Here is a 57,671-nt window from a genome sequence, read left to right as displayed (position 1 = left end):
TGCTTTTAAGGTGTTGGTGTAATCCCAGTATTTTTACTTGATACTACTCATAAGAATTTTAATCGTTTATTTGCTAAAGCAATAACTTGCCCTTCTCGAATAGGGGGACATTTACAGTTCCATTCCCCCAAAGGAATTAACCAACATTTCATAGTTAGTTTTGACTCATCTAGTGCAATTTTTGAGGACGCAACCTCTAGATTGAGGCCAGTATTAATGTCCGTAATTACTTTTGCGCTAGGTTTATTTTCAAGGTTTAATATCTAAAAATGTTGGCGCTGAAAGTCAGCGACAGCTTGCCAGTGTTATTGTTGGTGATTTGATAACAATAACACTGCAAACGTTATTTATATTACTTGTTTTATATGAGTGGTTCTCTGAGAAGAAAGTAGCAGAATTATACTGTTAAATAGCTTAAAAATTTGTGAAGTTTCCAAATTAACGGTGTTTAAGGTAGCCTTTTTAGGCTCTATGTTAAGCAACTTTGGGGCATACTTGGATTTGAAACGAATGACTGCTTTTGGATGGGTCAGACGACATTAAACGAGGAATACTTCTACGTCATAATTCATAGACACCAGCATTCTCTTCTAAATATATGATAGCAATCTCTATGTTTCCGAAGACTTTTATTATTTTATTTTCGACTTCATTTTTATAATCTTTATCAATATCAGATTTAAGAACTTGAAGCCAAGTTTTGACTAGTACAACTGGAGGAGCTTGCATGATGATCGTCCGTGAATTCATTTATTATTAAAAATAGCTCAAAAGCTAGTGTTTTCAAGAAAACTTAGTTGGTTTAGTTCGTTAGAAAACTTGCTCATAATGTAATCTAACGTACGTGTTTTTTATTATTTTGGAGACAAATTTCGTTATTCAAGTAGTTTTCACACAGGCTGGGCCGAAGTCACGTTTCTGCTTGAAGGAGCCTGTCTATCTAACTGAACGTTTTAGATCTAGTCCGAACTTTTCATCCCTTAAATTTTTATTATCATCAAACATGAATATACTTCGGCGCTCATCTCTAAGTGCATAAATTGCTGTTTTAAAACATTTCTCACACAAATCGAGATGGTAAACATTGCCATCTTCATTTGAGCCATAGCCAAAGCTAGCTTTTAACTCACCGGATTCTTCATATTTGTGCTCATTTACTTCAATCATAACGCTCTGTTCACAAACATCACAAATTTTATCTACAATTGTTTCAACAAATTTTTCTGCGTAAACTTTCACTGATTTCTCCTACCAAAAAAAGCTAACAACTGTATGTAATGGTCAATTAAAGTTAGCTACACGTTATTTTAAAGCACATAAGTAGACTAGTTGAATGATTCCCACTCCGAGTTTCGAGAAACTGGATTTATTTATGAAAAGCCATGACCTAACATGATACTAATGTGGTTAAATGGCAATGCGGTAGCATTGAGATATTATATAATTTTTATGAATATAATCACTCGCAATGCTCAACACCAAAGTTATCAACTAATGTAATTGCTGAGTTTTTATTTAAGACATACTCGGCATTAGTCGTAAGTCGCAGATAAGCCTCGTACCGTCTACTATTAATCAGAATATGCTGTCGCGTAGCGCCTTCAAACTTCTGTAACACATCAGATAACTCTGTATAATAACTTTCAGCATCCCCAGTATATTTTCCTTCACTATCGACTTCAAATAGCTCTAAAGCAATTATATTGTCGCCAATACTAAATAAACACTTACCATTATTGATGTGGCTTTCAGTTAGATAAAACTCAGCACAGGATTTCATTTCTGCTCTCTCAGAAACTGGAAAACCTACAACATATAAAAATTCTTGGTCAAAATCACAATTACGGATGCTTGTTCCTACGAATTCATCAGTTAAAACTTGCATGAATTTATAAAGAGTATCTTGGAATTTTTTTTGAGTCTTAGTTACTGGTTCAACTAATTTACCAAACATTTTGTCACGACTGTCTTCGCTAAGACCAAATGAGTTAAAATAAGAGAACACTTTAGCTTCCCATTCATTAAAATCATGCCAAAGGATTGGAGCATGTTGGAATTTGGAAAGCTCATCTTTTAATACTGTTAGTTCATTTTGAGTGTTGTTAATAAACATATCAGCACAAACAAGTTTCGTAAGCAGCATTCTAAAAGACACATTATTTATTTTAAAGTCATTATACAGAACACTAACCTTATCTTTTGAGACGGGTTCGTAAGGCCGCCAGTTTTCCATAGGAAAATGAGGAAAAACTTGATCTAACCGTGCTTTATTGTGAAACCCAAATATTTTCCAAATCAGATCTAATAATGAATATTGACACAAAGGAGCTGTTAAATATTTAGAAAGTCGCTCAGTCAAAATATCAATATTATTTAAAATATGGTTTTTGGAGTCCTCATCTGAATTTGGATGTAATTTACAATATGGATAAACCGAAGCTTTTAAGCTGTAACTATCGAGTTTATTACACAGATCATTAAAATCATGGCATTGATAGATCGACTGAGCTATTAGTTTTTTAGCTTGAGTTAGGGGAATATCAAGGATTTTTGAGGTGCGTTTTGCTTGAAGATAGATATTTTTAGTTAAATTATTATACATACTCACGTTACTCTTATTAGTAGAAAGAATGTAAAACAAACACCTGCCGAGGCTCGTTCTACTAACGTAAATACAAATTTTCTGAATGAATCCACTTTGCCCTAAAATGCAATTAATGCATTTGGCAGATGCAGGCTGTCCAGTCAACCAGTGTCTATCCTAATAAACAATTTTTTAAAATGGAAGTATTAGCTTTTACTATCAGCAGAAACACCAAAAACCTTCACTAATAACTCTCTTGCAGAGCCGTTATAAAGAGTAACCATAGGGCTATTTTGGATAGATACTAATAAGTCACCAAATTCATTTATAAATGTAGATTGAACTTCTTCATTTGATTTTGGCGATACATTCGTCAAAAACATTCTTCCGGTTGACTCATCACACTTAATTTTCGTTTTAATATCGCCAAAAGAGTTTTCAAGATAGATGTATTTTGCAAGCAAAAATTGGGCTTCGGTGAGAGGAATATCTAAAGTTTTAGCAAGCCTTTTAGCCTGTCGCTTAATATTATCCAAAGATTGATGGTGTTCATTTTCGAATGACATACTGATACCGCTAGCAGTATGACAGCTCACCACGCTGTTCTACTTTACACAAATAAGGAGAATATTATGACGAGTGAATCCACTTTGTTCAGATGATCACAAGCAGCTCGCCGCTGCTAATGGTGCTATTATATAGTCTCTAATACTGATTTCTATTAATTAATATCAAAATGCAACTAAATTGAGTATTTGTGATTAGATGTTGAGAATTTAAATTAGCAGATATGGTTTACCACAGCCTCCTATAAACAATTATTCATTCAAAGGATGAGTTATCAATGAACGTGGCTGCTCGTAAAGAATGGCTATTTTTTAAGATAGAAAGTCTGCTCCAAGTTCATTACTGCCATCAGAAAAGGAACAATTTTAAGGCTTTTTCTTGCGCGTCCAAGGGCATTATGATCTTCCCCTAAATCTGTAGACATTTTTTATTTAGAAAACGAAGTAAGGTGAAAAGTATAACTGCCAGTTTTAGTTACTGCTCTGAATCGGAAACCGATGGCTGAAATTAAGTAATCGTAAAAAGATAAAATTTGAATCCAAAGCCCTGCTCTTATCTGAAATAACGGGGCTTTTTTGTTGCTTCGTGGTGATGAGGAAACTTAAAAACAACGTTGGACCAGCGCTATAAGTTTAAGCTCCAATTTTTTCATCGCTTCAGTTTTGTTGGCAAATTGGGTCGGCAACTTTGTTTCGCGAACAGTGATTTGGGTTGGTTTATGCCTTATTTCCACTCCGACATGAGCGCCAATTTGAGGATCACACTCCGATGCACATGTAAGTATTTCTAAATCATCTTCGTTCATCTCTTGTTCGCTTTAATTCACTGATGTTATACGTTGATGAATTGCCAATCGAAAATTATCCTACTGTTAATTATTATACTGCTTAGTGCGATATTTTTAACTTGACTGAGTCTAAATTATCAACTTAGTAAAAGACTATTGGATCCAACCTCATCACCTTGTACTCGCTGTCTAGGCGTTTTGTGGCCTTCAACTGCTAGTGCTAAGCCTAATACCATGCTTGGTTGCAAATGCTTTTAGCTTTTTCTCATACCGAAGCATCTCTTTTTCATGACGGCAGAAGAATCGAACGACCTCATCTTCATAGATGGCACGAATATCATTCTCGCCCGCATCTATCGAATAACTGCCATTGCCTATGTGATACGCTGCTCGTCCGCCGACAAAGTTCTCGATAGTAAAAGTCGATAATAATGACTCAACTTCATCAAGAGCGATTAGTTGAAATACAGTGTGGCAATAAGGCATATATCTAATTCTTGAATTGCTGAAGTTTAAGTATAGCAAATGACAAACTTGGAAGATCTATAAATTTCATTTAATGTTGATAGCAATTGAGCATAAATATCACACGCATACTGAAAAAATATGAAAAGAAAATTGATACGTCTGCGTAAAAAACACTTAACTGCATCTTTCAAAAATCAGCATAATATTACTCGCGCTAATAGCACAATTGTTACTTTTGAATCTATCGCTAAAGTAAAGACAATGGGCCAACGTTATTATCATCACAGGGTTAATCAACTTCAAAAGTTGAACACACGTCAACTTAAAAAATATAGAAAAAAACAAATATTTTCTGGCCTGACAGGTAGTAAATTCGGTGCTATTTGTGAAACAAAACTAAAACCAGCTTCCGCAATTTTTAAAAAAAATAGCTTTAAATGATCTGAAAGAAATAGTTGAAGTTGTGAGTTCTATTTTTTAACAATAACGCTAGTTGACTAATTTTGAGTTACAAACTCTCTGATCAATTGTTCGGTATCTAGTTTCTGATTATCTTTACATGCTGCAATTACTCTCTCTACTAGATGAGGATTTATCGATAAGCCATCAATTCGATTGTTAGCAATAGCCTCTCGGACATTTTTAATATCAACATTGTTCATACTTAGTTTAGTCCTAATTTTACAATCACTAATAATTTATAAGTTACTAATCTATAAATAAACCAAGCTGCAACGTTTCTTCCTTAGGTTGCTTCAACCCTATATATACTCCGAGTAACCTAACCGATTTACCATGACCACGCAGTACAGCCTCATTTACTAATTCCTTCAATAATGGCAGATTAATCTCGTTTGACATTATATCTTTGGTAGTCTGCTGAAAGTCATTAAACTTAACTTTAACTCCAAGTTTGTTCATGCCGCGAGATTCAATATATTCTGAAGAACGGCGTTTCAACTCTGGTAATAGTTTACCTTCGATAATGGTTTCAAGCTCGACAACATTATGTATATCATATTCAAATGTTCTCTCCACACCAATAGACTTCCTCATTCGCGTAACTTCAACCTCACGCTCATCAATTCCATGACTCCGATTCCAAAGTACTTGACCATATTTCCCAAAATGATTGACCAAGAAATTTTCTTTTGATTCGCGGATGTCACCGCATGTTTCAAAGCCTAATCCTTTCAGTTTTACAGAAGTAACCTTACCAACACCGGGAATTTTTCTAAGCGGCAAAGTCTTAAGAAATTCTAAAATCTGGTCAGGAGCTATTGTACACTGCCCATTTGGCTTATTGAGGTCAGATGCAACTTTGGCGACAAATTTTAGAGGAGCAATCCCAGCAGATGCAGTCAAGCCAGTTACTTTGTATATATGTTCTCTAATGCCCTGCGCTACATATGTAGAAGAACCTTGATATAACTTAGTCTGAGAGAGATCTAGGTATGCTTCATCTAAAGAAAGAGGTTCAATCTTATCAGTATACTTTTCAAAAATGCTTCGAATAATTTGACTTGTCTCTTTATACACTTCCATCCGAGCCGGAACAATTATGAGATCTGGGCATTTTTTCAGTGCTAACGCTGTAGGCATAGCAGAACTAACACCATATTGCCTTGCAATATAATTACATGTAGAAAGAACTCCTCGACGACTAGACTTACCACCAACAGCAACAGGTTTGTTGGCTAAAGCTGGGTTATCTCTGATTTCAATCGAAACAAAATATGCATCCATATCTATATGGACTATCTTTCTTTGCATCTAAAACTCATAGGAAAATTAATTACTTTAAAATTCTGTACGTTTATTTTTGCACGTAATATAAAATTGATTAGCACTTGATTAATAATAGAAAATTATAAAGTTGCGAACAAAATTCGTATTTCATGTTGACATTAAACTAACATATCAATGTGGATGATTTTTCGCAAATATCTAGCCTAAAGATAACTGTATGTATAATCAGTATTTTGCCAAAATAACAAAATATAGCAACATAAAAAAACGCCAGACTAGCTGACGTTTTTAGGAGTCACACTTAAGTAATAAGGGTATAAAAATTTTGTTCTTTTCGACTCTTTAAACTTGGTTGATTCGGTTTCTAAATCCAGTTCATTGTCAGGTTCTTTAACATTTTTTGTTAGCTCTAGGATACTTAATTAAATTTCACTATACATTTCAACAAGTAACAGTTTTGGCGCTTATGTTGCTTCATTAAAATATTCGTCTCTTAAGTTGTATTCGAGTAACACTCTTTGTAGGTATAAATCACAACGTTAGACATAATTGGAGCAATCTCAATGCAACAAATTCAAAAAATAGCCCAGTTGCTAATCTTAACTTTAGTCAGCTTACCTTCGCTGGCTACCATTGTAACGGGGGGCGTTACCTCAGGAAATGGCGACTTTGTAGAACTTAGTATCCCGTTTAACGATAGTAACCCCGATAACACAGTAGGAATTGATACATTTCAAAACGATAATCTTTATGGCTTTAATGAAGATCAGAATATCATCTTACCTTCGATATTAAGTGTCGATTTGTTAGCTACAACCGGACTGTCAGGCGAATTAACGTCTAATACTGTGGTTGCTAGTCATTACATTTTTTTCGATCCGGTTAACACTATTAACCAAGAAGGTTTTGTCGATTTTGATGCGGATATTTTGGCGGTTATTTTTTCAACAGACAACTTAAGTGCGAGTGACTTCTTATTAAATAATAATGTGACTTACTTAAATCCGTCTGACCGTGGTCTTGAGGGAGTTGATGAGGTTTCCGTAGACGGCACCTTAGCGAACCGCCTATTGGTCGATTGGCGAGCCGCTACCCCAGGGGATTATATACGAGTATTAACAGCGTTATCCCCAGGTGCAGGTGATCCGACTGCCCCAGATGGTATTCCTGAGCCTGCTTCAATACTTATATTTGGGCTAGGTGCCTTGATGTTGTATTTAAGAAGACGATAACTACTCATCTATAGTAAGGCTGAAATGAACTCGGCCTTACTTCCAAAGTCACATCGCCACAATTTTTCAATTTGACGGGTAAACGAGTTTGTTACCTAGGATGTAATATTACATTGGAAGAATATAGCAACATAAAAAAACGCCAGACTAGCTGACGTTTTTAGAGTGACATTTAATTTATAAGGGATTAGATAATTTGATCTTTTTTCCACTCATTTAATTTGGCTTGCCTTGCTTGTTCTTTTTCTAAACGCATTTTTTTGCGATCGCAAGGTTCAGGGCAATCACAGGCTTTATCTACGCCTAAGGCACCTAAACCACCGCAACTACCGGCAATGGACTTTTGCTGAAAAATATATCCCACCGACATGGCGGCCACTACGACTAAGAAAAATAAAAATGCGAGAATAAAGGTACTCAAAGCCTGACTCCAATCAAAACTGATAATTAGTGAACAGTGACAAGCTGTTCAAATTTGGCGCTAGTATACTCAATAAAGCGATCATTTTCTTTAGTAATCAGTAATACCGCAATATCGTATTTGTCAGCTAATGCTAACGCTTTGTCTTTACCCATCACATTTAACGCAGTCGCTAGGCCGTCAGCGGTCATAGAAGAATGGTGAACAACAGTGGCAGAGACGACATTGTGCGTTATGGGATAACCCGTGCTGGGGTCAATTAAATGAGAATAACGTACCCCATCTTCTTCATAATAATTGCGATAGTCACCTGAGGTGGCCACGGCATTATTACCAATACTGATAATTTTTTGTACCGAGCGCTCTGCGCTTGCGGGTTTTTCGATGGCAATTTTCCAAGGCTCATTATTCGCTTTGATACCAGACAAACGCATTTCGCCGCCTATCTCCACTAAAAAGTTATCAATTCTGTAACTTAAAAGCAGTTCAGCCAATTGATCCACGGCGTAACCTTTGGCGATAGTAGACAAATCTACATAAAGTGTTGGAACACTTTTTGTTGCCGATGATGGGTCGACACTGAGTTTATCTAAACCTATTTGTTGTTTAGTTGCTTGGATCAACGCATCAGTGGGCATTTTTTCGGGACGCTGCTGTGGCCCAAACCCCCACAAATTAACGAGCGGGCCAAGGGTGACATCTAAGATGTCGTTGCTCATTTCACCTAAACGTTTTGCTTCATTCAACACAAATAGGGTTTGTGGCGATAGTGGAAAAGGCTCAACACTATGCCATTGATTAAAACGGCTGAGCTCTGAGTCTGGAATGTAGGTAGACATGAGCTGATTTATATCCACTAATATTTGGTCAATTTGTTTATGTAGCTTTGCTTCATCAACACCTGCTTTTGATACAAACTTCACATTGTAAGTGGTGCCCATAGTAGGGCCATGTAGGTGGGATTCTGTGACCTTAGCTGGGGCGCATGATGTAAGGATGGCGGTGACTATTGCAATCGCTAACGCATATATTGAGAAAGTTCGCATCTTTGTTTTAAGCCTATAAGAAAAGGGGCATATAGCCCCTTTAAATGTATTATTGATTGAGTGCGTTGTTATCCGCCGAAATCATCCAACATGATGTTTTCGTCTTCTACGCCTAATTCTTTAAGCATATTGATGACGGCTGCATTCATCATAGGTGGACCACACATGTAGAACTCACAATCTTCTGGTGCTGGGTGGTCTTTCAGGTAATTCTCCAACAATACGTTGTGAATAAAGCCTGTATCGCCTTCCCAGTTATCTTCTGGTTGTGGATCAGATAGCGCCACATGCCAAGTAAAGTTGTCGTTCTCTTTTTGCAACATGTCAAAATCTTCAACGTAGAACATTTCTCGTAGCGAACGTGCGCCGTACCAGAATGTCATTTTACGGGATGATTTTAAGCGACGTAGTTGATCAAAGATATGTGAACGCATTGGCGCCATACCCGCACCACCGCCAACAAAGACCATTTCTGCTTCGGTCTCTTTAGCGAAGAATTCACCAAATGGACCAGAAATAGTGGCTTTATCGCCTTCTTTTAAGCTCCAAATGTAAGATGACATTTTACCCGCTGGCAAAGTTAAATTATTAGGTGGCGGCGAGGCAACTCGCACGTTCAACATAATAATGCCTTCTTCTTCTGGGTAGTTAGCCATGGAATAAGCACGGATGGTTTCGTCTTCAACTTTAGATTCAATATTAAAGAAACCAAAACGCTCCCAATCACCGCGATATTCTTCAGGAATATCAAAGTCTTGGTATTTAACATGATGAGGTGGCGCCTCAATTTGAATATAACCACCGGCGCGGAAAGGTACACTTTCGCCATTGGGTATTTTAAGCACCAATTCTTTGATAAAAGTGGCTTTGTTGTCGTTAGAAACAACTTCACACTCCCACTTTTTAATACCAAAAATTTCTTCTTCTAGCTCGATGTTCATATCTTGCTTGATAGACACCTGACAAGATAAGCGGCAACCTGCTTTGGCTTCTTTTTTGCTGATATGGTCAAGCTCGGTAGGTAAAAGCTCTCCACCACCGGCTTTAATATCCACACGACACTGACCACAAGTACCACCACCACCACAAGCAGAAGACACAAAGATACCAGCATTAGCTAAGGCACCTAATAGTTTGTCACCGGGCTGAGCTGTGATTGACTCTTGTGCACCATCATTAATTTTGATGGTGATTTCGCCTTCTGGTACTAGCTTAGATTTCGCAAACATGATGATAAACACTAACGCTAATACAATAGCGATAAACATGCCTACACCAAGAAAAACTTCATTAAAATTCATAATTATTCCTCAGAAGGCCGCTTATAGCGCCACGCCAGTAAATGATTGAAAACCCAGAGCCATTAGACCCGCGATCATAAATACCGAACCTAAACCGCGCATACCTTCTGGCATATCGGCGTATTTAAGTTTTTCACGTACTGCAGCAAGCAAGGTGATGGCAATTGCCCAACCTAAACCACTGCCCACACCGTACACTATGCTTTCGGTGAAGTTGTACTCACGTTGTACCGCGAAGGCTACACCACCGAAAATCGCACAGTTAACTGTGATAAGCGGCAAGAAAACTCCTAATGCGTTGTACAACGCTGGGAAAAACTTATCCAAAGTCATTTCTAGAATTTGTACCAATGCAGCGATAACCCCAATAAAGGTTAAAAAGCTTAGAAAGCTAAGGTCTGCGTTAGGAAATCCAGCCCAACCTAGCGCGCCCGGCGCTAAGATATTCACAAAAATAACTTGGTTAACAGGTACTGAAATACCTAAAACCACTATTACTGCAACGCCTAAGCCCATAGATGTTTTCACTTTTTTGGATACTGCCAAAAAAGTACACATACCTAAGAATAAAGACAAAGCCATGTTTTCAATGAAAACAGATTTAACAAAAATACTGATGTAATGTTCCATGAATTACTCCTTCGGCTCGACTTGTTCTGGACGAATAGTACGAATCGCCCAGATTAAGCCACCAATCAAAAAGAACGAACTGAAAGGTAAAATCAATAAACCATTACCTTGATACCAGCCACCGTTTTGAATCAAAGGTAAGATCTCAAAACCTAATAGTGTGCCAAAACCAAATAGCTCTTTTACAGTACCTACTATGATTAACACCAGTGAATAGCCCAAACCGTTACCAATACCGTCGAGGAACGACATAAAAGGTGGACTCTTCATGGCAAAGGCTTCTGCCCGGCCCATAACGATACAGTTAGTAATAATCAAGCCAACAAACACCGACAGCTGTTTAGATATCTCGTATGAGTAGGCTTTTAACACTTGGTCAACCACTATTACCAAAGAGGCAATAATAGTCATTTGAATAATAATCCGCACACTCGATGGTATTTGGTTGCGAATGAGCGAGATAAACAAGTTAGAAAATGCCGTTACTGCAGTTAGTGCTAAAGACATAACCAAGGCAGTTTCTAATTTAGTGGTGATTGCCAACGCCGAGCATACGCCCAGTATTTGCAATGCGATTGGGTTATTGTCGAGAATGGGTCCCAGCAATACCTTTTTCATTTCTTTTATTTCAGCCATTGTGCGAACCCCTTACGATTTCCAAGTCTGATTTTTAAGGTACGGCCCATAGCCATTCTCACCCAACCAATAAGTCAGTGTATTTTGTACACCATTACTGGTTAAGGTTGCGCCTGAAAGTGCGTCTACCGCATATTCGTTATTAGCGTTTTCACCTTTTTTAACTTGAATAGCCAATTCACCGTTTTTAAACAGTTTTTTGCCATCCCACTTCGCTTTCCAACTTGGGTTAAGCACTTCACCGCCTAGTCCAGGAGTTTCTTTTTGTTGGTAATAAACCAGTTCACGAACCGTATTACCATCAGCATCAATAGCTAAGAAACCAAACATCAAGTCCCATAAACCACTGCCATGTACAGGCAGAATGATACGGCTTACGTCACCGGCATCATTTTTAACAATGTATACACTAGCGATACTGGCTCGTAGCTGAAAACCAACATTGCTGCCAGTCACTTTGACTGAGTATTCAGGGTTTTTTGCGGCTTTATACATGTCGTACCCTGCAGGTACTTCAACGTATTGTCCGGTTTCAAGATTGATAAAACGTTCTTCGATATATTTGTTGAAGGTACCGGCGATATCACCAGCAGCCATCTCTGTTAAGCCTGCCGCTTCAACTATGTTAGATTGTTTGTCGAGTGCGGCGTTAGTTTGTTGTAAGTCACGCAAGCCTACGGCTGCGCTAGATACAATAATTGAACAAACTAAACAAACGGCTACTACAACACCTACGGTTTTTCCAAGAGTTTCTTTTTTAGCCGACACGAGCGATCCTCCGTTTTATATTGCTTTGGGCTACAAAATAGTCAAACAAAGGCGCCCACAAGTTAGCGAATAAGATGGCTAACATCATACCTTCTGGGAAGGCTGGGTTGATAACTCGCACCATCACACACATTGCGCCAATTAAAATCCCGTAAGCCCATTTACCTGTATTGGTGAACGATGCCGAGACTGGGTCGGTTGCCATAAAGAACATGCCAAAGGCAAAACCACCTGTGACAACATGCCAATACCAAGGCATGGCAAACATGGCGTTTGTGTCACTGCCAACAAGGTTTAATAAGGTACTAAAGGCTGCAGCACCTGCCAACACACCCAGCACTATGCGCCATGAAGCAATACGCATATAGATAATAAACAAACCACCTAAAGCAATCATTAGAGTGGATACTTCACCCACAGAGCCTTGTAAGTTACCGAAGAATGCATTCCACCAATCGGCGTTTAAGCTCCAATCTGTGATGCTTCCGGCAGCCGCTTGACTTAATGCCGTAGCACCTGAGTATCCATCAGCTGCGACCCATATTGCATCGCCCGAGATTTGTGCAGGATAAGCAAAGTATAAGAACGCACGACCCGATAACGCTGGGTTTAAGAAGTTACGGCCAGTGCCACCAAAGATTTCTTTGGCAATCACAATACCGAATGTAATACCTAAGGCCGCTTGCCATAAAGGAATTGTGGCTGGCAAGGTAAGGGCAAACAATACTGAAGTAACAAAGAAACCTTCGTTAATTTCATGTTTACGCACCGATGCAAACAATACTTCCCAAAAAGCGCCAACTACAAATACTGTGGCGTAAATAGGTAAAAAGAAACAGGCTCCGTAAATCATTAGACCAAGCCAAGTACTATCAGCCGTCAACTGGCCGCCTAACATTTCAAACAAGCCCGCTTGCCAAAATGCAGTAGCCGTATCTGCCCAACTTGCACCACCTAAGATGGCCTCGTGTGCTTGAACTCCAATGTTGTACATGCCGTAAAACATAGCGGGGAATGTTGCCATCCATACCATGATCATAATACGTTTTAAATCGATGCTGTCTTTTACGTGGGTGGTCGATTTAGTGACCGTACCCGGGGTGTAAAAAATGGTCGCTGCTGCTTCGTACAGGGCATACCATTTTTCATATTTTCCACCCGCTTCGAAATTGGGTTCGATTTTCTCTAAATATGCTTTTAAGCCCATGATTAACCCTCTTTCTCTATCGTGTCTAAACACTCACGCAAGATAGGTCCGTAGTTATATTTGCCTGGGCAAACATAAGTACATAACGCTAAATCTTCTTCGTCTAGTTCTAAGCAACCTAAACTTTGTGCGCCGTCTGTATCGCCAGAGATCATGTCTCTAAGCAATAAAGTGGGCAAAATGTCTAGTGGCATAATGCGTTCATAGTTACCAATAGGCACCATGGAGCGATCAGAGCCGTTAGTGGTAGTGGTCATGCCAAATAATTTTTTGGGATTAAAATGCCCAAGATAAGCACGGGTCACAGAGTGTTGGTTAACACCAGGTTTTATCCAACCGAAAAGTTCTTTTTCACGACCTTCCTGCAAAATAGACACTTGGTTATGAAAACGCCCTAAATAACCGTGTACACCATGAGCATGATTACCTTGAAGTACTGAACCAGATAACACACGCATATCGCCATCGTTGGCTTCATTAGCAGTTAGTTCGGTGACATCAGCGCCTAGCAAGGTTCTGACTAAACGTGGATTTTTGGCTTCGGGACCAGCAAGCGATACCACTTTACGGTTATCTAACTCACCTGTAGTGAACAAATGACCAATAGCGAGTACATCTTGATAACCCAGATGCCAGACTTTTTTGCCTTGGCCCACTGCATCTAAGTGATGAATGTGAGTGCCGACTAAGCCTGCTGGGTGAACGCCAGCAAATTCGTTTACTTCAACCGCAGCGCTTCCTGTGATTATGTTGGCGCCAGGTGCTTTGTTTACAAATACCTTGCCGTCAGTTAGGCGACCAATCACCTGTAAACCATTGACAAAATCTTCACTGCGCTCGGCAATGATTATTTGCGGATCGCCAGCCAGCGGATTGGTATCCATGACGCTAACAAATATTGAGTTAGGTTTTGAATCAAGTGCTGGTGACTTGCTATATGGGCGGGTTCTAAAAGCCGTCCACATACCTGAGTTGACCAAGTTTTCTTGTACTTTAGCCGCATCTAATGATGGCAATTCGGCGCTGCTATATTTAGCAAAAGCTTCACTTTCATCACCTTCAATTTGAATCACAACCGATTGCAAAACTCGTTTTGCACCACGATTGATTTCAACCACTTTACCGGCGGCAGGTGCCGTGAACTTAACACCAGAGTTCTTCTTATCTTCAAAAAGAACTTGGCCCTTCTTCACGGTGTCCCCTTGTTGGACATGCATGGTTGGACGCATACCAATATATTCTTCACCCAAAATGGCCACTCTGGTAACAGAGTTTCCTTCTTGAATACTTTGTTGTGGCGCTCCCTTAATAGGAAGATCTAACCCTTTCGTAATTTTAATCATACGCAATAGCACTACTCTAAATTAATACACAGCACCAGTAGGCTCTTTATTACAGCCTTTTAACCACTGTACATCAGTTAATAAAAACCTAATGGTGATGAGTATCGTAAATTAATTAATAAGCTATAAGCATCTGTTGCAGCTAGAGAAAAAATGTCCAAACTAGTATTAAACATGTGGAGTTTGGGTAAATTTATACACAATTCTTAAACAGCTAACGCTTAGCCTCGGAATTTTAGCATTAACCTGTGTATTTCTTCTACGCAATTTGTTGTTTAAACACATTTATTTTGGGGTTTTTAGTGGTTTTACAGTGAATTGGGGCTTTAAATGCTGAACTGGATTACGGAAAAATAAAAACCGCAGTAAAGCGGTTTTTATTTTAAAGAAATATTAACAATCCGTTAACTCAAATTCGGGATGTTTACCAGTCGGCTAGGGTGTCGACTTCGGCATCGTAATCAACGCCTGTTACATCAAAACCGAATAATTTCAAAAACTCATGGTGATAACCCGCATAGTCACTTAGCTCATGAAAGTTCTCTTGGGTGACTTGATCCCATAAGGCTTTGATCTTTGCTTGGGTGGCATCGTTGGTTTCTTTGTGATTCATATACAAACGCCCAAGTGCGTCCACTTCTGGCTTGGCTTGGGTTAATTTGTCGGTAAACAAATCGTAAATTTGTTCGATACACCCTTGGTGCGTGCCTTCTTGTTTCATCACTTTATAAATAAGTGAAATATACAAAGGCATCACCGGAATGGCCGAACTCGCTTGGGTGACTAAGGCTTTTAATGAAGACACATAAGCCTGAACGTTTTTGCTCGCTTGAGATTTAACGATAGAGGCTGCGGCTCTGTCGAGATCTTCTTTGGCTTTGCCGATAGTCGCTTGTCCGTAGATCGGCCAAGTTAATTCTTTGCCCACATAAGTATAAGCTGTGGTTTTGCAGTTATCAGCCAAAAGGTCTGCGGCGCCTAAGGCTTCTAACCACAATTCCCAATCTTCACCGCCCATTACCTTAATGGTTTGCGCAATCTCATCTTCATTGGCAGGATCAAGAGCAATATCATGAATAAGATCTTTGTCGGTATCGTAAGTCTTGGTTTTATAAGACTGACCCACAGGTTTTAACGTGGATTTATACACTTCGCCTGTTTCAGGATCGGTTCTTCTAGGTGAGGCAAGGCTATAGATCACTAAATCGACTTTGCCCATATCGGCTTTTAAGGTGTCGATAACTTGCTGCTTGAGCTCTTTTGAAAAGGCATCACCGTTTAAGGTTTTTGCGTATAAGCCCGCTTCTGACGCTTTGGCATGAAACCCTGCGGTGTTATACCAGCCAGCTGTACCGGTTTTGCGCTCCGTAGGCGGTTTTTCAAAACACACACCTAAAGTATTGGCACCACCTGCAAAGGCTGCGGTTATTCTTGAAGCCAGTCCATAGCCGGTAGAACTGCCAATAACCAAGACGTTTTTAGGGGCATTGTTTAGTTGGCCCTGAGCCGTTACATAGTCAATTTGTTGTTGAACACTGGCCACGCATCCAACTGGATGGGCATTGGTACAAATAAAGCCACGAATCTTAGGCTTAACAATCATAGATAGATCCTAATTAAAAATTTCAGCGCATTGTAATGCTAGTCAGGGCGTAAACACATCTGAGCAGCTGATAAAAATAAATATTTAATGGAGTAGGGTGCAACAGCAGCCAATTATTGGTTGCTGTTGGCACGATTTTTATAATATTCAAACTCTGATATATGATGGTATTTCATCACCTTAGTTTGAAAGTCGAGATAGGATCCATAGACCTTTTTAAATAGCGGATCGGCAGCGGATTGCTCTTGCATGACTTCAGCCGAAGCATTTTTTAAAGCCAGCATCACTTCTTTAGGTAATGGCCGCATATCTACACCATGGGTTTCAACTAAGGCTTGCATGGCGGCATTGTTGGCCGCGGTATATTCATCCCACATATCTTGATTAACTGCCCGAGTGGCAACTTCAATAATGGCTTGCAAATCGTCTGGTAGTGCTTCATAGGCTTGTTTATTAACGATAAACTCTAAATTAGCACTAGGCTCGTGCCAGCCAGAGTAATAGTAATATTTAGCCGCCTTGTAAAATCCAAAGGCTAAGTCGTTATAGGGGCCAACCCATTCTGTGGCGTCTATGGCACCGGATTGCAACGAAGTAAATAGTTCACCACCTGTTAAGGCAACGGGAATACCGCCTAACTTTTTAAGTACTTCGCCCCCTAAACCTGGAATGCGCATTTTTAAACCTTTGAGATCGGCTACACTGTTGACTTCTTTTTTAAACCACCCCGCCATTTGAATACCAGAATTACCACCGGCAAAAGGAATTAAGTTGAAGGGTTCATAAACTTCGCGCCAAAGTTCCAAACCGCCACCATAATGTAACCATGCATTCATTTCTGTGGCATTCATACCAAAAGGAATAGCGGTGAAAATTTGCGAAGCCGGGGCTTTGCCTTTCCAATAATAAGAGCCTGCATGACCCATTTCGGCGGCACCGCTTGAAACTGTATCAAACACTTCAAAGCCGGGTACCATTTGCCCTGCACCAAATACCTTTATCTTGAGTCTGCCATTAGACATACGCTCAACATGCTTGGCAAAAGTCTCGGGGCCTTTGCCTAGGCCAGGGAAATTTTTCGGCCAAGAAGTCACTAGTTTCCATTGGTAATTCTGCTGCTTTGCTTGGGTTGTGGTTGTGTCGCTTGATTGCTCACCACAAGATACTAGCAACACACTAAATGCTGCTAAAACACAAAGTTGTAGTCTTTTCATAAAAAGATTCTCGTTATAATAATGACGGTAACCAAGTTACCAGATTAGGCCAAATTGCCAAACAGCTTAACAACAATAGTTGAATAATTATAAAGGGTATAACCCCCTTATAAATATCTGAGGTTTTAACTTCAGGTGGCGCCACCCCGCGTAAATAAAACAACGCGAATCCAAATGGAGGGGTTAAAAATGAGGTTTGCAAGTTAACCGCTATCATGATCCCCAGCCAAATAGGATCAACCCCCATGGCTAACAACACTGGGGCAACAAGGGGCACTACCACAAAAGTAATCTCAATAAAGTCTAAAATAAAGCCCAGTAGAAAAATAACCACCATCACCAACAGCACAGCAGCAAATACACCGCCGGGTAAGCTGGCAAATAATTCTTCAATGAGTTCTTCACCACCAAAACCGCGAAAAACCAAGGAAAAAATCGACGCTCCAATTAAAATCAAAAACACCATAGAGGTGACTTTGGTGGTAGACATCATCACTTCTTGTAACTTGGGTAAGTCAAGCTGGTTGTTGATAAGCGCTAAAAACAAGGCGCCCGCAGCCCCAACTCCCGCCGCTTCGGTGGGAGTTGCAAAACCTGCCAATATTGAACCCAATACCATAAATATTAGTATCAGAGGGGGGAATAATGCCCTAACCAATGTACCCACAGAAATAGCAGGTTGCTGCTCTGTTTGTTCAATGCTTGGGTCAATCTGCCGCCCAGCAAACAGCAACACATACATCAAATACATTGCCACCAAAATAGCACCCGGTACCAAAGCCCCAACAAATAGATCGGCAACAGAAACAGACTCTGGCGAAAAGATACCTATATTGAGCTGCGCTTGTTGAAAGGCACTCGATAACACATCACCCAATAACACCAAGGCAATAGAGGGGGGGATAATCTGACCTAATGTGCCGGTTGCACATATTGCGCCGCAGGCAAATGACGGGGAGTAGCCTTTTTTCAACATAGTAGGCAATGACAGCAACCCCATAGTTACGACTGTTGCCCCTACAATGCCGGTACTCGCCGCCAGCAACATGCCTACTAGTACCACAGACACCGCTAATCCTGATTTTAGTCGACCTAATACTTGCTCCATGGCCAGCAACAGGTTTTCAGCAATGCGGGATTTCTCTAACATTACCCCCATAAACACAAATAAGGGCACGGCAATTAAGGTTTGATTAGATACTATGCCAAACAAGCGACTAGGAACGGCCTGTAAATAAGAAGTGTCGAAAACCCCAAAAAAAGCTCCTACACCGGCAAAAATAAGGGCTGTACCTGCCAGAGAATAAGCAACGGGATAGCCCAGTAACAAGACTAAACAGACAACTACAAACATCACTAGGGAGATATATTCCATTAGCTACCCTCAGCTATAGTGTTGTTTGTATTTGACGAGAGTCGCAGAATATTTCCAATGACTTCAGCTATGCCTTGGAGCAGCATAGTCAATGCAAATATCAATATTAAGGTTTTTAAAATGAAGACTGCTGGTAAGCCTCCTGCCTCTTGGGACGCTTCCATAATACGCCATGAGCGCAGCACATATTCGATACTTATGAAAAAAATATAAATATTAACGGGTAACAGCAAAAACAAGCTACCAAAGATATCCACCTTAGCTTGTTTTTTGGGACTAAAGCGACGATAAAAAATATCCACTCGCACATGTTCGTTAGCACGCAAGGTGTGGGCGGCGCCCAACAAAAACACCATAGCATGCAAGTACATCACCGACTCTTGCATGGCTATCCAACCCAAGTTAAAGCCGTATCTGAGGATCACAATGAGAAATGTAAGCAACACCATAAGCAAGGTAAACCAACTGACTAACTGACATAGCTTGTGATGAAATGAATCAATTTTTTTCTGCCAAAAAGTGGCGTGCTTTAGCAGCATAATGATTTCTTATTGTTATTAGTAAAGATTTTGTAGAAATTACAAAGTCTAGTATTGCTTTGTTTTTTAACAAAAATTGAAGATAAATGAAAGGGTTGCAAAGTCGTCGCACACAAACAGCTGTTAATGTGCGTAGTCACATACTTGATCAAGCGGTTTGTTTGGATCCACCTAAACAATTGGGTGAGGTGGGAAACTCACCAAACAAATTTTGCCACTCGTGTTGGGTATAGGTGTGTAAAGCTAAAGCGTGGATGTCGTCTGCGAGCTCTTCTTTTAATACCGAATTAACTGCTCTGTGACGTTTTATCAAACGCTCGCCATCAAAATTATCAGCTACGATCACCACTTTAAAGTGGCTTTCTGAGCCTGGCGGTACATTATGCATATCACTTTCATTAATGACTTCTAAATGTTGCGGATTAAAATGATTCAGTAACTTTTTTTCGATGTTATTTTGAATATTCATTATGTGTCTCTACAGCTAACTGTGTTTACTTCTATTCCCTGTATTTTAGCTTTAAAACTAAAACAAAATATTATGCATTCAATGAATTTGTTACTTAAGGCGATAACTTATTGATAGTTGGTAATATTTTTATGTTGATGTACAAATCGAAAAGTAAGGTTTATGCGTGGGGCAATTATTTTTTTGACCTTTGCAATACCATGCTGCCAGTGTGTTTGAGTATCGCCACTCATAAGTAATAGGCTGCCATTATCTAAAGGTAATCTTACTTTTTGTTTGCTTGTATTGTGATAAAAATCTAAATTTCTTGATTCGCCAAAACTTAAGGAGGCAATAGTGGGTTGCTGGCCCAGTTCTGGTTCATTATCGGCATGGCGGCCCATGCTGTCATTACCATTGCGATATAAGTTGGCCAAAACTGAATTAAAACTTTGTTTACTAAGGGCTTCACACTTTTGTTTAAGTGCGAGTAAATCGCTGTGCCAAGGTAAAGGGTGCAATGCTAAATTTGAGTATTGGTACTTTGCATCTTTATCACCATACCAAGCTTGCAATCTTGGTACCTTATGGGATTTACCATATATACAAATTTGCTCCTGCCGCCATGCTAGTTGCTGTTTTAAACGCAGCATCAATAGTGTGGCCGGTTTGGGGGCAATAAAATTGGGGTAATATTTTAGGGTGGCATCTGGCATATCCAGAACTAATGGCGTGTTATCATAATGTGATTCAAATAAAGACTGTTGCATAACACTTATTAATCCGGACAAAAATGAACACCAGTTTAACCCTCTTAGACAGAAATTTGCAGTTAGTTAGATACCCGCAAAACTTACAACACCCGAGTTGGCAAGCATGGGATGCGGCCGATGAGTACCTGATTGAATATGTTGAACAAAATATTCAAGATCTACAGGTGCACTCACTGAGTATTTACAATGACGATTTTGGCGCTTTGGCTTGCTGGTTTTCTGAATCAAAACCTTTGTGGGTAAGCGATTCTTACGTAGCTAAACAATCTTGTTTGCTTAATCTGCAACAAAATAACATTGAGATAGAGTCAGTCACATTTTTTGATTCCGTCACTAAAATCGACTCACCAACTGAACTGGTGTTAATTAAAATCCCCAAAACCACTGCTTTGTTAGAGCAACAGTTAATTGACTTACAAGCAAGAGTGACAGCCAGTACCCAAGTGATTGCAGCGGGCAAAGCTAACTTAATCCAAAAATCGACTTTGGCCTTGTTCGAAAAATACCTAGGGGCTACCACTACCTCACTAGCTAAGAAAAAAGCACGACTGATTTTTTGTAAGCCGAGTGGCGACAAATCCCATAAAAGTCCGTATCCAACCATTTGGTCTACCAATAAACCCAAATTTGAAATTAGTAATTTGGCGAATGTATTTGCTCGTCAACAGTTGGATATTGGTGCAAGGTTTATGCTTGAGCAGTTGCCTAAGTTACCCAATTTAAACAACAAAAGCGTTATAGATCTGGGCTGTGGCAATGGAGTGTTAGGGCTGCATGTGCTAAAAAAATACCCAGAGGCTAATGTGCTCTTTATTGACGAGTCTTATATGGCCATTGCTTCGGCAAAACAAAACCTATTGAGCAATTTACCCGAGCAAGAGCAGCATGCTGAGTTTATAGTGAATAATTGTTTAGATGACTTTACTGAAAAATCTAAATTTTCAGAGGTGGATATAATCCTATGTAATCCCCCTTTTCACCAACAAAATACCATTACCGATCATATCGCGTGGCAGATGTTCAACGATGCCCAATCGGTACTTAAAAAAGGTGGACAATTGTTTGTGGTGGGTAATCGCCACTTAGATTATCCAAAGAAATTGAAAAGACTTTTTGGCAGCACCACAACAGTTGCAACCAATCAAAAATTCAGTATTTTGTCTGTGACAAAATCGTAACACTTAGGAATATCACCATGTTAAAAACACTATTGGTTGTTTATATCACTCTCGCCTCAAGTTTGGTCTTTGCCAAAGCCAAAGATGATGGCTCGCAAATTCAGCCCGACAATTATTACCCTAGGGTGAAAATGGTCACTAGCATGGGCGATATCATTGTTGAACTTGACCGTTCCCGCGCGCCTATTACGGTGAATAATTTTTTACGCTATGTGGATAAACGTAGCTACGAGGACACTATTTTTCATCGCATCGTGCCTGACTTTGTGGTGCAGGGTGGCGGTTTTGATAAGAATTTTGTTGAAAAACCAGCCTTTGGAAAAATTTTCAATGAATCTGGTAATGGTTTAAAAAATCAGATGTACAACATCACCATGGCAAGGCAAGACGATCCGCACTCAGCCACGCGCCAGTTTTTCTTTAATATGAGCAATAACGATAGCCTAGATCCCGGTAGAAACTGGGGCTACACAGTATTTGGTTCGGTTGTTGAAGGTTATGAAGTGTTGGATAAAATGGTCGAAGTGAAAACCGATTTTGACCCTACTTATGGTTGGCAAGATGTGCCGGTTGAGCAAGTGGTGTTATTAAAAGTGATCGTTTTGCCACCCGCTTAATCTAAAAATTAAGTGGCAACTCAAATAATTTGGTTTTGTCACCGTTATTTTTTAAGTCGACAATTTCTTTAAAAACGAAGCCAAAATGACCTAAAAGGTTAATCGACTTTTCATTATCAAGTGAGGTAAGCGCTAATACCTTTGGAGTGACTTTTCGTTTTGCTGCGTCATTTAACACCAACTGCGCTGCAGCCGAAATAACACCTTGTTTGCGGTAGGCGGGAAGAAGCGCAAATCCTAGGTCGGGTATCGGCAATTCAGGGCGTTTTAACAGCCCGCATAATCCCATGGCGTTGCCGTCAACCAAAGATTCAACAACTAACAAGCCGATAGCATCTTGCTGATACATTTTTTGCGGACCTTGCTGAATGTACTTTTGGGCGTCTTCGATGTTTTTGATGCCGCGATCGCCGATGTATCTTAGGCAATCCGGATCATTCATCAACTGCAAAATAAACTCGGCATCTTTAAGGGTTAGTTTTCGTAACTTTATGTTGGAAGTGGTTAAGTGAGATGTGTCTAAGGTCGTTGAATTATTCATAAACAAAACTGCTGAAGTAGCACCAAACCAATTAATACCACATGGGGGTAGGCAACGGTCGGTTTTAAAGATTGTTTAACATAGTCGCTAATCAACCCCAGTGCGCTTGGCCTTGCATCACGCCATGCAAGGTTAAATTGCATCGCAACTGTCGTTGCTTGAGCGACATCTGAATCGAAGCTGTCTTGAATTTGCTGCTCGACTACTTCAAGACGTTGCCCAATTCTGCTTTGAAAGGTTTTCCAAATGCCATCTTGTAACCACACAATGGCAGCAATCACCGCAGTCCACATACCTGCGTTGTGGGCAAATGCGAAATAACAGCAGATCAAAATATTAAACAATTTGATGGCTAAAGAGCATTTTTCATAACTGTCGTATTGATTTTGTAGGGTGCACCATTCTTGTTGCAGCATGTTAGGTTGTATATTTGACATAAACTTTTCACTACCTTTTATTGTGCCTGAAACCTGCAATTATTTAAGCTGGATGAACGGTTGCGTTACGCGCGACTATTTTCAAAGGCAATCACTTGCTCGATGTGTGTGCAGTTTAATGCCAACATTAACAGCCTATCAATACCTAAAGCCACCCCAGCGCATCGCGGTAAGCCATAGTTAATGGCGCCTAAAAAATTGTGGTCTATAGGCATGGTATGAAGTCCAGCATTTTGACGTTTGCTATTATCCTGCTGAAAACGTCTTTGTTGCTCAGCGCCATCGGTTAACTCATGAAACCCATTCGCTAACTCTATGCCTTTAAAATACAATTCAAAACGTTCGGCTACTAGCGGGTTAGCGTCACTTATTTTTGCCAATGCCGCTTGGCTGGCCGGAAAGTCCATAACAAAACAGGGGCGCTGTTGACCGATTTTTGGTTCAATCTCTTGACTAAATAACAGCATAAGTAAGGTGTCTTTGCTGTTTTCAGTGGCGGCCAGTTCCTGATAGCCGCAGCGCCCAGCCAAAGTTCTAAGTTCGCTCAAACTTGCCACTAAGGGGTCGCAATCAAGATATTGTTTGAATACGTTTTGATAGGTCACTGAGTCTGCCTTTTCACATCCCACAACTAGCTGCATTAATTCGTTAATTTCGCTCATTAGCTGGTGGTGATTGAAACCCGGCCTATACCACTCGAGCATAGTGAACTCAGGGTTGTGAAAACGGCCTGCCTCTTCGTTTCTAAAAGACTTACATATTTGATAAATCGCACCACTACCTGCGCTTAACAGTCTCTTCATGGCAAATTCTGGTGAGGTTTGCATATACAAGGTGCTTGTTTGCGTAGCAAAGGGGTGGGTAAATTCAGTGGCAAAAGAATGTAAGTGCTCATCAGTCACTGTGGCATGACTCAGTGCCGGCGTGTCTACTTCTAACACTTCACGCTCGGTAAAAAACTGCCGGATTTTTTGCAGTATTATGGCGCGCTGTTTTAATACCTCGATTGAGGCACTGGGTCGCCAGTTTTCTGTTTGCATGGGATTTCGCTATTTTATCCATTAAAAAAGCCCACTAATACGTGGGCTTTCTAGGTTTCAAATATGTTTATTATTTTTGTGCTCGTGACACATATTCACCGCTACGGGTATCAACTCTAATCACTTCACCTACTTGTACAAATAAAGGCACACGTACCACAGCACCCGAAGATAAAGTAGCGGGTTTGCCGCCTGTACCTGCGGTGTCACCTTTTAGGCCTGGATCGGTTTCGGTGATCGCTAACTCAACAAAATTAGCAGGTTGTACAACAATGGGCGCACCGTTCCATAGTGTGATAGTGCACGTGTCGTTTTCTACCAACCATTTTACGTTTTCACCTACGGCTTTTTCATCGGCGGCTATTTGTTCAAAGGTGTCGTTATTCATAAAATGCCAGAATTCACCGTCGGCGTATAAATAAGCTAACTCGGTGTCGATTACATCGGCCCCTTCAACTGATTCACCTGATTTAAAGGTTTTTTCGATAACTTTGCCTGAAATAAGTTTGCGAATTTTTACGCGGCTAAAGGCTTGGCCTTTACCCGGTTTTACAAATTCATTCTCAAGAATGTTGCAAGGTTCGCCGTCGAGCATTATCTTTAGGCCCGCTTTAAACTCATTTGTGCTGAAATTTGCCATGTGTCCCCGTAATATAACTATGCTGAGTCTGTAATTGTCGCAAATAATACCTAAAAAACTGCTGTCTGTAGAGAGTAACTGGCAAAAAGAACTGGCAATGTGCTTTTCTGATCCTGTTTCTTTGCTTAAATATTTACAATTGCCCGCTGAAAACTTCGTAGAAGACATCAAAGCACGGCAACTTTTCCCGATGCGTGTGCCTCGACCTTTTGCTGCAAAGATGCGTAAAGGCGATCCGCTAGACCCTCTATTTATGCAAGTGTTTACCAGTCATAACGAATTTCAATCCGCCCAAGGTTTCTCAAACGATCCGCTGCAAGAACAAGATAACCAGCAACCGGGTATCTTGCACAAGTACCAAAATCGTCTGTTGCTATTAGTGAGGGGCGGCTGTGCAGTTAATTGCCGTTATTGTTTTAGACGGCATTTTCCTTACAGCGACAACCATTTAAACAAACAGCAGTGGCAGCAGGCATTGCAGTATATTGCGGATAATCCGCAAATCGACGAAGTGATCTATTCTGGCGGCGATCCACTGATGGCGAAAGATGATTTTTTAGCCTGGTTGACTGCGCAGATTGAAGCCATACCGCATATCAAACGATTACGTATTCACACCCGTTTACCTGTGGTGATCCCGTCTAGAGTTACGGCTGAGCTGATCACATGGTTTACGCAATCTCGGCTAAAACCTGTAATGGTGCTGCACGTAAATCATGCCAATGAGGTTGATGATGCGTTGGCAAGGTCGATGCAAAAATTAAGACAGGCGGGAGTCACATTACTGAATCAGGCGGTGTTGTTAAAAGGCATTAACGATACAGTGACCGCTCAAATCGCCTTAAACGAAGCATTGTTTGCAATAGGCGTGATGCCTTATTACTTACATGTGTTGGATAAAGTACAAGGCGCTGGGCATTTTGACTTGCCAGACAAGCAGGCAACAGAACTGATGAGAGAGCTGATAAAACGTCAGCCGGGCTATCTGGTGCCTAAACTCGTGCGAGAAATAGGCGGGCAGCCCGGCAAAACGCCACTTGATTTACAGCTTCATCCGTAACTTAAGCAAAAGTGTCGACATTAGACCCAATGGCTGAGTTGGCAGATGAAACTTTAGGGGCTTCAGCTGCTTCTAGTAGTTCTAGTGTCGCTTGACCCTCTACTTTTTGCTGTGATTTAGCAAGTTGTAGAGACTTAATTTCAAGCTGCGAACCAACTGAACTTGCTCCTGATATATCCATACAGTGCTCCTTAATACTTGTAGCAGAGTACAAAAACGGGCAAAATCGCCCGCATCAAATCTATATCGGCCACCTTAAGTAAAACTTTAGCTATGAACTCAATTATTCAATCTCTCAGCGAAAATATTCAAGTTATCTATCGAAAATCAATCGATGCAGATCAAATTATTAGCCACTTACAACATGATGGCAAAGGTAAATTTAGTGCAATTTTCGCTGAAGAAGCGGGATTTACCACTAGTAGTCGATTATTCAAGCCTTATGTCGAAGAGCTTGCCAAGGAAGTACTGGCTTTAGAAACAAACACTCAAGAGGCCATTAAACTACAATTGCCAGCAATGGTTAAGAAAATTGAATTGATGTTAACCACCTTAGAGCAATTTCAGAAAACTGCTAGAAAATAGACAAGCAGCCGCTTTTAGGGTGATTGATGTATAGGTAGTTCAGCAATTCTTTGATTGATTTTGCCCACCATTCTTAAGTATTCAGGGCTGTCTACTTCAAAAAACTGTTGGCTAAATTCGTTTTTACTCAAGCCTTCTGGCAAGTCCTCAGTAACTGGAAAAAACAGTTGTTCGTTAGAACTATCAGCTAATATGTTCTGCACCGAACGAGCACTGGCAGGGTTTGTAGCTGAAACAGCAAATGCCACGCCAGCAAAGTCGGCGGCTAAATCAACGAAACTAAAACCGCTACCATCGTCACTTCTATCCATCAACTCTTTAAACTCACCTATGGCTAAACTTAAACCTTGCTCGGATAGTATTTTTATAGCAGCAGAAAAAATAAAATGTTGATTAAGATCGGTTCGATTTTTTAACCTAGGCTTGAAATTGGGCCGTACTGCTCTGCTTTTTAGTGGTTGAACATCTCCCACTAAATTGGCAAATCTATGATGCCCTGCAAATATGGCCAAGGCCATAATAGCCGCTTCGTTCTCTTTGGCAGCTGTTTCATCATCCGAACGGTCTTTTGCCCAACTAAAAACAGGTCCAATATACTCAGCCAAAGATTGCGGACTCGATCTTTTACCTACGCCCAACAAAGAGAGTTGCTTCAAGTAATATGCCGTTCTGATACGTGTTTTTTCGTCACTCCCTCCGCCTACACCTTGTTTGACATCATTTAGTTCTTTAAGAAACTTGTCCAGCGGTTTTATAGACAATTGAATTTGGCCGTCAGTCATAGCAACAGACTCTACTTGCTCAACAAATTGACTAGCGATATCACTTTCGGTATACCAGTTAGCGAGATAAATGAGACTGCCCAAGGCCAAATCTCCGGGAATAATTATTGGACCAATCTTTACATGGTCAACCTTAATACCCGCACCAGGCGATAGCATAATATCTATATTAAGGTAGTGTCCAACAGGGTTGTTGGGCAAATGATAACTCGCCAAAACACGGGTTGACTGCGAATCGATATACACTTGGCCATTAATTTTACCGTGAGCGCGCTGCGCAAAACCCACTAAGCTGTTTAAATGCGCTTGGCTAATGTAGATGTTCTGCCTGTGGGTTCTGTTTCTAATACTCGCCTTGAGCTGTTTCATCAGTGTTTTTACTGATTCAGCTTGATCAACTTGTTCACTACTACTTGTAACAACAACAGGATATGACTCTACTGCAACCACAAAAAGTCCCACAACAGCGAGTACAATCAGCAGTAGTAAAACTCCAATAAATTTAAATAGTCTGGCCAATTTGGTTTCCAATCAGGGGCTATGGTCTAGCTATCTTGTAGTTAAAAATTAATAACTAAACAACCGCCATATTTCCCTTGGATTCTAGCCATTGTTTGCGGTCTGGGGCGCGTTTTTTGGCAAGTAACATATCCATTATTTCTAACATTTGCTCGGCGTCATCTACCATTAATTGTACCAAACGGCGGGTGTTAGGATCCATGGTGGTTTCGCGCAGTTGTAGCGGATTCATTTCACCTAGGCCTTTGAAGCGTTGTACGTTGACCTTGCCGCGTTTTTTCTCGGCGACTATGCGGTCTAATATGCCTTCTTTTTCGCCTTCGTCTAAGGCGTAAAAGACTTCCTTGCCTATATCGATTCTAAATAGTGGCGGCATGGCCACATACACATGGCCGGTGTTGACTAAGGTTCTGAAATGTTTAACAAAAAGGGCGCACAAAAGCGTGGCGATGTGGAGTCCATCTGAGTCGGCATCGGCTAATATGCAGATTTTATCGTACCTAAGACCACTTAAATCATCCGAATCGGGATCGATCCCTAAAGCCACTGAAATATCATGGATTTCTTGGGAGGCTAATACTTGAGAAGAGTCGACTTCCCAGCTGTTTAGGATCTTGCCTCGCAGTGGCATAATCGCTTGATATTCGCGGTCTCTGGCTTGTTTCGCTGAGCCTCCTGCTGAGTCACCTTCTACTAAAAACAGTTCTGAGCGGCTGCTGTCTTGGGTTGAGCAATCGGTGAGTTTGCCGGGTAAGGCTGGGCCTTGTGTGACCTTTTTACGGGCCACTTTTTTACTTTGACGTAACCGCGTTTGGGCATTGTTTATACACATCTCGGCCAAAAGCTCAGCTACGTCTGTGTGTTGATTGAGCCATAAACTAAAAGCATCTTTTACCACGCCTGACACAAATGCCGCTGCTTGACGGGAAGATAGACGTTCTTTTATTTGCCCTGCAAATTGGGGATCTTGCATCTTAGTCGATAACACATAACTACATCTATCCCATATATCTTCGGGGGTAAGTTTAACGCCTCGGGGCATTAAATTACGGAATTCACAAAACTCGCGCATCGACTCTAATAGCCCCTGACGTAAACCGTTGACGTGGGTACCGCCTTGTGCAGTTGGGATAAGATTTACGTAGCTCTCAGTGACCATTTCGCCGCCTTCTGGCAGCCACATTACTGCCCAGTCTGCGGCTTCCGTATTGCCCGATATTGACCCTACAAATGGGGTGTCATCTGGCAAAGTGACATAGTCATTCAGTGATTGGTGTAAATAATCCCGCAAGCCATCTTCGAAATACCATTCAGTGGTTTCATTGTTAATCTTATTGTCAAATCGGATGCGCAAACCCGGGCACAACACGGCTTTGGCCCGTAATACATGCAAAAGTTTAGTGACAGAAAACTTGCCCGAATCAAAATATATTGGGTCTGGCCAAAAGTGCACTTGGGTACCTGTATTGCGTTTGCCGCAGCTATCAATCACTTCCAATTCTTGTACTTTATCGCCGTTTTCAAAGGCAATTTTATGCACTTTAGCATCACGGCGAATAGTGACTTCTACGCGTTTTGATAAGGCATTCACCACAGATATACCTACACCATGCAAACCACCTGAAAACTGGTAGTTTTTATTAGAAAACTTTCCGCCTGCATGCAGTTTAGTCATGATAAGTTCTACCCCAGAAATCCCTTCTTCCGGATGAATATCCACCGGCATGCCACGGCCATCGTCTGTGACTTCCAGTGATTGGTCGCTGTGTAATACCACCTTAATTGAGGTGGCGAAGCCGCCTAGGGCTTCATCTACACTGTTATCAATCACTTCTTGGCTTAAATGGTTAGGGCGGGTGGTATCGGTATACATACCAGGGCGGCGTTGAACCGGCTCTAAGCCGTTCAATACTTCAATAGCATCTGCGTTATATTGATTTGACATAGTGGGTAATCAGAGCTCTTATTATTTGAATGATATTAGGGTATCTGCCATCAAGACCTATGTTATACCAAGCTTCAATTAGTCTTGCAGTAGAAACCTAAAAATATCTGGTAAGAATCGCTGAAAATCTTGAAAACTGTGATCGCCACCTTGTTCGATGGTCAGTTTATAGTTTTGATATTTATTTTCGGCTTGGCGATAGTCCAAGGTTTCATCGGCGGTTTGTAATAATACCCAATAATCAGAATGGGCTTTTAAAGAAGGGGTATCTAGTTGACGCAGTTCGTCTACATGATTGTTTTCTAATAAGAACGCTTCTTGGGTATAGGGATTAACATGTTCACCTAAAAAATCTACTAATAACTCAAAAGGCCGCACTGCTGGGTTGATCAGTACCGCCTTACCTGAATGTTTTTCCACCATAAACGTTGATAAATATCCGCCTAATGAACTGCCAATAAAGCGCAGTTTTTTACCTTTATGCTTAGCAACAAGTTGTTCGATAATTGTGGCGGCATTTTGTGGGTAATTAGGAAGCTGCGGTACTTCTATTGTTAAATCTGGATAGTTAGCCCTTACAAACTCTAAAGTTTGTGCCGCTTTCAGTGATTGGGATGAGCTTAGAAAACCATGTAAATAAATAATCACGTATTGCAAAATGAAGTGTGCCTTGTAAGTCGCTGAGTTGAAGTGTTTATTTGACCATCTTCCAGAAGTTTAATCACCCTAAAACCCGGCATTAAATCCTCTATAGCAAAGTATTCTTGGTTGGCAAACTGCCAGCAGGTTGCGGGGCAAGCCATATATAAACAGTGATTTTGGTGCTGTTCTATGGCCATATGAATATGGCCATATGCCACGCCTTTTATGGCCGGATATTTAGCCACTACAGCATTAAATGCTTGGCGATTTATCCATTCGTGTGTATCCATCCAACCGCCACAGAAAATAGGATGGTGATGTGCTGTTACTAAATGGTAATCATCAGAGTGAGTGTTTACATACTTACTTAGTGATGTAAGGCTTTCTGGTGATATCTGACCTTTTGTGGCTTGGTGTTGGGTGTTGAGTAGATGAACATGCCATTGGTTTGGTAATTGAAGTTGTGGCTTGTTCAGCCATAGATAATCTCTACAAATACATATCTGCATATAGGTTTGGTTGTCGTGGTTGCCGGGGATAATACCTATCTGGCAATTCAGATTAGCTTCGTGAAGTAATCGAGAAAAATGTTGGTAACTTTGTAAGGAACCATCGCCACTGATGTCGCCTGTGACTAACAATACCTCTGGGCGCTCGCTGCTTACCTCAGTTAAAATGCGTTTTAGACTTTGCCAAGGGTTAATATGGTTGTAACCAATTTTATTAATATCCGTAAATAAATGGCAATCTGAAATTTGGATGACTTTCATTTATGGCTGTAACTTAGGCTTCTGAGGGGTGTAACTGTTCGTTTTGAATCAAGCAAAATTGCAGCCATTCACCTAAAAACATATTCACCATTTCTTTTTCGTTTTTCTGGTACATCTTAGTGTTGGGGTATTGGTAGCTGGGTTTTAACGAGCCGATATTTTGCGCGCTGATCACTTCTGCCATTTTTGCATCATGATACAATCTAACTTGTACTACTGGCCGCAGAAATTCATAACCCAATTGAGTTTTCTGAGACATTTCTAAGGTGCTGGTATAACGACTACACTCAAGTATTTTAATAACATAAGATAAACTGGCATTAAACTTAAATTGATACTCTAAATCTAGGGTATCGCAATCAGGCAGCAACCTTAATAATCGTCCATAGTTAAGATCACACACCTGATGCATGTTAGCCAACTTAGGAACATATTTACGGCCTATCTCTCTAGTCATTTGCCCAGTTTTCCAATACCTGTTGTTTATTCATAGAGAACCATTGTAGCGCAATCAGGGTGGCAGCATTGTCGATTTTGCCTTGGTTAATCCAATCAAACGCTCTTTTTGAGGATACTCTGTGAACCAAAATATCTTCACTTTCATGGTCTAAACCGTGCACCCCAGTGGCTTTGCTGGCATCGACTAAGGCCACATAAATATGCAAGCGTTCAGAGGTGCCACCTGGACTGGCTAAGTAGCTCAAGGCCTTGTGTAATTTTTGAATTTCGAGACCCGCCTCTTCTTTAGTCTCGCGGTGACATACTTCTTCTGGCGTTTCGCCTTCGTCAATAATGCCCGCTACTACTTCCAGTAACCAAGGCGTAGAGGATGTGGGTAACGCCCCAATGCGGATTTGTTCAATCATCACAAACTCATCTAGTACAGGGTCGAAAGGTAAAACTGCAACGGCGTGGCCTCGTTCAAAAATTTCTCGTTCTACTCGATCACTCCAACCACCTGCAAACAACTTATGTTTGAATCCATATTTCACCATTTTAAAAAAACCTTGGTATAAGGTTTTTTTATCTAGAACTTGCACATCATTGGCTGAAAATTGTTGTGTTGATTGCAGCTTTTTAGACAAATGGCTCTCCGTTGATTAACTGTAAATAGTGACAAATACCTTGAACGCTTTAAGAGCGTAATCCTAGCATAATGAGGTTTCATATGCAGATACGCTTATTGTCTGCTAATTCATAATATTCTGTTACACTTGAGCCCTTGGTGTTACCACAAAGTATTGTTAGTTAGCACTTGATTTGCTTAGACTTTACCCATACATACTAAAATTGTATTCGGCTAGGCGAGCTACTTAATTTAGTACAGGGCTAAAATCGGATTAGGAACAACATAGGACTACCAATGAAAAAAACATTTTTGTCGCTATTGATCAGCGTGGGGCTTACTGCATCGGTGCAGGCAGACGACCTCTACCAAGTTTATCAAATGGCTGTTGAGAAAGACCCTACTATTAACCGCGCAAAAGCAGATAGAAATGCCGCTTTTGAAGGAATATCTCTTAGTAGAGCCAGCTTATTACCGCAAATTTCTGGTTCGGTAAGTTATAGCGATAGCAGCAGAGAGTCTAATCAGCCTATATCAGGTCCTACAGAAGAAAATCCGGATGCACCATTGATCTACGGTAACTTTAGCCAAGATTCTACCGCGCTGAATATGGATTTAGATTTAAGAATGTCGCTGTATGATCGCAAAAACTGGTTGGCAATGGATAGAGCCGAAAAGGTAGCACAGCAAAGCGATACTAATTATGCCTTGTCTAAACAAGATCTGATTGTTAGAACAACAGCGGCTTATTTGGCAATTCTTAGAGCGAAAGACAGCTTGACTTTTGTACAAGCAGAAAAGCGCGCCATTGAGCGTCAGTTAGAGCAAACTAAGCAGCGTTTTAACGTTGGCCTGACGGCAATTACCGATGTGCACGAAGCACAAGCAAACTTTGATAACACCGTTGCTCAAGAAATTATTACTGAAAATGCGGTAGAGTTACGCTTAGAGCAAATGCGTGAGATCACCGGTAAGTATCATGAAAATATTTCGGTACTGAATACAGAAAACTTTAGTGCTTCTCGTCCTTCTCCAGAGGGCGTTGATAATTGGCTTAAAATTGCTGAAGAAAAAAATCTAGACCTAATGGTACGCAATCTTGCCAAGGAAATCGCAATGGAAGACATTGCATCAGCAAAAGCTGGGCATCTTCCAACTTTATCCCTTTCAGCAAACTATGGACGGGTTGATTTAGAGTCAGAAGGTAATGACTTTCCTGCAACAGATTCGAATTCAATTGGTATTAGTTTAAATGTACCTATTTACTCTGGTGGCTCGGTTAGCGCGCAAACGGCGCAAGCCAGATATCGCTACGTGGCAGCCAGTGAAAATTTAGAATTAACACATCGTTCAACTGTTCGCTCAGTGCGCGCTGCATATAATGATGTGATTGCGGCTACATCAACTATTCGAGCTTTGAAACAAGCCGTTGTTTCTGCCGATAGTGCATTAAAGGCTACTGAAGCAGGTTTTGATGTAGGTACCAGAACCATAGTGGATGTGCTTAATAGCACTAGAAATCAGTTTGATGCGAGACAACGCCTAGCCGGTGCGCGTTATGATTTTATCACTGCAATTTTAAACCTGAAGCGGGCTTCAGGAAATCTTACAGAACAAGATTTGGTTGATATCAACCGTGGGTTAATGCCTGCTAAAGCCAGCTAAGAAAACGGTTTTGGCTCAAAAGGGTAGCGATTGCTGCCCTTTTTTATTACTTTTTAAGGCGCATTTTCTATATGCACACTATCCCTGATATACAAGCTTCAACATTGAAAGCCAAGTTTATTCAAATTCGTTCGAACAAGTTGTTTGAAATATTTGTTATTACAGTCATCGTTTTCTCGGCGCTGTTGGTGGGGGCAAAAACCTATGAAATGTCTACCACTATGCATAACATCACTAAGTTTCTTGATTGGTTTATCAGTGCATTTTTTCTGACAGAAATCACTATTAGGTTTTTGGCTGAACACCGTAAACGGGACTTTTTCAAAAATTTTTGGAATATATTTGATAGCGTCATAGTTGTGATCAGTCTAATTCCCGCGGATGATACTGAATTAGCCTTAATTGCTAGATTGGTTCGGGTATTTAGGGTACTAAGAATGATTTCTATCATTCCAGAGCTCAGAATATTACTGGTTTCCTTAGTAAAAGCATTACCACAACTTGGCTACGTAATGTTGTTAATGTTTATTATTTTTTACATCTACGCGGCTATTGGTAGCACCTTATTTGAAACTATTAATCCGGTATTATGGGGTGATATTACTATCTCTCTTCTGACTCTTTTTAGGATCATGACATTTGAAGATTGGACAGATGTGATGTACGAAACTATGGAAGTGTATCCCATGAGTTGGTTGTTTTACCTTAGCTTTATTTTCTTTACTGCTTTTGCTTTTCTAAATATGGTGATTGGTATAGTGGTTAATGTTATGGAGCAAGAGAATGCCAATGCTCGTGCCGAAGCCTTAGAAGATGAAGGAGAGCCAAGTCTAAAACAAATATCCACTCAAATTTCAAATTTGCAGGCACAATTATTATCATTAAATAATAGTAAGCGCTAACTTAAATAAGTTTATAACATCAAGAGTTATTCATGAAATACCAAAGTAATACGGCTTTTACTCACAAGCAACAAGATAAAGTGGGTGTACTGGTCACCAATCTAGGTACTCCCGATGCGCCTAAAAAAGCAGAATTAAAACGCTATTTAAAAGAGTTTTTATCAGACCCTAGAGTGGTAGAAATACCCAAACTGTTGTGGTGGTTTGTGCTCAACTTAGTGATTTTAAATATCCGTCCTAGACGCTCAGCCAAGTCTTACGCCAAGGTATGGACAGAGCGTGGCTCACCTTTAATGTTTCACACCCAAGACCAAACCGAGGCATTGCGAACTAAGTTACAGCAACAATATGGTAATGACGTGATAGTGGAGTTTGCCATGCGCTACGGGTCGCCTTCTGTGGACTCTGTGGTGGATAACATGTTAACCCAAGGCGTTCGAAAATTATTAGTGTTGCCTTTGTATCCTCAATACAGTGCCTCTACCACGGCCTCTACATTTGATGCCGTTGCTCAAAGTTTAGGGAAGCAACGCTGGATCCCCGAGTTGCGATTTGTAACGCATTACCACGATAACCCTGATTATATTCAAGCGCTGGCAGACAAAATCAGAAATCATTGGCAGCAACACGGCCGTGCCGATAAATTGATTTTTAGTTACCATGGTATCCCCAAGCGCTACTTGTTAAATGGCGATCCTTATCATTGTGAATGTTACAAAACCTCTCGATTGATTGCGCAAGCTTTAGGTTTGAATGAAGAGCAGCACTTTACCTGTTTTCAATCTCGTTTTGGGCGAGAAGAATGGTTAAAACCTTATACCGATGAATCCCTTAAGGAATTTGCAACCCAAGGTGTAAAGTCAGTACAAGTGGTGTGCCCCGGATTTTCTGCCGATTGTTTAGAAACCATTGAAGAAATTGCTGAAGAAAATCGTGATTATTTTCTCGAAGCAGGCGGTGAACGTTATGAATATATTGCAGCACTTAATGCCGATGCAGCACATATTCAAGCACTTACCACACTAGTAGAGTCACACCTGCAGGGGTGGACAATAGCCTCAGAAAATAACAACCAACGCTGTGAGCGGGCAAAAGCTTTGGGTGCGCAACAATAAATAAACTAACGCAAACTTTCTATTGGACTAGCCACACAAGACCGATTGAATAGGGTGTGTTAACATAATGTTTACATTGCGATTTGGAGCATGCCAACAACAATACAAAAATGAATAAACCCACTATAAAATAATAATCAAAAAGCCGTCCGTGCCATTATTGGGTAAATAAGACGGATATAGAACAGGAATGTCAATGTCTACACAAAATCTCGCCGACCAAGCCTTGGTCCACACCCCAATGTTTACTAACGATGCCAGTGTGATGGGCATATTAGCTATTTTATTAGGATTGGTATTTTATACCGCTAATAGTCAGGTCCCATTTTGGCGCAAGTTTTATATGTTTGTGCCTTCGGTGTTGCTTTGCTACTTCTTACCTTCTTTGTTGAATACCTTTGGGTTAATAGATGGCGAAAATTCGCAGCTTTATTTTGTTGCTTCCCGTTATTTGTTACCCGCCTGTTTGGTGTTGCTGACCCTAAGTGTCGATTTAAAAGCCATTGCAAAGTTGGGCAGTAAGGCGGTCATTTTGTTTTTCACCGGAACCCTAGGTATTGTCATTGGCGGCCCGATTGCACTGCTGGTTGTGGCGACTTTTTCGCCTGAATTATTAGGGGTTGATGGTCCCAATGCCGTATGGCGAGGCATGACAACGGTAGCAGGTAGCTGGATTGGTGGCAGTGCTAACCAAGCGGCTATGAAAGAAATTTACGGCGCGGGCGATCAGATGTTCTCAGCCATGGTGACTGTCGACATTATCGTGGCCAATTTATGGATGGCGGTGCTGTTAATAATGGCTGCAAACGCTAAGGCCATTGATGCCAAAACTGGTGCCGATACTTCGGCAATTGATGAGTTAAAAGCCAAAGTGAAGAGCTTTGAAGCCGAGCATTCGCGCATTCCAAGCCTAACCGACATTATGTTAATTGTGGCCGTAGGCTTAGGTGTAACCGGTTTTGCGCATATGTTTTCCGATACCGTTACCCCGTATTTTGTGGAAAACTTTCCAGGGCTTGCGAAATTCAGTTTCCACAGTAAATTTTTCTGGATGATTATTTTTGCCAGTACTGTTGGGGTAATTTTATCTTTTACTAAAGTTCGTCAGCTAGAAGGCGCGGGTGCATCTAAAATTGGCTCGGCGTTTTTGTATATCCTAATCGCTACCATAGGCATGAAAATGGATGTCACTATGATTGCCGACCAACCATTGTTCTTCGTGATTGGCGCAATTTGGATGATTATTCATGCATCGCTAATGTTAATTGTGGCCAAAGTGATTAAAGCCCCTTTATTTTATATGGCAGTAGGCAGCCAAGCCAACGTAGGCGGCGCCGCATCGGCACCTGTAGTGGCATCGGCTTTTCACCCCTCTTTGGCACCTGTGGCGGTAATGCTTGCAGTATTAGGATATACAGTCGGTACCTATATGGCGTGGTTCTGTGGGCAAATTTTGCAAGTGATTAACTAATTACAATGGCTGCAGAAACACCCATAACAGACTCGGCTCAGGCTCCTAAGGCTCTATTACGGGCCCAAAAGTTAGCCCATCTAACCGATACCAAAATCTCCATTCCTGTTTTGGGCATTCGCCTAGGGTTGGATTTTTTGGTAGGGCTTATTCCGGTCTTAGGCGATATTATTATGCTTATGGTATCGCTGAGTATTGTGGGTATGGCCAAAAGTATACAAGTGCCAACAGCGCTAAGATTGGCCATGATAAAAAACATTGCTTTAGATTTTCTATTAGGCCTGATCCCTTTTATTGGCGATATAGCGGACTTATTTTATAAAGCGAATCAAAAAATGTCCGTATCATGGAAAAATGGTGGGTGAGTCAACACTATCAAGACATTCAAGCCAAGAGCCAGCACGCACTACAAGAGTGGCAAAAATCTCAAGATAGTTAGGCTTGTATGCTTATCCAAAGGTGTTCTTGAGTGTTTCCACTAAGAAAGCTCCTAAAAAACTAAATTTGTTTTAAAAGGGGAGATATGGGTAAGATACTACGAGTTATTAACATACTAAACCATTGCGGGATATTGTCGGTAATGACTAAAAAACGACTGTTGTTGTCTGTTTTAGGCATGTACTTAGTGCTGTCATGCACAAGTTTTGCGCAAACTATGTCAAAACAAAATCACATTTCTGTGGCTGTGTTAACCGTAAACAATCAACAAATCGCGCTCTTTTCAGAACAATTTAAGCAATTTAACCAATCCCAATCAGACGTCGTAGTAGATGTCGATTTTTATAGCGATCAAGGCCTTAAAAGTAAACTAGCTGGATGGCTTGAAAGTGGAAAGTATGACCTTATTCATTGGCAAGCTGGGAAACGCTTGGAAGATGTTGTTAAGCAAGAACTGTTATTGCCTATTGATACCCTGATTGACAAAAATACATTGCGCAAAAATGTCAGTGCGCAACTACTTGAGATGGTTAACATCAATGGATCTTATCAAGCGCTACCTTTTGTTTATTATCCTTGGGGCTTTTATTATAGTAAGGCGATTTTCAAAAAGTACGCTATCTCGCCACCTAAAACGTGGCAAGAATTTATAGAAATATGCCGCACGTTAAAAAAGCAAGGGGTAGCACCACTGGTACAAGCCAATCAAGAAGGGTGGCCATTGTTAACTTGGGTCGATTTTTTAGCATTGGATAACGGAGGAATTGCCACTCGCAAAGGAATTGCTGACAACGCCAAAGTAAGCCACTCAAATATTGAAAAAATTGTGGCGCAATTTTCAACGTTATTGGAATACGGCTATTTTTTTGCACCTGATCATAGCTGGCGTTGGGAGCAAACGTTAACATTGTTGATGAGACAACAAGCCGCTATGACCTTAATTGGACAATTTGCAGAAAGCGCCATTGAACCCAGACGCTCTTCTGAGTTTGGCTTTTTTCCTTTTCCTCGTAAACAAAGTACGAGTCATCACCCCGAAGTGGCCCCTGTTGACCTGTTTGTTGTGCCTTTAGCCTCAAAAAAGCATGCTTATTTACCGGCGCTACTAGATTATTTGGTGCAACCTGCAACAAACAAGGCTTTAGCCACGGGGTTAGGTTTTTTACCTATATACCCTCAATATGACGGGCAGGGCTTGAACGAACGCGCCACTATAGGTTTACATACTCTGCAGAAAAGCTCAGAAATAGTGCAGTTTTTCGATAGAGATGCCGAAAAACAACATGCCACTAAACTTGCCAGTAGTATCGGCCAATCTATTTTGCTTGGAGAGTCATCAGCCTTCAGTAAGGCGTTATTAGGTAAAGAGTTTGTCAAATCCCAAGATCAAACGATAGAGTTTGGTTTACCAAAAAAACTGCTTAATTTTTCGTCTTTTACGGGTTCTAGGGGAACTTTTTTAGCCTCAAATATTCTCAGTAGCGTATACAAACAACTGGGATACAACATCTCGGTAACACGTTACCAGAACCTCTCTGAGTCATTAAACTCTTACGAATATGGTGCGGATGGTGAACTTGTTAGAGCAAAAATTTTGAATAACAGCACTGATGATTTAATTCAGGTACCTGAGCCTATAGTCGAGACATCTTTTTATCTGGTGTGCCGAACAACTGATACCTGCTCAAAAAGGCTAGAGGCTAACGCTAAGGTTGGTACTAGCATGGATATATTGGCATTAAAGGATTGGTGGTTAGAAGAAAAAGCGATACAGCAAAATTTCACATCGACCACTTTGATGTTGCAGGCATTCGATTCCGGACAGTTAGATCATATGATTTTGTCGGCCATAGATGTGTCTGCCTATGAGCACCAATTGAGCAAAAACAACTACCGTACTATTTTGACCATCCCCTTTTATCATTTTATTCATAAAAAACACCAAAGTATGCTGGAAGATGTTAATCAAGGGTTGATTGAATTCAAACAAACACCGGCCTATTTAGAAATGCAAAAACGCTACTGGCTGCAATAAATGATATTCACTTAGGGTATTCGCTTTTGACCATTGTTAAGATTAAAGAAGGAACACTATGAAAATATACGATACTAAAACCGCTCCTTCACCTAGACGAGTGCGTATTTTTTTAGCCGAAAAAAATATCCCAATGGAATATGTACAGGTTGACTTGCAAAAGGGTGAGAATATTTCGGCCGACATGCGCGTCAAAAATCCTATGGGGAAAATACCTGTTCTTGAATTAGATGATGGTACCTGTATTAGTGAAGGGGCCGCTATTTGTCTATATTTTGAAGAGTTATATCCACAAATCAATCTGTTAGGTAAAGATCCCTTAGAAAAAGCAACTATCGATATGTGGCAGCGTCAAGTAGAACTGTACTTTTTTGGTCAAGTGGGCATGTGTTTCCAACATACCACTGGCTATTTTAAAGACAGAATGACTCCTGTTAAAGAGTATGGCGAAGTAGCAGGCAAAAACGCCGCAGGGTTTCTAAAGGTGTTAGAAAAACGTTTGGCAGAGTCTGAGTTTATTGCAGGTAACCGCTTTACCATTGCCGATATCACCGCCATGTGTACTGTGGACTTTGCCCGCGTTGTAGGGATAAAAGTGACAGATGACTATCCCAACCTGCAACGTTGGTATGCTGCGGTCAGCAGTCGTCCAAGCGCTAAGGCTTAAGTTATACATTTCGTCTGCGGCTCTTATATACAAAATTCTTAGTCGGCGAAGCCGATGCTTTGGTGGCTCTGCCACTGCTCTTGATTTTCTCCCTATGTACTGCGGCCTATAAAAAGTCAAAAAAGTGCGGTTAATTTTCAGGGATAGAAAATTAAGTCTTGTGTGCTGGGAGCACATGAAGACGACCGTGCTTTTTTGACTTTTTATAGGATCTTTGAGCAGTAGTGAGGGCGCACTTTTTTTGGTTACTTTGTTTTGTGCGAGCAAAAAAAAGTGACTGGCTCGAAGGGAATCGAGTCAAAACAGGCAAGGAGGCCTGTAAGCGTTAGCGCATGCTTTTTTATGCCCTGACGGGCACGATATCCCTATCGGTTTTCACATAGAATCCCTTCAATGCGACCTACTTTTTGCCAACAGCAGCAAAAAGTAGGCAAAAAATGCCGCTCGAGGGCAATGCTCTTCACCCACTTATCTACTCATTTTTGCAGGTCGTAATAATTCGTTCCAGACGAGCTATTACTCAATCGCTAATCCATGCGATTGCCCTACAAAAATGAGTAGATAAGTGGCGAGTATTCAGTCGAGGGTAAAGCAAAAAAACATCGACTTCGCCGATTTAAGGCTATAGGCCGCCCTATACAATTAGTCTCGCCACCTTTTAGTAAGCTCATCATAGGCATCGATTCGACGATCTCTAAAATACGGCCAGATACGTTTAATTTGTTCCGTGCGGTTAAGGTCGATGTCGACTATTAAGTTCTCTTCCTTATCAGAGCTAGCTTGTGCGAGTAATTCGCCTTGAGGGCCAGCCACAAAACTGTTTCCCCAAAATTGAATGCCAGGGTCGCCCGTTACGGGTGATGCTTCAAATCCTGTACGGTTGGCGACAACGACAGGTAAGGAGTTAGCCACAGCATGAGAGCGCTGAATGGTTTGCCACGCATCGTGTTGGCGGCTTTGCTCTGCAGCTGTGTCGTTTTTATCCCAACCAATAGCTGTGGGGTAAAACAACATATCGGCTCCTGCCATGGCCATTAATCTGGCTGCTTCTGGATACCATTGATCCCAGCATACCAACACGCCAAGCTTACCTACGCTGGTGGCTATTGGTTCAAAGCCCATATCCCCTGGAGTAAAGTAAAACTTCTCGTAAAAACCTGGGTCGTCGGGGATGTGCATTTTTCGATATTGACCCACTAAACCTTGCTGGCGGTCAAATACTACTGCGGTATTGTGGTACAAGCCTGAGCCTCGTTTTTCAAATAGTGAGGTGATCAGTACTATGTTCAATTGGGCAGCTAAGGCAGCAAAATAGTCAGTGGCGGGGCCGGGAATCGGCTCGGCTAAGTCAAAGTTATCGGTGTTTTCTTGTTGGCAAAAATACAAGGTGCTATGTAACTCTTGTAGTAACACTAGCTCGCAACCTTGCGCCACTAATGCGCTGACTTGCTCACTGCTGCGGGCCCAGTTACTATTTTTATCGTTACTGGCTACGGCTTGTTGCACCACGCCAATTTTTAGACTGTTATGTTTCATAGACACTGACACCCTTAACAATAGACTGCAAAATTTTGGGTTTAAGTATGCCACAAGGTATTTGCATACTGATACAGTGCAAACTGCCAAATTGCTGCACTAAAGGCAGGCAGTTTATGGGCACTAGCGTAAATTCGGGATAGGCCTGTTGTAGCACCTGCATGGCGAGTTTATCTTCTGGCTGTTGATAAACGGGGCACAAAATATGCTGATTAGAGATCAAAAAGTTAGCATAGGAAGCGGGCAACCTTTCACCGTGCTCGTTGATTATATGGGGTAAGGGCAATTCAAATAGTTGATGCTCAGGAAACGCCGCTTGGCATTCAGCCACTAACGCATCTAAAGCTGCAAAATGACTGTCATCTGCTGCATTAAAAGCCGATTGTATCACTAGCCCCTTATCTGGAGTAAAACGCACTAAGGTATCGATATGCCCGTCTGTGTCGTCGCCCTCTAAGTGCCCGTTTTGCAAAATGACACTTTTTGTTGCCCCTAAATGTTCGGCAAACGCTTGCTGGTAACTGGCTAAAGATTTTTCGCCATTGCGCTTAGGGTTGCTAAGGCAAAGCTGAGTGGATAGCAAGGTGCCTGCCTGGTCAATTTCTAGCGCGCCGCCTTCTAATACCAAATCGACCGATTGAATCGGATGTTGGCAAAGTTGACTGAGTACTTTTTGATTAAGTGCATTGTCAGCAGTGGCGTTAAATTTTTGTCCCCAGCCATTGAATACAAACTCGATTGGGCGGAGTCCTGAATCGGTGGTACAGCTCAAAAAACCATAGTCTCTGATCCAAGTATCATTATATTCCGCTGCTAACAGCAATACTTGGCTGCTTTTTGCTAACTTATTTAGACAAGTTGGTATTTCTGTTGCGCGAGCCAAGAGCACTACTTTGGTATTGGCCCTATTCAGTGCCTCGATAATCTGTAAATACACCTGTTGCACCTCGTCTAACCACGGCTGCCAATCGGTGTGTTTATCTGGCCATACTAGCAGTACTGCCTCTTGTTTTGTCCATTCGGGGAGTAGTTGGAAGGGCGCAGCCATAGAAGTCCTCGTTAGCTCTTTGTGGATGCAATAAAGCGTTCAACTTGCTCAATAGCAAATGCCACATGGGCTATTTGCTGTGCTTCAGATAACGCAAAATCTAAGCCTAAAATGCTTTTTATATGAAATTCACTCTTAAGTAGGCTAAAAAACATCGTGGCACATTTATCGGCTAATGCTTCGGTGAGCGGTTGTTTGGCAAACTTTAAAAAATACTGTGCCAAATATTCTAGATTGTGCTTTGGCCCAGCTTGATAGAATAATTCGGCGGCTCTTGGTGAGCTGTTTACTTCGCCAATGATGACTCTATAAATAGCAATAACCCGCTCGTCGTGAAGTAATTTTACAATCTGCAAGCCTCTTTCTTGCAACACACTAGTAAGGTCCGAATCTTCTAACTCTAAATGCCTGTCATCTAATTGGTATTCGGCGCATTTGTCTTCAATGGCGGCTAAGAATAATGCTTCTTTATTACTAAAATGAGAATAAACAGTCTGTTTAGAGACACCCGACTGCTTAGCGACCATTTCCATTGAGCAACCGCTGTAGCCACTGCTTAAAAAAAGATCGGTAGCGGCTTCAAGAATTTTGTTACGTTTCTCAGCGCTTTTGGGCCTTCCAGCTTTGGTGGTTTCTTTGTTCAACTGCGATTAACCTCACATTTATCAAAAAAGTATTGGCAACTTTGACATTAAATATTATTATATATCAAACTAGACAGTCTAGTATTTATTTTTGTCTTTTTTCAAATTCAGCGAGAATTTTATGCCAAGTGTTAGTCAGTTGCCACAATCGTCGGGCTATAAAAAATATTTAATTTGGGTGATCCCCTTTATCGCCCTGATAGCTTTAGTCGTGCTCATGCAGGCTTCGGGCAACGGACAAACCGAGACACCGCCTACTGATGCCAATAAGCTGCTGGTCGATGTGATGCCTATTGAATGGCATAACAGCTACCTACAAAAACGTTTAGTGGTGGGGTCGGCAGAAGCCTTGCAAACCGCTGCCATTGGTTTTGACTTAGCGGGCTCTGTTATAGATATCTTGGTTGATGAAGGGCAAAGGGTGGTAAAAGGCCAGACGCTCGCCAAATTAGACGACACAAGACTAAAAGCGCAAATGCATGAGTTGTCAGCCATTTTAAATCGCGCTAAATCAGAGGCGAACTTAGCCGAATTGTCACTTAAGCGCGTGGTAGAACTGGTAAATCGAAAACTCGAATCGGCGCAACGATTAGATGAGGCAACCGAGTCCCTTAATGCCGCTAAGGCCTTTGTAGATGAAATAGTGGCTCGGCAGCAATCACTACAAGTTGAGCTAAACAAGACCCAATTATTTGCCCCTTTTAATGGCAGCGTAGTGAGCCGCTTTGTTGATAAAGGCACGGTAGTAGGCGTAGGGCAAAAGTTGTTTACCTTGCAGCAAAACGCTCAGTTAGAGGCAAGGTTTGCCCTTGCTGCCGATTACGCCAATAAATTTTCTGTCAACCAAGAAGTGACTCTAAGCACAGAGTCTCATCAGGTCAGCGGCAAAATTAAGTCCATTGCACAACAGCGTAGGCTCGATACCCGCACTGTGGATGTGATCACAAGTTTAGAGCAGGCCAACTTGGCTATTCTGCCCGGTGAATTATTGTATATGGATGTAAGCAGTGAAATAACCGCCCAAGGGTTTTGGGTACCGCGCAAAGCCTTGGTGAGTGGGGTGCGAGGTTTATGGAGTTTGTTTGCAGTGAAAGCCATTGATGATGAATATCAATTACAAGCCAAATTGGTTGAAATGATTTATGCCGATGACAAAAAAGCCTTTGTGCGAGGGGCGCTGCAAGAAGGTGACGTCATAGTCTATCAAGGGGTGCAACGTTTGGTGCCCGGACAAAAAGTGCTTAAAAGTGATAACACTCACACTTTGGCTAGTATTCTATTAGGTAACTTTTAATGTCATCAAATATGCCGGCAAACGGTCAGCAGCCATACCCTTGGTACAGTATGTTTTTTCGAAACGGGCATTTGTTGGTGTTGAGTATTATGGTGGTGGTTGTGGCCGGTTGGTCTGCTATCAGTAATATTCCACGATTAGAAGATCCCAGAATCGACAACCGTAATGTGTTAGTTATCACGCCTTACCCAGGCGCATCAGCCCAGCGAGTAGAAGCGCTGATCACCGATGTGATTGAAGATGAACTAAGACAATTACACGAAGTAAAAGAAATACGCTCAACGTCACGCTCAGGCATTTCTATTGTTTCCCTTGAATTGCAAGCATGGGTAGATAAAAACACTAACGAACAAATCTTTTCAAAAGTGCGCGACTTAATTGGCAATGCCAAACTAAAGTTTCCTAGAGGGGCTGGCGACCCTTTACTTGATGAGCGTAGAGGTGCCACGGCTTTTACGCTGTTAGTGGGGCTTCAAGCCGCCCAAGGTTATAACACGCCTCTAACCATTGTTAGCCGCATGGCGGATCAGCTTTCTGACCAACTGCGCAATGTGCCCGGCACCGAACTGGTGCGAATATACGGTGAGTTAGACGAAGAAATTCAAGTCACCATTAACCCGCAACAATTAACGAGCGCAGGGTTAAGTATTGATCAAGCGAGCGCGTTAGTAGCCAGCGCCGACCCTAAGGTTCCCGCCGGCATGATGTACACCCCAGAGCAAAATATGCGTTTGCAGGTGGCCCAAGAGTTAGGCAGTGTAGCCACCATCCGCGACATACCGCTACTGGCTACCGAACAAGGTGGCTATTTGCGCTTAGGTGATATTGCGACCGTAAAAAGAGGTGCGCGTTTTCCGGTCAATGATATCGCCATGGTCGATGGAAAACAGGTGATCTTTGTTGCAGCGAGGATGCAAACCACTTTGCGAGTAGATACCTGGACTAACAATGCCTTAGAAATAGTTGAGCAATTTAATGCCCAGTTTGGGGGCACAGTGAAAGCAGATATTGTGTTTGAGCAAAATACTTATACCGAAACACGTTTATCTGATTTAACCATAAATCTACTGCTTGGTTGTTTAGTGGTCATGGCCGTAGTTTTTATATTTATGGGCATTAAAGCCTCGTGGATAGTGGGGCTGTCGTTACCATTGTGTGCCGCGTTCGCGATTTTTTCTTTGAGCTTTTTTGATGAGCAAATCCATCAAATGTCGATTTTTGGCATTATCATTGCGATTGGCCTGTTAATAGACAATGCCATAGTGATCACCGATGAAATTAGAAGTAAGTTAATTCAACCAGAAATGACCCGAATCGACGCCTTGTTGCAAAGTATTCAACACTTATTTGTACCTTTATTGGCATCTACTTTGACCACAATTTTGGGTTTTATGCCGATCTTTTTGTTACCGGGCAACATTGGCGATTTTGTGGGCTCCATTGCTATTAGTGTGGTAATGGCGTTAGTGGGCTCGTTGTTTATTTCTTTGACGATTATTGCAGCCTTGGCGGCACGTTTTTTACCAAGAAAATTTTCGGGATCATCGGCTTGGTACACCTCAGGGATACAAGCGCCTTCTATAAGTTTGGGATACCGAACCGCCCTCGAAAAAGCCCTAACGCGGCCTTTGTTGGGCGTGTCGTTGTGTATCGCCATTTCGGTGTCAGGATTTATCTTAGCTGGGCAACTAGGCAATGTGTTTTTCCCCAGTGCCGACCGCGATCAATTTGAAGTTAACCTGTGGATGCCAGAAGGTAGCGCCATCACCGAAACCCAAAATTTGGTGAAGCAGGTGGATACCCTAATTCGCAACAAGCCACAAGTAACCCAATTAAGCTGGTTAATTGGTGGTTCGTTTCCCTCTGTGTATTACAACCAAATAATGATCAAAGACAACTCATCTCATTATGCCAATGCTGTGGTGAAAGCTAGCAGTGTGGCAGAGGCAAAAGCGCTGATAGGGCAATTGCAAACCGAGTTAGATAAGGCCTATCCAAAAAGTAGAATTGTCGTTAAGGCATTTGGCCAAGGGCCGCCTATTTCGGCGCCTGTGGGTTTAAGAATATTTGGTCCTGATATAAATGTGCTTAATTCTTTAGGGGAGCAAGTTAGGTTGGCCATGTCCCAAGTGCCGGGAATTTCTCATTCAATTGCTTCAGTTACTTTTGGTGAGCCTGAATGGGTACTCGATGCCACACAAGATGCCAGCCAGTTGGCGGGCATGTCACTAGTAGAGATCGCTCAACAGTTACAATACGCCTTAGACGGAAAAGTTGGGGGCTCGATATTAGAAGGCACCGAAGAAATTCCTATCAGAATCAGAGTGGGAGATGAATATAGAGGCGAACTGGCACAAATTCAGAGCTTGCCAATATTAAGTGACAAACTCAGAAATCAACAAATTTGGATGCCCGTTTCGGCCTTAGGGGATTTTTTACTTAAGCCCACAGTCGCGGGGATCACTAGGCAAAATGGTGAACGAGTTAATAACGTCGAAGCCTATTTATTGCCCGGTGCGACCGCTATTGATGTGAGCGAAAAAGTGCTTAAAAATTTAGAGAATAATCATTTTAGTATGCCCAAGGGTTATCGTTTTCAATTGGCCGGTGATGCAGATAAACAACAAGAAGCATTAGGTAATTTGGCCACATATATGCCCGTATTGTTAGTCTTGATGATCACCACTTTGATTCTGTCATTTCGCAGTTTGCGTTTAGCCACTGTGATTGGATCTGTGGCAGTATTATCAGTGGGACTAGGCATGTTAAGCCTGTGGTTGTCTGGCTTGCCTATTGGGTTTAATCCATTATTGGGCTGTGCTGGGCTTATTGGCGTGGCCATTAATGGCTCAATAGTGGTGATTGCTGCTATTAACGCTAATCCAGCAGCAAAAGCAGGCAATATTAAACAGATAGTTGAAGAAACCATGGGCTGCAGCAGGCATATTTTGTCTACTACCTTCACAACAGTGGGGGGATTTATTCCTATGTTGTTATTTAGTGAAGGGACGTTTTGGCCACCACTTGCAGTAGTATTGGCTGGTGGTGTGGGCTTCTCGGTGATTTTATCTTTGGTCTTTACCCCTTTAGTGGTATCGAGATTGTATAAAACGGCTTAAAATACAATCAAATGGTATAAATAATCTAAAACTAGTTGGGCAAACAATGAGGTTCAAAAAGCAAGGTTATTTTAGCTGGTGGCACACTGATTGTATAAAGTGTAAACGCATCAGAGCTTTGGTGATTTGGGCCATATTTGTTACTGTAATCTATCTTTGGTTTTGGGGTTAATCCAATACCTGTAATGGCTAATGAAGTTAGATCACTTTTGCCATTTTTACGGCCAATAATAACTCTTGTGAGCTACTTGTTAATTGACTAACGGCCAATTTAGCAAAATCAATTTGTTGACGTTTCAAGGCCCCTTCCATTTCACGGCAAATCGAAAGTAAAGCAGGTACGCCGGTATAACAACAAGCGCCGTGTAATTGATGTACTTTTGCCTGCATCTCCTGAAAGTTTTCAACTTGGCAAGCATGCTCAATAGCGTCAATAAGGCCTGGTAACTGTTGCACAAATTGTTGCAATATTTCTTTTGCAGCATCTTCATTTTGATGCGCCCGTTTAAGGGCAAGAGACCAATCGAAACTCAGCAGAGTGTCGTCAATTGACTCTACTACCTGACACCAACGATCTATCAAGTCTATTAAATCTGACAAATTAATGGGTTTCGGTAAATAATCATCCATGCCAGAAGCGAGCAAGTTATCTTGTTCTTCTTTGAATGCATGTGCGGTAACAGCAATAATAGGTGTCCCTATGTTTAATGCTGTTTTGCGGATCAGTTTAGTTGCTTCCAATCCGTCCATGTTGGGCATTTGTACGTCCATAAGGATTAAATCAAATTCATGCGCTTGGCATTGAGACACAGCATCGGCCCCACTATAAGCTAGGGTAAGTTGCAGATTGGTATTTTTTAACCAACTAGTGAGTAAGCGTAAGTTGATTTCCATATCGTCAACCGCTAAAACTTTGGCGCTTGATAATGAAGCGAGGCGTTGCTGTAATTTATCAGTAGGGTTTTCTTGTGGTACCCGCAATAAGCTATTTAACTTGCTTAACATAAGCGGCAAACGCATGGTGTGGGTAAAATATTGCGACAAATCACTACGCTTTGATAGGGATTCTATACTCGAATATAACAACACAAAATGGTCGCTATCTAAGTGCCGAGTCGCCTCTAAAATGCTGGGCAGAATATTTTCTTTATTGTATGGCACGCAAATAAATACATAATCATACTTTTGATGTAATTCTCGTAGAAAGGTGAGAGATTCAACGCTGGTTACGCTTGCACCTAAGAAACTTAAGAGTTTCACTCCACAATGACGAGACTGAGGAAAAGGATCGAAATAAATAACCTTTTTACCTTGCCACTCACTGTTAGTGTTTAGGGAAAGGTTGGTATTGAGCAAGTTACATCTAATAGTAACAGTAAAAGTACTGCCAGAATTTGAGGCGCTTTGCAGAGTTAACTCACCACGCATCAATTTAACCAATTCTTGGCAGATGACAAGGCCTAAACCCGTGCCTTGGTATGATCGGCTTAAGGCGTTGTCAACTTGTGAAAAAGCCGCAAACAGCTTGCGTTGATCTTCACGACTTATCCCAATTCCAGTGTCTTCAATTTTGAACACAAGCTCGTATATGCCATGTTCTAATCTGTTTCCGTAGGCACTAAGGCTTATAAAACCCTGATCCGTAAATTTAATGGCATTGCCAAGAAGGTTGTTTAGAATTTGCTTAATCCGGTAGCTATCACCTATTAGTTTTTCAGGTAAAGGCGCTATGTTGTAGATAAACTCTAGTTTTTTAAGATGAGCAGATTTAGCCATCACCCTAACAATATCTTCTAACAAATCATTGGGTGAAAAAGGCTGGTTATTGATTTTTAATTTTCGTGCCTCAATTTTAGAAAAATCCAACACATCATTCACTATGCTGAGAAGATTATCTGCCGCGGCATTTATAATACTAATTTGCTCTTGTTTTTCTGGTGGTAAAGAATCTGAATGTAGCTCTTTACTAAAGCCTAATATTGCGTTTAAGGGGGTACGTATTTCATGGCTCATATTCGCTAAAAACTGCGATTTAATCTTACTTGCGGCAATTGCGTCTTTGCGGGCAATATCTAATCTAACGTTTTGTTCTTCAACAAGTTCGATGTTGTTTCTTAAGTCTTCTGTGGTTTGTTCTACTTCTTGTTCTAACTGGTAACGGCTTTTATCCATCAAGGCAATTGAAAATAGCCCAGCATTTAAAAACGCTCCAATTTGAAAACTGTGAGTGGTAAATAAATTTGTGGGTAATATTGCTATTAAACTTAAGATGCCAATTAATACGAAGGCCACCAAGGTAATCCAAGCAAAAACAAAATAACGAGCCGAGTAAAGTCGATTACCATAACTTTCAAAACCAACATATATATAGGTAGCCATGACCGCGAGGCTTGATAAATAAACCAAAGTACTTTGCCACACTAGAGGTATAACGTTTATTGTTGTTAGTAACCCCAAGAAGACTAGTAGTCCAACGCATATTTTTATGTAAAGCAATGAGTTGGACGTTAATTTTGATACTTCTAAAAAAGAAATGGTGAAAAGGCTGGAGATAACTCCAATAAGGATATACAACAAATCTGGATGGGAGCCAATCCATGTGGTGATGGCGTTGGGTAACAATAAATGTAAATGCCCTCCCCAAACGAACTGCCAAATCAGCACCGAACAAATATAGCCAATATATGCCAGTAAACTGCTCTCTCTTACCTCCATATACAAAATAAGGTTATACAGCGCCAACATAATGAGTCCACCGTAAAATAGACCCCATATAAGATTGTCGTAAAAAATTATACGCTGATGGTGAGTTGAAGTTTGAATATCGATTGGTGCTATTAAAGAAGAACGTTGATTCTGTATGCGTACATATAGATCAATAGTCTGCGCATAAGGTAAGTCTAACTTCAACGTAGGTAAACGAAAGGTGGGGCTAGAACGGGATCTGCCTTGGCTTGCATGTGCTAGTACTTCGTCGTCGAGTAGAACATAAAAATCCACTTTTTCTAGCTGAGCATTGGCAACATCAATCACCCATTGTTTATTTTCGGTTACGTTACTGATAGTAGTATGCAGCCATACCCCTTTGTTAGAAATGCCATAATTTGAGTTGTCGCTTAGGTGCCATACAAACTCAGCTTGTCTTTGTTTGACATCGAATAGGTCCAATTGATTGTCAGTTTCTCGCAACACCTTTAATTGAGGAGATAACCTGAACACTTCATTCGTAGCAATTAATTGAACATCTCCTTGTGCCACTACCTGTTTAGTGGGTAACAACATTAGAATGATCAATAATCTGCAAACGTGGACAAGCATCAAATTTCGTCAGTATAAAAAGTGAGTAAATAACATTAAACCACCGGACTGATACGTATGGCAATCGTTAGCGCTAATTTGATTGTTAAGGGCAGTCGTATTTAGTATCTGTAGATCTTAGACGACGGGTTAAGGTAAGACTGATGTAGAATGATATTAGGTGATGTAATCGCTATCGTTTATAGGGTAATCTATTCAAAAGAGTATTGCCGAATTGTGTATTACTTCCTTAAATCTGTCCTTTAAAATAAGAATACGTGGTAAAACAGCCCAACATGAGTCAAGAAACCATTATCAATAAAGACGGCATCGAGCAGTTAACGATGCATAGATTCACCGAAGAATCTTACTTAAATTATTCCATGTACGTCATTATGGACAGGGCACTGCCACATATTGGTGATGGTTTAAAACCAGTCCAAAGGCGTATTGTTTATGCCATGTCTGAGTTAGGTTTAAATAACGCTGCTAAATATAAAAAATCGGCGCGTACTGTTGGTGATGTATTAGGTAAGTTTCATCCCCATGGTGATTCTGCCTGTTATGAAGCTATGGTGTTAATGGCTCAGCCATTTTCTTATCGTTATCCGTTGGTTGATGGCCAAGGTAATTGGGGCGCGCCAGATGATCCTAAGTCCTTTGCCGCAATGCGTTATACCGAATCTAGGTTGTCTAAATTCAGTGAAGTACTGCTGACTGAACTAGGTCAAGGCACAGTTGATTGGCAGCCCAATTTTGATGGCACCTTAGATGAACCAAAAGTCTTGCCAGCGCGATTGCCACATATTTTGTTAAACGGTATTACCGGTATTGCCGTAGGAATGGCCACGGACATTCCTCCTCACAATGTACGAGAAGTGGCCAATGCCTGCGCGCATTTGTTAGACAATAGCAAAGCAGAATTGCACGAACTTCTAGAATTTGTGCAAGGACCTGATTATCCAACTGATGCTGAGATTATTACCCCAAAAGCCGACATAGCCAAAATATACGAAACCGGCCGTGGCTCTATCAAAATGCGCGCGGTGTATGGGGAAGATAACGGCGATATTATTATCACAGCACTGCCTCACCAAGCGTCGGGCGGTAAAATTCTCGAACAAATTGCGGCGCAAATGCAGGCCAAAAAATTGCCTATGGTCAGTGATTTACGTGATGAGTCTGATCACGAAAATCCCACTCGCCTATTGATTACACCGCGCTCAAATCGTGTTGATGTTGAACAATTGATGCAACATTTGTTCGCCACCACAGACTTGGAGAAAAGTTACCGAGTCAACATCAATATGATTGGTTTAGACGGTCGACCTCAAGTTAAAGACTTGCGAATGATTTTAACCGAATGGCTAAGCTTTAGAAAAGCCACGGTGATTCGCCGCTTGCAGTTTAGATTAGATAAGGTATTAGCAAGGCTGCATATTCTTGAAGCATTAATGATTGCATTTTTGAATATTGATGAAGTCATTCGTATTATTCGATATGAAGAAAAACCCAAGCAAGAGTTAATGACGCAATTTGCGTTAACGGATATTCAAGCAGAAGCCATCCTTGATTTAAAGCTGCGCCACCTTGCTAAATTAGAAGAAATGAAAATTCAAGGTGAGCAAGAAGAACTGGCGAAAGAGCGTGATGCGCTGCAGTTATTGTTAGGCTCTGACCAACGCTTAAAAACCCTAATTAAAAAGGAAATACTCCAAGCAGCCGAAGCTTATGGCGACGACAGACGCTCACCAATTATTGCTAGAGGCGAATCAAAAGCCTTATCTGAAAAAGAGTTAATTCCTTCTGAAGCGGTCACAGTAGTGTTATCTGAAAAAGGCTGGGCGCGCTGTGCCAAAGGCCATGACGTGGATGTAGAAGGATTAAGTTATAAAGCAGGAGATGGCTATCAGGCTAGTGCCAAAGGGCGTAGCAATCAGCAAGTCGTGTTCTTAGACTCTTCAGGTAGGGCATTTTCTTGTGACGCCCACGGTTTACCTTCGGCGCGCAGCCAAGGCGAGCCTTTAACCGGGCGTTTTAACATTGTTAGTGGCGAAAATGTAGAGCATGTGGTGATGGGTAGCGATCACCAACAATACCTTATGGCAACAGATGCAGGTTATGGTTTTGTTGGTAAATTTAGCGACATGATCAGTAAAAACAAAGCGGGTAAGGCTTATGTATCTTTACCAAGTGCCGCAAAAATTATCGGCCCTCAGCCAGTTATAGACCTAAAAACAGATTGGTGCTTGTCGATTTCCAACGAGGGGCGCATGTTAATGTTCCCGCTACGAGATTTACCGAGTTTAGGTAAAGGCAAAGGAAATAAATTACTTAATATTCCCTCTGCAAAAGCGCAGTCTAGAGAAGAGTTTGTCAGTGTGTTAGCCGTGGTACCCCATGGAGCTAATGTTAAAATCCTAGCAGGAAAAAGAGGCATGACCCTAACTGCATCCGACTTGGCCCATTATCAAGGAGAGCGAGGCAGAAGAGGCAATAAGCTCCCAAGAGGATTACAGCGGGTAGATGGTGTGGAAGTCGAAAATGCTAAGCCAGTAACCTCTGAAAGCGAAGCGAGTGACGCTCCGGAAGATAACAACTCACAATAAATTTGCGGGTTGTTGTTAATTTATATGATTATTCTGCAGTTTGAGATTTAACATGTCGGCCATCTTATAATGGCCCTTGGTGGTTATACATCAGGCCCGAAAAGATAGCATATCGTTGATATATTAAGAATTATTAATGGCTATTTAGGCTCTATTTCTCGTACGTGACGTCTTACTGACAGTAGTGACCCGGCCAAGCCAAGAAACACCGAGACGCCTAACATCCATAAAAAAGTAGAAATGCTTGCGCCTGTCAAATCGAAGCTTTTTTGATATAGCTGGCTGACTGTATTAATGCTACTACTCATCCACCACAGTAATAAAATAACCGCAATCCAAGCTAATATTCCACCTAAAAAGCCATACCAAAAACCGGTATACATAAAGGGACGCTGAATAAAAGCATCGGTAGCGCCCACCAGTTTCATCACTAAAATTTCGTCTTTCTTACTAAGAATGTTTAGTCTTATTGTATTGCCAATAATGAGTACTACTGCCAAAAACAACAATAGCGCCACAACTGTCACTAGATCTTTAACGACATTTAGTAAGGCATGCAAGCGCTCAAGCCATTCAATATCCAATTTACCTAAATCTACTTCTCGCTCGTCTCGCAACTTGTCGAGCAATACTCTGGCGGCAACAGGACTAGCATGACGATTGGTGGGTGTAACGAGTATTACATTTGGTAAGGGATTTTGATCTAGATAGGCAATGGCTTCACCAAAACCCGACAATTGCTTAAATTCATCGAGTGCTTGGCTTGCTGAAATAAAGTTAATGGCATCAATTTCAGGCCACAGCTGAATACGTTTTAATAGTTGGTCTATGTCCCCTTGGCTAACGTCCTCTTTTAAAAACAGGGATATTTGTGCTGCCTCTTCCCATCCAGAACTTACATTTTCGGCATTTTTCACCATGACATACAGTGTACTTGGCAGCGTGATACTTAGCCCTAGTACGCCTATGGTCATCAATGACGCCGCCTTTGCGCGCCAAAGTTCACCTAAGCTACCTAAGGCTTGTCTAAAATGACTAACAAAAAACATCAAAAAGCGTTGCGAAGTGGATACCTGCGAAATCTGGGCACCTTGAACTCGTCCTTTAAACAGGATGCTCATTTTATTAACCCTAGTAGCGGCCTGACATTAACTAGGTGAGTCGTCATATTATACATATAGGTCGTCACTTTGAGCTTCATCGGTTAAACCGTCGGTAATCATCTGGCCACTTTTTAGGGTGAGTGTGCGGTACTTCATGCGGGCAATTAGTCCAAGATCATGGGTGGCGATAAATACCGACACTCCTGCGTGATTAAAATCCTCGAATAAACGAATGATTTCCATAGACAACTTAGGATCTAGGTTTCCTGTTGGTTCATCGGCTAATAATAGAGGTGGTTTGTTTACCACTGCGCGGGCTATGCCTACTCTTTGTTGTTCGCCACCGGACAACATAATAGGAAGGTTTTTCACTTTGTCACTAAGGCCTACCATTTCTAATGCCGCGTGAACCCGTTTTGAGGTTTCCTTGTGAGAATAGCCTTCAATGACTAATGGGAGGGCCACATTGTCAAACACACTTTTGTCCATAAGTAACTGGTGACTTTGAAAAATCATGCCTATATCTCGGCGGATATAGGCAATTTGTTTTCGTTGAATATTACTTAAATCGTGACCGTTGATTAATACTTTGCCCACTGTAGGGCGTTCCATTAGTGATATTAACTTCAACAAGGTGCTTTTTCCGGCGCCAGAGTGTCCGGTTAAAAAAGCCATCTCACCAGGTTCAATATGAAAATCGACCTTTCTTAGGGCTTGTTGGCCGCCTGGGTAGGTTTTGCTGACTTGTTCAAACTTAATCATAAGTTGGCTTAATTTGTTGTTTGCTGCAGGTTATCTGGCTCTGAAAATAGCGCATTTACAAAATCTTGGCTATTGAATGGACGCAAGTCGTCAATGCCTTCGCCTATTCCCACATAGCGAATAGGAATATTAAATTGATCGGCAATCCCAAATATAACGCCACCTTTTGCTGTGCCGTCTAATTTAGTCAAGCTTAATCCAGTTAAACCAACCGCGTCATTAAACAGCTTAGTTTGGCTTAGGGCATTTTGTCCGGTTCCTGCATCTAAGGTTAGCATGATTTCATGAGGTGCTTCAGGGGTAATCTTCTTCATCACGCGCACCACTTTTTTCAGCTCTTCCATTAAATGCTCTTTATTTTGTAAGCGACCAGCGGTGTCTGCAATCAATACATCGATATTCTTTGCCTTGGCTGATTCAAATGCATCAAAAATTACCGAGGCGCTATCTGAACCTGTTTGCTGGGCCACTACTGGAATATTATTGCGCTCTCCCCAAACTTGCAATTGTTCAACTGCCGCAGCCCTAAAGGTATCACCCGCTGCCAGCATGACTTTTTTCCCTTGCTGCTGAAACTGCTTTGCCATTTTCCCAATAGTGGTGGTTTTACCTACTCCATTCACACCTACCATTAAAATAACAAAAGGGCCTGAATCCGTTTCTAAAGTTAAAGGAGACTCAACATTCTTTAAAATATCTGCCATCTGTTCTTTTAATAACTGATATAAAGCTTCGCCGTCTTTTAACTGTTTTCGGTTTGAACTATCAGTAAGCTGTTTAACCACTTTAACTGTAGTATCCATACCTACATCAGCGACTAACAGCTGTGTTTCTAATTCTTCAAACAGGTCATCATCTATGGCTTTGCCTCGAAATAAACTAACAAAACCACTGCCTATACTCTCTTTAGTGCGGGATAGCCCGCGCTTTAATTTATTAAAAAAACCTGTTTTATCAGGAGCTTGTTGCTCACTTTCTTGCTCTAAAACTTGGGCTGTGCCTTCTGAAGCATTTTCATTGCTAGAAATCTTCTCACTAGATTGGGTACTGTGACTTACTGATGTTGCCTCGGATATCTGTGGCGTTGATTCTAACTTCACCTCTGTTTGCTGGCTTTGAAGTAATCCTTCTGCATCCCTTTCTTTATAAGAATGAATATTTTCTTTTGTAGTTGAAACTGCCTCAACCTCAGGTGTTATAGGCTTCTGCGGTTCAAATTCCGTTGAGGATTTTGGTGGCTCTTGTTGTAAGCTGTTGTGGGAAGTTGCAATAGTTGATTCTATTGGAGAACTTTCATTCTTTGTTGGTTTTGACTCTAAAGTAGCCTGTTCATCTGCTGTTTGGTCAGGTGTTATATTATCGACAGAAGACTCTTGTTGCTGCTTATCTTTTTTGAGCCATTTGAAAAACTTTGACATACCGGTGAGAAATCCTAGCTAATTGGGTAAACTAT

The 57,671-nt window shown here is 41.2% G+C and carries 56 protein-coding genes and 1 pseudogene (1 of these 57 running past the window's edge); 17 read left to right on the top strand and 40 right to left on the bottom strand.

Annotation, left to right across the window (positions count from 1 at the left end; translation table 11 throughout):
- Positions 1–22 carry the final stretch of a manganese efflux pump MntP family protein gene (locus Q0688_RS04830; protein WP_299073718.1) on the top strand. 515 nt of this gene lie to the left of the window's left edge, so only the last 22 of its 537 coding nucleotides appear in the window; its start codon lies off the left edge, out of view; its stop codon occupies positions 20–22.
- A gap of 539 nt (positions 23–561) precedes the next feature.
- Here Q0688_RS04830 and Q0688_RS04825 read toward each other — a convergent pair.
- From Q0688_RS04825 to Q0688_RS04800, 6 genes are all read right to left on the bottom strand, one after another.
- Positions 562–729, bottom strand: coding sequence for a hypothetical protein (locus Q0688_RS04825; protein ID WP_299073716.1), 168 nt, complete (start codon positions 727–729; stop codon positions 562–564).
- Positions 730–936: 207 nt separating this feature from the next.
- Positions 937–1,239, bottom strand: coding sequence for a hypothetical protein (locus Q0688_RS04820; RefSeq protein ID WP_299073714.1), 303 nt, complete (start codon positions 1,237–1,239; stop codon positions 937–939).
- A gap of 220 nt (positions 1,240–1,459) precedes the next feature.
- On the bottom strand, positions 1,460–2,602 hold the full coding sequence (locus Q0688_RS04815; RefSeq protein ID WP_299073711.1) for a hypothetical protein: 1,143 nt from the start codon (positions 2,600–2,602) through the stop codon (positions 1,460–1,462).
- A 188-nt stretch (positions 2,603–2,790) separates the two neighbouring features.
- Positions 2,791–3,150, bottom strand: coding sequence for a hypothetical protein (locus Q0688_RS04810; RefSeq protein WP_299073709.1), 360 nt, complete (start codon positions 3,148–3,150; stop codon positions 2,791–2,793).
- Between the two features lie 602 nt (positions 3,151–3,752).
- Entirely contained in the window at positions 3,753–3,956 is a 204-nt protein-coding gene (locus tag Q0688_RS04805) for a hypothetical protein (protein WP_299073707.1), read from the bottom strand.
- Positions 3,957–4,145: 189 nt separating this feature from the next.
- Positions 4,146–4,424, bottom strand: coding sequence for a hypothetical protein (locus tag Q0688_RS04800; RefSeq protein WP_299073705.1), 279 nt, complete (start codon positions 4,422–4,424; stop codon positions 4,146–4,148).
- Positions 4,425–4,544: 120 nt separating this feature from the next.
- On the opposite strand from Q0688_RS04800, the gene Q0688_RS04795 reads away from it, so the two are divergent.
- Complete coding sequence (locus tag Q0688_RS04795; RefSeq protein WP_299073703.1) at positions 4,545–4,847, top strand: hypothetical protein; 303 nt, start codon at positions 4,545–4,547, stop codon at positions 4,845–4,847.
- A gap of 56 nt (positions 4,848–4,903) precedes the next feature.
- Here the strand turns inward: Q0688_RS04795 and Q0688_RS04790 are convergent, their stop codons facing one another.
- Positions 4,904–5,068, bottom strand: a complete 165-nt coding sequence (locus Q0688_RS04790; protein WP_299073701.1) for a hypothetical protein — start codon at positions 5,066–5,068, stop codon at positions 4,904–4,906.
- A gap of 46 nt (positions 5,069–5,114) precedes the next feature.
- A complete protein-coding gene (gene dinB, locus Q0688_RS04785; protein ID WP_299073698.1) occupies positions 5,115–6,179 on the bottom strand; it encodes a DNA polymerase IV in 1,065 nt (354 codons plus the stop codon).
- A gap of 539 nt (positions 6,180–6,718) precedes the next feature.
- Here dinB and Q0688_RS04780 point away from each other — a divergent pair.
- The gene (locus tag Q0688_RS04780) at positions 6,719–7,387 is read left to right on the top strand and encodes a PEP-CTERM sorting domain-containing protein (protein WP_299073696.1); all 669 of its coding nucleotides are present in this window, start codon (positions 6,719–6,721) and stop codon (positions 7,385–7,387) included.
- Positions 7,388–7,574: 187 nt separating this feature from the next.
- Here Q0688_RS04780 and nqrM read toward each other — a convergent pair whose 3' ends face one another.
- From nqrM to Q0688_RS04710, 14 genes are all read right to left on the bottom strand, one after another.
- Positions 7,575–7,808, bottom strand: coding sequence for a (Na+)-NQR maturation NqrM (gene nqrM, locus Q0688_RS04775; protein WP_299073694.1), 234 nt, complete (start codon positions 7,806–7,808; stop codon positions 7,575–7,577).
- Between the two features lie 26 nt (positions 7,809–7,834).
- On the bottom strand, positions 7,835–8,854 hold the full coding sequence (locus tag Q0688_RS04770) for an FAD:protein FMN transferase (protein ID WP_299073692.1): 1,020 nt from the start codon (positions 8,852–8,854) through the stop codon (positions 7,835–7,837).
- Between the two features lie 68 nt (positions 8,855–8,922).
- A complete protein-coding gene (nqrF, locus tag Q0688_RS04765) occupies positions 8,923–10,155 on the bottom strand; it encodes an NADH:ubiquinone reductase (Na(+)-transporting) subunit F (RefSeq protein WP_299073690.1) in 1,233 nt (410 codons plus the stop codon).
- Positions 10,156–10,176: 21 nt separating this feature from the next.
- On the bottom strand, positions 10,177–10,785 hold the full coding sequence (gene nqrE / locus Q0688_RS04760; protein WP_299073688.1) for an NADH:ubiquinone reductase (Na(+)-transporting) subunit E: 609 nt from the start codon (positions 10,783–10,785) through the stop codon (positions 10,177–10,179).
- Between the two features lie 3 nt (positions 10,786–10,788).
- Positions 10,789–11,421 (bottom strand): NADH:ubiquinone reductase (Na(+)-transporting) subunit D, encoded by a 633-nt coding sequence (locus tag Q0688_RS04755; RefSeq protein WP_299073686.1) that lies wholly within the window; start codon positions 11,419–11,421, stop codon positions 10,789–10,791.
- Positions 11,422–11,433: 12 nt separating this feature from the next.
- Positions 11,434–12,189 (bottom strand): Na(+)-translocating NADH-quinone reductase subunit C, encoded by a 756-nt coding sequence (locus Q0688_RS04750; RefSeq protein WP_299073684.1) that lies wholly within the window; start codon positions 12,187–12,189, stop codon positions 11,434–11,436.
- Entirely contained in the window at positions 12,179–13,396 is a 1,218-nt protein-coding gene (locus tag Q0688_RS04745) for an NADH:ubiquinone reductase (Na(+)-transporting) subunit B (protein WP_299073682.1), read from the bottom strand. Before Q0688_RS04745 ends, Q0688_RS04750 begins: the two co-directional genes overlap by 11 nt.
- Positions 13,397–13,398: 2 nt before the next feature.
- Complete coding sequence (locus Q0688_RS04740) at positions 13,399–14,739, bottom strand: Na(+)-translocating NADH-quinone reductase subunit A (RefSeq protein WP_299073680.1); 1,341 nt, start codon at positions 14,737–14,739, stop codon at positions 13,399–13,401.
- A gap of 424 nt (positions 14,740–15,163) precedes the next feature.
- Positions 15,164–16,342 carry an enoyl-ACP reductase FabV gene (gene fabV / locus Q0688_RS04735; RefSeq protein WP_299073678.1) on the bottom strand — a complete coding sequence of 393 codons (1,179 nt, stop codon included), beginning with the start codon at positions 16,340–16,342 and terminating at the stop codon, positions 15,164–15,166.
- 113 nt (positions 16,343–16,455) lie between these two features.
- Entirely contained in the window at positions 16,456–17,556 is a 1,101-nt protein-coding gene (locus tag Q0688_RS04730) for a TRAP transporter substrate-binding protein (RefSeq protein ID WP_299073676.1), read from the bottom strand.
- A 13-nt stretch (positions 17,557–17,569) separates the two neighbouring features.
- The gene (locus tag Q0688_RS04725) at positions 17,570–18,931 is read right to left on the bottom strand and encodes a TRAP transporter large permease subunit (protein WP_299073674.1); all 1,362 of its coding nucleotides are present in this window, start codon (positions 18,929–18,931) and stop codon (positions 17,570–17,572) included.
- Positions 18,931–19,470, bottom strand: a complete 540-nt coding sequence (locus Q0688_RS04720; protein ID WP_299073672.1) for a TRAP transporter small permease subunit — start codon at positions 19,468–19,470, stop codon at positions 18,931–18,933. Before Q0688_RS04720 ends, Q0688_RS04725 begins: the two co-directional genes overlap by 1 nt.
- Before the next feature lie 148 nt (positions 19,471–19,618).
- Positions 19,619–19,939 carry a transcriptional regulator BolA gene (bolA, locus tag Q0688_RS04715; protein ID WP_299073670.1) on the bottom strand — a complete coding sequence of 107 codons (321 nt, stop codon included), beginning with the start codon at positions 19,937–19,939 and terminating at the stop codon, positions 19,619–19,621.
- A gap of 107 nt (positions 19,940–20,046) precedes the next feature.
- Positions 20,047–20,688: an alpha-ketoglutarate-dependent dioxygenase AlkB gene (locus tag Q0688_RS04710; RefSeq protein WP_299073668.1), complete on the bottom strand. Its 642-nt coding sequence runs from the start codon at positions 20,686–20,688 to the stop codon at positions 20,047–20,049.
- Positions 20,689–20,711: 23 nt separating this feature from the next.
- On the opposite strand from Q0688_RS04710, the gene Q0688_RS04705 reads away from it, so the two are divergent.
- Positions 20,712–21,869, top strand: coding sequence for a methyltransferase (locus tag Q0688_RS04705; RefSeq protein WP_299073666.1), 1,158 nt, complete (start codon positions 20,712–20,714; stop codon positions 21,867–21,869).
- 17 nt (positions 21,870–21,886) lie between these two features.
- The gene (locus tag Q0688_RS04700; RefSeq protein WP_299073664.1) at positions 21,887–22,486 is read left to right on the top strand and encodes a peptidylprolyl isomerase; all 600 of its coding nucleotides are present in this window, start codon (positions 21,887–21,889) and stop codon (positions 22,484–22,486) included.
- 1 nt (position 22,487) lies between these two features.
- Here the strand turns inward: Q0688_RS04700 and Q0688_RS04695 are convergent, their stop codons facing one another.
- The 4 genes from Q0688_RS04695 to efp form a co-directional block, all read right to left on the bottom strand.
- Entirely contained in the window at positions 22,488–23,027 is a 540-nt protein-coding gene (locus Q0688_RS04695) for a GNAT family N-acetyltransferase (RefSeq protein ID WP_299073662.1), read from the bottom strand.
- Positions 23,024–23,464: a hypothetical protein gene (locus Q0688_RS04690; RefSeq protein ID WP_299073660.1), complete on the bottom strand. Its 441-nt coding sequence runs from the start codon at positions 23,462–23,464 to the stop codon at positions 23,024–23,026. The genes Q0688_RS04695 and Q0688_RS04690 overlap by 4 nt, the downstream gene beginning before the upstream one ends.
- A gap of 65 nt (positions 23,465–23,529) precedes the next feature.
- Positions 23,530–24,504: an elongation factor P--(R)-beta-lysine ligase gene (gene epmA / locus Q0688_RS04685; RefSeq protein WP_299073658.1), complete on the bottom strand. Its 975-nt coding sequence runs from the start codon at positions 24,502–24,504 to the stop codon at positions 23,530–23,532.
- A 70-nt stretch (positions 24,505–24,574) separates the two neighbouring features.
- Positions 24,575–25,144 (bottom strand): elongation factor P, encoded by a 570-nt coding sequence (efp, locus tag Q0688_RS04680; RefSeq protein WP_299073656.1) that lies wholly within the window; start codon positions 25,142–25,144, stop codon positions 24,575–24,577.
- 34 nt (positions 25,145–25,178) lie between these two features.
- Here efp and epmB point away from each other — a divergent pair, with 34 nt between their 5' ends.
- Positions 25,179–26,204, top strand: a complete 1,026-nt coding sequence (gene epmB / locus Q0688_RS04675) for an EF-P beta-lysylation protein EpmB (RefSeq protein WP_299073654.1) — start codon at positions 25,179–25,181, stop codon at positions 26,202–26,204.
- A gap of 1 nt (position 26,205) precedes the next feature.
- On the opposite strand, the gene Q0688_RS04670 is transcribed toward epmB, so the two are convergent.
- Positions 26,206–26,385, bottom strand: a complete 180-nt coding sequence (locus Q0688_RS04670; RefSeq protein ID WP_299073651.1) for a hypothetical protein — start codon at positions 26,383–26,385, stop codon at positions 26,206–26,208.
- Positions 26,386–26,477: 92 nt separating this feature from the next.
- Between Q0688_RS04670 and Q0688_RS04665 the strand changes: the two genes are divergently transcribed.
- Complete coding sequence (locus Q0688_RS04665; RefSeq protein WP_299073649.1) at positions 26,478–26,789, top strand: hypothetical protein; 312 nt, start codon at positions 26,478–26,480, stop codon at positions 26,787–26,789.
- A gap of 14 nt (positions 26,790–26,803) precedes the next feature.
- Here Q0688_RS04665 and Q0688_RS04660 read toward each other — a convergent pair whose 3' ends face one another.
- The 6 genes from Q0688_RS04660 to nudF all read right to left on the bottom strand — a co-directional run bounded on the left by Q0688_RS04660 (position 26,804) and on the right by nudF (position 32,532).
- Entirely contained in the window at positions 26,804–28,090 is a 1,287-nt protein-coding gene (locus tag Q0688_RS04660) for a hypothetical protein (RefSeq protein ID WP_299073647.1), read from the bottom strand.
- Between the two features lie 55 nt (positions 28,091–28,145).
- The gene (parE, locus tag Q0688_RS04655; RefSeq protein WP_299073645.1) at positions 28,146–30,035 is read right to left on the bottom strand and encodes a DNA topoisomerase IV subunit B; all 1,890 of its coding nucleotides are present in this window, start codon (positions 30,033–30,035) and stop codon (positions 28,146–28,148) included.
- Between the two features lie 78 nt (positions 30,036–30,113).
- Positions 30,114–30,692, bottom strand: a complete 579-nt coding sequence (locus tag Q0688_RS04650; RefSeq protein WP_299073643.1) for a YqiA/YcfP family alpha/beta fold hydrolase — start codon at positions 30,690–30,692, stop codon at positions 30,114–30,116.
- A complete protein-coding gene (locus Q0688_RS04645; protein WP_299073641.1) occupies positions 30,680–31,447 on the bottom strand; it encodes a metallophosphoesterase in 768 nt (255 codons plus the stop codon). Before Q0688_RS04645 ends, Q0688_RS04650 begins: the two co-directional genes overlap by 13 nt.
- Before the next feature lie 13 nt (positions 31,448–31,460).
- On the bottom strand, positions 31,461–31,904 hold the full coding sequence (locus tag Q0688_RS04640) for a DUF1249 domain-containing protein (protein ID WP_299073639.1): 444 nt from the start codon (positions 31,902–31,904) through the stop codon (positions 31,461–31,463).
- Entirely contained in the window at positions 31,897–32,532 is a 636-nt protein-coding gene (gene nudF / locus Q0688_RS04635; protein ID WP_299073637.1) for an ADP-ribose diphosphatase, read from the bottom strand. The genes Q0688_RS04640 and nudF overlap by 8 nt, the downstream gene beginning before the upstream one ends.
- Before the next feature lie 278 nt (positions 32,533–32,810).
- On the opposite strand from nudF, the gene tolC reads away from it, so the two are divergent.
- The 7 genes and pseudogenes from tolC (at position 32,811) to Q0688_RS04600 (ending at position 40,806) form a co-directional block, all read left to right on the top strand.
- Positions 32,811–34,178 (top strand): outer membrane channel protein TolC, encoded by a 1,368-nt coding sequence (gene tolC / locus Q0688_RS04630; RefSeq protein WP_299073635.1) that lies wholly within the window; start codon positions 32,811–32,813, stop codon positions 34,176–34,178.
- 89 nt (positions 34,179–34,267) lie between these two features.
- The gene (locus Q0688_RS04625) at positions 34,268–35,080 is read left to right on the top strand and encodes an ion transporter (protein WP_299073728.1); all 813 of its coding nucleotides are present in this window, start codon (positions 34,268–34,270) and stop codon (positions 35,078–35,080) included.
- Between the two features lie 32 nt (positions 35,081–35,112).
- Complete coding sequence (gene hemH / locus Q0688_RS04620) at positions 35,113–36,195, top strand: ferrochelatase (RefSeq protein ID WP_299073633.1); 1,083 nt, start codon at positions 35,113–35,115, stop codon at positions 36,193–36,195.
- A 196-nt stretch (positions 36,196–36,391) separates the two neighbouring features.
- On the top strand, positions 36,392–37,666 hold the full coding sequence (locus tag Q0688_RS04615; protein WP_299073631.1) for a DUF819 family protein: 1,275 nt from the start codon (positions 36,392–36,394) through the stop codon (positions 37,664–37,666).
- Positions 37,667–37,671: 5 nt separating this feature from the next.
- Positions 37,672–38,105 (top strand): annotated as a pseudogene (locus Q0688_RS04610) (DUF4112 domain-containing protein).
- Positions 38,106–38,189: 84 nt separating this feature from the next.
- Positions 38,190–40,139 carry an extracellular solute-binding protein gene (locus tag Q0688_RS04605; RefSeq protein ID WP_299073629.1) on the top strand — a complete coding sequence of 650 codons (1,950 nt, stop codon included), beginning with the start codon at positions 38,190–38,192 and terminating at the stop codon, positions 40,137–40,139.
- A gap of 58 nt (positions 40,140–40,197) precedes the next feature.
- A complete protein-coding gene (locus Q0688_RS04600; protein ID WP_299073627.1) occupies positions 40,198–40,806 on the top strand; it encodes a glutathione S-transferase family protein in 609 nt (202 codons plus the stop codon).
- A 642-nt stretch (positions 40,807–41,448) separates the two neighbouring features.
- Here the strand turns inward: Q0688_RS04600 and Q0688_RS04595 are convergent.
- From Q0688_RS04595 to Q0688_RS04585, 3 genes are read right to left on the bottom strand one after another with little or no spacing between them, the layout of a single operon-like run.
- On the bottom strand, positions 41,449–42,342 hold the full coding sequence (locus Q0688_RS04595; RefSeq protein WP_299073625.1) for a carbon-nitrogen hydrolase: 894 nt from the start codon (positions 42,340–42,342) through the stop codon (positions 41,449–41,451).
- On the bottom strand, positions 42,332–43,390 hold the full coding sequence (locus Q0688_RS04590; protein ID WP_299073623.1) for an agmatine deiminase family protein: 1,059 nt from the start codon (positions 43,388–43,390) through the stop codon (positions 42,332–42,334). Before Q0688_RS04590 ends, Q0688_RS04595 begins: the two co-directional genes overlap by 11 nt.
- An 11-nt stretch (positions 43,391–43,401) precedes the next feature.
- A complete protein-coding gene (locus tag Q0688_RS04585) occupies positions 43,402–44,034 on the bottom strand; it encodes a TetR/AcrR family transcriptional regulator (protein WP_299073621.1) in 633 nt (210 codons plus the stop codon).
- A 121-nt stretch (positions 44,035–44,155) separates the two neighbouring features.
- Here Q0688_RS04585 and Q0688_RS04580 point away from each other — a divergent pair, with 121 nt between their 5' ends.
- Entirely contained in the window at positions 44,156–45,328 is a 1,173-nt protein-coding gene (locus Q0688_RS04580; protein ID WP_299073619.1) for an efflux RND transporter periplasmic adaptor subunit, read from the top strand.
- Positions 45,328–48,447, top strand: a complete 3,120-nt coding sequence (locus Q0688_RS04575) for an efflux RND transporter permease subunit (RefSeq protein ID WP_299073617.1) — start codon at positions 45,328–45,330, stop codon at positions 48,445–48,447. The genes Q0688_RS04580 and Q0688_RS04575 overlap by 1 nt, the downstream gene beginning before the upstream one ends.
- Positions 48,448–48,645: 198 nt before the next feature.
- On the opposite strand, the gene Q0688_RS04570 is transcribed toward Q0688_RS04575, so the two are convergent.
- Positions 48,646–51,729: a hybrid sensor histidine kinase/response regulator gene (locus Q0688_RS04570; RefSeq protein WP_299073615.1), complete on the bottom strand. Its 3,084-nt coding sequence runs from the start codon at positions 51,727–51,729 to the stop codon at positions 48,646–48,648.
- Between the two features lie 311 nt (positions 51,730–52,040).
- Here Q0688_RS04570 and parC point away from each other — a divergent pair, with 311 nt between their 5' ends.
- Positions 52,041–54,353 (top strand): DNA topoisomerase IV subunit A, encoded by a 2,313-nt coding sequence (parC, locus tag Q0688_RS04565; RefSeq protein ID WP_299073612.1) that lies wholly within the window; start codon positions 52,041–52,043, stop codon positions 54,351–54,353.
- 140 nt (positions 54,354–54,493) lie between these two features.
- Here parC and ftsX read toward each other — a convergent pair whose 3' ends face one another.
- The 3 genes from ftsX to ftsY are packed head-to-tail and all read right to left on the bottom strand — an operon-like array spanning position 54,494 to position 57,636.
- The gene (ftsX, locus tag Q0688_RS04560) at positions 54,494–55,474 is read right to left on the bottom strand and encodes a permease-like cell division protein FtsX (protein WP_299073610.1); all 981 of its coding nucleotides are present in this window, start codon (positions 55,472–55,474) and stop codon (positions 54,494–54,496) included.
- A 48-nt stretch (positions 55,475–55,522) separates the two neighbouring features.
- Positions 55,523–56,218: a cell division ATP-binding protein FtsE gene (gene ftsE, locus Q0688_RS04555; RefSeq protein ID WP_299073608.1), complete on the bottom strand. Its 696-nt coding sequence runs from the start codon at positions 56,216–56,218 to the stop codon at positions 55,523–55,525.
- Positions 56,219–56,226: 8 nt separating this feature from the next.
- Entirely contained in the window at positions 56,227–57,636 is a 1,410-nt protein-coding gene (ftsY, locus tag Q0688_RS04550; protein ID WP_299073606.1) for a signal recognition particle-docking protein FtsY, read from the bottom strand.
- Between the last annotated feature and the right edge of the window lie 35 nt (positions 57,637–57,671).

The organism is uncultured Paraglaciecola sp. (assembly GCF_937123705.1).
Taxonomy (GTDB): Bacteria; Pseudomonadota; Gammaproteobacteria; order Enterobacterales; family Alteromonadaceae; genus Paraglaciecola.
Note: the sequence above shows the minus strand (reverse complement) of the source record. Positions and strands in the feature narration are given on the sequence as shown.

Bases quoted from the DNA above. Each gene is read 5' to 3' on its own strand.
- Q0688_RS04825 (WP_299073716.1), bottom strand. From the start codon at position 729: ATGCAAGCTCCTCCAGTTGTACTAGTCAAAACTTGGCTTCAAGTTCTT.
- Q0688_RS04815 (WP_299073711.1), bottom strand. From the start codon at position 2,602: ATGTATAATAATTTAACTAAAAATATCTATCTTCAAGCAAAACGCACC.
- Q0688_RS04810 (WP_299073709.1), bottom strand. From the start codon at position 3,150: ATGTCATTCGAAAATGAACACCATCAATCTTTGGATAATATTAAGCGA.
- Q0688_RS04805 (WP_299073707.1), bottom strand. From the start codon at position 3,956: ATGAACGAAGATGATTTAGAAATACTTACATGTGCATCGGAGTGTGAT.
- Q0688_RS04800 (WP_299073705.1), bottom strand. From the start codon at position 4,424: ATGCCTTATTGCCACACTGTATTTCAACTAATCGCTCTTGATGAAGTT.
- Q0688_RS04795 (WP_299073703.1), top strand. From the start codon at position 4,545: ATGAAAAGAAAATTGATACGTCTGCGTAAAAAACACTTAACTGCATCT.
- Q0688_RS04790 (WP_299073701.1), bottom strand. From the start codon at position 5,068: ATGAACAATGTTGATATTAAAAATGTCCGAGAGGCTATTGCTAACAAT.
- dinB (WP_299073698.1), bottom strand. From the start codon at position 6,179: ATGCAAAGAAAGATAGTCCATATAGATATGGATGCATATTTTGTTTCG.
- Q0688_RS04780 (WP_299073696.1), top strand. From the start codon at position 6,719: ATGCAACAAATTCAAAAAATAGCCCAGTTGCTAATCTTAACTTTAGTC.
- Q0688_RS04770 (WP_299073692.1), bottom strand. From the start codon at position 8,854: ATGCGAACTTTCTCAATATATGCGTTAGCGATTGCAATAGTCACCGCC.
- nqrF (WP_299073690.1), bottom strand. From the start codon at position 10,155: ATGAATTTTAATGAAGTTTTTCTTGGTGTAGGCATGTTTATCGCTATT.
- nqrE (WP_299073688.1), bottom strand. From the start codon at position 10,785: ATGGAACATTACATCAGTATTTTTGTTAAATCTGTTTTCATTGAAAAC.
- Q0688_RS04755 (WP_299073686.1), bottom strand. From the start codon at position 11,421: ATGGCTGAAATAAAAGAAATGAAAAAGGTATTGCTGGGACCCATTCTC.
- Q0688_RS04745 (WP_299073682.1), bottom strand. From the start codon at position 13,396: ATGGGCTTAAAAGCATATTTAGAGAAAATCGAACCCAATTTCGAAGCG.
- Q0688_RS04740 (WP_299073680.1), bottom strand. From the start codon at position 14,739: ATGATTAAAATTACGAAAGGGTTAGATCTTCCTATTAAGGGAGCGCCA.
- fabV (WP_299073678.1), bottom strand. From the start codon at position 16,342: ATGATTGTTAAGCCTAAGATTCGTGGCTTTATTTGTACCAATGCCCAT.
- Q0688_RS04730 (WP_299073676.1), bottom strand. From the start codon at position 17,556: ATGAAAAGACTACAACTTTGTGTTTTAGCAGCATTTAGTGTGTTGCTA.
- Q0688_RS04725 (WP_299073674.1), bottom strand. From the start codon at position 18,931: ATGGAATATATCTCCCTAGTGATGTTTGTAGTTGTCTGTTTAGTCTTG.
- Q0688_RS04720 (WP_299073672.1), bottom strand. From the start codon at position 19,470: ATGCTGCTAAAGCACGCCACTTTTTGGCAGAAAAAAATTGATTCATTT.
- bolA (WP_299073670.1), bottom strand. From the start codon at position 19,939: ATGAATATTCAAAATAACATCGAAAAAAAGTTACTGAATCATTTTAAT.
- Q0688_RS04710 (WP_299073668.1), bottom strand. From the start codon at position 20,688: ATGCAACAGTCTTTATTTGAATCACATTATGATAACACGCCATTAGTT.
- Q0688_RS04705 (WP_299073666.1), top strand. From the start codon at position 20,712: ATGAACACCAGTTTAACCCTCTTAGACAGAAATTTGCAGTTAGTTAGA.
- Q0688_RS04700 (WP_299073664.1), top strand. From the start codon at position 21,887: ATGTTAAAAACACTATTGGTTGTTTATATCACTCTCGCCTCAAGTTTG.
- Q0688_RS04695 (WP_299073662.1), bottom strand. From the start codon at position 23,027: ATGAATAATTCAACGACCTTAGACACATCTCACTTAACCACTTCCAAC.
- Q0688_RS04690 (WP_299073660.1), bottom strand. From the start codon at position 23,464: ATGTCAAATATACAACCTAACATGCTGCAACAAGAATGGTGCACCCTA.
- epmA (WP_299073658.1), bottom strand. From the start codon at position 24,504: ATGCAAACAGAAAACTGGCGACCCAGTGCCTCAATCGAGGTATTAAAA.
- efp (WP_299073656.1), bottom strand. From the start codon at position 25,144: ATGGCAAATTTCAGCACAAATGAGTTTAAAGCGGGCCTAAAGATAATG.
- Q0688_RS04670 (WP_299073651.1), bottom strand. From the start codon at position 26,385: ATGGATATATCAGGAGCAAGTTCAGTTGGTTCGCAGCTTGAAATTAAG.
- Q0688_RS04665 (WP_299073649.1), top strand. From the start codon at position 26,478: ATGAACTCAATTATTCAATCTCTCAGCGAAAATATTCAAGTTATCTAT.
- parE (WP_299073645.1), bottom strand. From the start codon at position 30,035: ATGTCAAATCAATATAACGCAGATGCTATTGAAGTATTGAACGGCTTA.
- Q0688_RS04645 (WP_299073641.1), bottom strand. From the start codon at position 31,447: ATGAAAGTCATCCAAATTTCAGATTGCCATTTATTTACGGATATTAAT.
- Q0688_RS04640 (WP_299073639.1), bottom strand. From the start codon at position 31,904: ATGACTAGAGAGATAGGCCGTAAATATGTTCCTAAGTTGGCTAACATG.
- tolC (WP_299073635.1), top strand. From the start codon at position 32,811: ATGAAAAAAACATTTTTGTCGCTATTGATCAGCGTGGGGCTTACTGCA.
- hemH (WP_299073633.1), top strand. From the start codon at position 35,113: ATGAAATACCAAAGTAATACGGCTTTTACTCACAAGCAACAAGATAAA.
- Q0688_RS04615 (WP_299073631.1), top strand. From the start codon at position 36,392: ATGTCTACACAAAATCTCGCCGACCAAGCCTTGGTCCACACCCCAATG.
- Q0688_RS04605 (WP_299073629.1), top strand. From the start codon at position 38,190: ATGGGTAAGATACTACGAGTTATTAACATACTAAACCATTGCGGGATA.
- Q0688_RS04600 (WP_299073627.1), top strand. From the start codon at position 40,198: ATGAAAATATACGATACTAAAACCGCTCCTTCACCTAGACGAGTGCGT.
- Q0688_RS04595 (WP_299073625.1), bottom strand. From the start codon at position 42,342: ATGAAACATAACAGTCTAAAAATTGGCGTGGTGCAACAAGCCGTAGCC.
- Q0688_RS04590 (WP_299073623.1), bottom strand. From the start codon at position 43,390: ATGGCTGCGCCCTTCCAACTACTCCCCGAATGGACAAAACAAGAGGCA.
- Q0688_RS04580 (WP_299073619.1), top strand. From the start codon at position 44,156: ATGCCAAGTGTTAGTCAGTTGCCACAATCGTCGGGCTATAAAAAATAT.
- Q0688_RS04575 (WP_299073617.1), top strand. From the start codon at position 45,328: ATGTCATCAAATATGCCGGCAAACGGTCAGCAGCCATACCCTTGGTAC.
- Q0688_RS04570 (WP_299073615.1), bottom strand. From the start codon at position 51,729: ATGTTGTTACCCACTAAACAGGTAGTGGCACAAGGAGATGTTCAATTA.
- parC (WP_299073612.1), top strand. From the start codon at position 52,041: ATGAGTCAAGAAACCATTATCAATAAAGACGGCATCGAGCAGTTAACG.
- ftsX (WP_299073610.1), bottom strand. From the start codon at position 55,474: ATGAGCATCCTGTTTAAAGGACGAGTTCAAGGTGCCCAGATTTCGCAG.
- ftsE (WP_299073608.1), bottom strand. From the start codon at position 56,218: ATGATTAAGTTTGAACAAGTCAGCAAAACCTACCCAGGCGGCCAACAA.
- ftsY (WP_299073606.1), bottom strand. From the start codon at position 57,636: ATGTCAAAGTTTTTCAAATGGCTCAAAAAAGATAAGCAGCAACAAGAG.